This is a genomic window from Blautia sp. AF34-10 (genome assembly GCF_003477865.1).
Classification (GTDB): domain Bacteria; phylum Bacillota; class Clostridia; order Lachnospirales; family Lachnospiraceae; genus Fusicatenibacter; species Fusicatenibacter saccharivorans.
On sequence record NZ_QUED01000010.1, the window covers coordinates 1 to 57,671 of the forward strand.

Consider the following 57,671-nt stretch of genomic DNA (forward strand, 5'->3'; position numbering starts at 1 on the left):
AGATATATTATTTTACTTAACGAAAGCGAGATCTTCTATGAAAAAACATTCAAAAATTATTACTTATCTTCCTAATATTTTCTCATATAACTACGAAAGCGAGATCTTCTATGAAAAAACATTCAAAAATTATTACTTATCTTCCTAATATTTTCTCATATAACTATTACTATTCCTGCACCCAAATTTCCACCATTTTCAACAACTTCAGCTCCACTCCCTCCAAATGATAATGATCATTAATTTAACAAATTTCTTTCCTCTACATAATTTTTCATTACCTTGTAATCTGCATCCATTTTATACAGCTTGAGCAGATTCAAGTTTTGTTTAAAATATTTTTTACATACTTCTTTTCCTTCTTCTTCCATAATGCACGCCTGAATCATCAAGCAATATCCTAAAGATGCACCCTTGCCTGCATACAGCATCTGCTGAACAGCTTTTTGACATGTGCACATAGCCTCCTTAAAATATTTTAATTCATCCAGTGCTCTTGCATAATTCGCTATATTCATATTCCAATCTAACATATGAAATACTGGCTTTATACAGCTATCACTATATCTGTCGTCTATAAAGTGATAGATTTCCAACGCCATTTGATAATCTTTTTTCCCCCAATAAATAAGTGCTATTTCTGTCAAAACACTGATTTCCTGGCGATTCAATACATATTCTGTTCTATATACATCTTCAAATTTCAATGTTATCTCTAACAATGCTTTTAGTTGCTGTACAAGTTCTTCTGAATTGCCTAGATGTTTATGATATTTTAATTGTATTTTTCCAACTTCTACATACTGTTTGTTTTCTGGCTCACTACGATCTACCTTACTTTCAATCTCAAAAAGTATTTTTTCCGCTTTCTCATATTCTTTACGATGCATATATTTTGAAAATTCTATTTTTAATTCTAATATTTCATATTCTTCTACCTGAATTCCTGTCTCAATTCTTTTTCCATTTCTATCCATTTTTTCCATAATTTGCCAAAGCTTTTCACTTCGCGGCTGCTGATTTCCGTTTTCTATCCGCGCCAGTGTCTCCTGTGTGCAAATATCCTCACTTAACGATTCTTGTGTGAGTTTGGATGCTCTTCTCGTTCTTCGAATTAATTCGGCATCCACCTCAAAATTCCGAATTACATGTTCAAACAAACGATAATTCTCAAACGACACATTATAATCATGTTCTACCTCTAATATGCATTTTTGTTCCTGACGTAATATTTCAATAAAATCCGCATTTGACTGTTCTTTCTCTAAAATTCGTATATACTGACTTAAAATTTCCGGCATATAAAGTAGCTTTCCTTCGTCTCTTAACGCTTCCAGCGCTTCTTCTGTTCTCATTTTTATATATGTAGTATTTTCACCCTCTTCTATCACTTTACTTATTAAAAGTGCTGCGTACGGAATTATTTTTACTCGTTCTGTCTTTTCAAAATTTTTTCGGAAAATTTCTTCTACTAACGCTTTAATTTCATCTTTGGCTCGTTTTTGTTCTGTTTCTTGACAGACTTCCCACCTAAAAAGAAGTAATTTATATTCCTCAGCACTTAAAACTCCCGTCTTTCTTTGGTTTTCTGCCTCCGGCATTGTTTGTAGAATTGCCGTTTCCAGATGCTCACAAACCAGTTCTACCGATTCTCCGCGCAGCCACGCAATCTGCGCACGTTCCTGTTCTATGAATTGTCGATGCAATGGTTCTTTTGCCCGTTTGTTCTTTTCATATTCATCCAGATATTGTTCTGCTTCTTCCCATTTTCTTTGACATATTTTTTGTTGAACTTCCTGTCGTAATTCATAAATTTTATAAACATCCATCGGCAATATATAAGTAAGTCGCTCTACTGATTTTCCTAATCGCCCCATAATTCGATCAATCAGGAAAAAATCTATTTCCTGCTGATCCGCTTCAATTCTTGCATATTTCGACAAAGAAGAAATTCCCATGCATAATTGTTTTTGGCGTATTCCTTCTTTTTCTCGTAGTTTCCACAGTAGCTGTCCAATTCCTTGCATTTGTTTCATTTTTTCTCAATAAGTCCTCTTTTATATGTTATATTTTTTGACTTTTATTATATCTCGTTCTTCTACATATTTACTAATCAATTCTTTGCTAACTTGAACTAAATCTGGCGTACGTACTCCTTCTCTCTTAACGTCCACAACAACTGCCCGATTTTTTTGTCTATTTCATAATTTTCTCGTAATACTTTTGGTTACATTTTGATTTATTTTGACAAAACTACAAATATTATCATTCCTTCTATTATAAATTCTCATTTCTTGCAACAACAAGAGAAATTATATACATATTTGTGTGCTTTTCTTTGTACAAAACAACGTATTTCATTTTTTTTCAATAAAAGTGTAATTTTTCATTCTTTTAAACGTATAAGATTATCTTAGGCGTAAAAAAGGCCCCAGCGTAAACCGAAGCCTTCCTTTGCTCTGCAACTATGCCCTCTTTTTTTCCGAATCATCACACCAATTTCATAATTTCCCTTTTCCCATTTATTTTTTCATCTCTTCTATGTTTTTTGTCCTCACTTTCACTGAGACTTTTCTATGTTCTAGCAAAACCTTTGCTTTTAATACCCTTCTCGGCTCTCAGATTCCTCATACACTTCCACCGTACCGGAATGATTTCCCATCATAGGACGGTAAATGTACTGCCGCACGTTGATGTCTACCTTCGCTGCCTTATCATCTGCGGAAATGTAAATTCCAGCCTCTGTGTTGTCATCGTCTACCGTGTAGGTATCTCCTGTTCCAAAATAGGAAAGATCGCCGTCCTCTTTCTGCTTCTGTGTTTCTTCTGGCAATTTATCTCTTGTTGTTGTGTTCACGTACCTTTTAGTAAGTTCATATTACGCCTAAATTATCTGAAAATCTATGATTTTATTTAAAATTCTTCTTACATTTTTCTTTATATAAAAGACTTCTTTCCATACGCCAAGGCAGGTTGGATTTTCATGCATCTTCTCTCTTACTTTTTCTTCTAACTACCACTCCCAATACTATGATCGCTGCTAAAACTCCCCCCTCCGTCATCAACATACGATACATCATTTTATGCTGATATTTCCCCGGCTGTGCCGCTACATCAAGAACCGAGCTAGTTCCTCCGAGGGAATTTTCCAGCTCTATGTAAGTGGAATCTGCAACAGCGGCTACAACCGACGGATAGCTGTATGCCGGAAATGCCGTCTGCTTCACAAACATATCATTCGTATTATTTTCCGCCCGTGAACTGTCGGTAAGACAGCCTGCCGCATCTTCGCGTCCCGGGATCAGATATTCTACACTTTTTTCATTCATTGCAATCCAGATCGGAAAACGGATGGGATCTGCTCCACCGACCAGATGAAACTGATAATCTTCCCACGCAACGTCTGGATTTGCAGCAAGCGAAGTCTTTAACTGCTCGATATAGGTAGGTGTATTGTCATTTTCATACCCTCGAGTGCCGCTGATGTGCCACGCATCGCCCGGCTTTCCATCCTCTCCATCAGCTCTCACTGCGCACGCCTCATACAAATGACCATAAGCTTTGATCGGAACAATCCAGATATAATCACTCTCTTCCAGTGCCGTTTCGACTTCCGAAACAGAAAGCAGCTCGGAAGTAAAAAGCGGCGTGTCAATATACTCTTTCAGCGCATTGTCGAAATCAATATCATCGACCGTCACCCCTTCTGAAAACGGGTCGTAAACAGGCCCGCCATTCGTAGAAGACACAATTTCATCTGCAAGCGCCACAATTTTTTCATAGTCTCCGGAATCCGGCAATGTTTCGAATGTTGATGCAGAAACACTCATTGCTGATACTGCAACAGCACCAACCAGTCCCCAAAATATTCCCAATTTTCTTTTCATGCAACGCCCTCCTTTCCCTTTTCATCTCTTCCCTTTTTTCTTTATTATATCTGATCCCGCTTTTCCCAGACAATGCAGCACTTTTCCTATATTTTCCTTTTCTTTTTTGTTACTATTTTAATTGCAACTTGTTATCTTCTTCAAATGATTACCAGTTCCAACACGCAAAAACAGAGGCTCACCTCCTCATTGGAAATGGCCTCTGCTTTTTTTCATTTTTCTTCTTACATCGGAACTTTTTCCACCAGATCTTCTACCTTGCATACTAACACCCGTGCAATCTTCAACAACGTTTCTGTCTGCGCCTTGTTAATGCCTTTTCTTCGCTGTTCGTACTGCTGAATAGTACGAACTGAAACACCTGATTGCTGTGCCAGTTCACTCTGACTTAAATTTGCAAAGGTACGCAATTCTTTCAGGTTCGTCTCCGGTTTTGCTTCACGATATAATTCATTCATTTTGTCCACAAACTGGCGTATATCCATTTCATGGTATGGTGTGTAAAGCATTCGTACTTCAGTTACAGGGATGGCCTGATTTATTTCCGCAAAGGATAAACTAGTACTCCACTGATAATAGGCCAGTGCCCAGCCGATCCAGTATTCAGGGCTTCGATTGTAGGAATATGAAGGTGTTTGTTTCGGATGTGGTTTTCCAGTTTCCCTTAATACTTCATATGCAATCTCAACTCCCGATCTTCCAGCCACTATAGAGCAGTCACCTCTTTCAAACCGCGATGCTGTATTACTCATGCAAAACCACTGCCATGCCGTTTCCAATGGATATTTTAAATTATTCACCATATAATCCAGCATGCAGGCAAGATTTTTTTGAGCAACAGAAAGATATAATTTATCGTAAGCATAGATCATCTGGTTTCATCTCCTCATCCAAACTTTTTTCAAAACAAAGCAAAAAGAACTTTTGACATTTTCACAAAAGCGTGATACTATGATATTGAAAAAGAGTGCTACCGGTAGACGGTTAGTCCGATATAGTTTGCAAAAATAACCGCAACGTTTGTCAGACTGTATGGCGGTTATTTTTGTGTCTTATTGTTATCCTTGCCAAGCGTATATCCGATACTAAAGCAGGTTAAGCCGAAGCTCATTACTGCAAGAAAGTCCATAATACTCATTGGCTTAGCCCTCCTTTCAAAAGATTCTCTTTCGAGTTTCTATGTAATCAGAGGGTCACAGGTCTACACTTCGTTTCGGTCGTTGCTAAACGAGTGCCACCGGCACTCAGCAACCCTCTGTCGAAGGACTAACCGCCTACCGTTTTGATAGCACCCATATTTTTATTATATCCTCTTCACAATCAGCTTTCAACAACAAATTTACTCTCTTCGGTTATATTATAGTGTTTCTTTTTGGTTGTATTTTACGTTCGACACTTATTTTAAAACTTTCTCTTTCCACCACCATACGATCCCCACAACAATTCCTCCCGCCAGCACAAAAATCATCTGCCTTCCTGAAAGCTCCCATCCAAATAACTCAACCCTTGCTTTCTTCGCTGATACGAATACCCCATCAAAATTCTGTTATCATCCCCCGTCCCCACTGTAGCATGGCAATATGTGGTTCCCATAAATTTCATTGCAGAATTTGATGTTCCCAACTGGCTTCCGGAATAGCTGGCGCCGTTTAGCTGTTGATTATTTGCGACAAGATTTCCACTGACTTCCCAGTCGTTCATTTTGCTGTTTTTGTACCATAAGGTTCCGCCAAATTTATACGGTCTTATCGCCTCTCCCAGCAAAAACGAAAAGCTGTCGTTTCCACATGGCTTTTTATCCTCTGTGAATTCATACGTTGGATAAACATAAATCGTCGAACCATTTTTGAAGGCTGATGCAGAAAATTCAATCCCTTCGAAATCTTCCTCTCTTCCATTCATCGCCTGTTTTCCTACATCGATTTTCATATACTCAAATTTTCCATCCCCATTTTTTAAATCATCGACGATAAACTGCTTCACATGCTCATCCAGCTTTTGTATCTCATTCTCTGGCATCCCTGTTTCCTGCAAATAAGCATCGTAATCAGAAGGAACCTTTTCCTCTGCCTTCACATAAGATACCCCCGCATACAATGACAGTCCGCAGCAAAGTAAAACCAGAAATAACGTCCGCATTTTTCTCATACAACGCTCCTCCTTCCTGTTGTCATATTCGATAAACCCGTTCAAATATTCTCTCTTTATCATTATATTATCATAAGATTCAGAATCTTTATATGACGTTTTCCTTAACTTTTTAAAACGCAAAAAATCCCTCCCCACACATCACGCATGGAAAGGGATTTCTCTATTTACTCTATTTTTCTTTTAATCAATTAGCAGATCTCCGCACCCGCCGGCATTGCTTTTTCCGGGGTCATGAGGCATACGTTGCCTTCGGCGTCTTCTGCACAGAGCAGCATTCCTTCGGACATCATTCCTGCCAGTTTGGCCGGTTTCAGGTTGGTGAGAACCATAACCTTCATTCCGATGGTGTCTTCCGGTTTGTAATATGCTTTGATTCCGGAGACGATCTGTCTTACCTGGCTTCCTACTTTGACCTGGAAGCAGAGGAGTTTTTTGGATTTCTTGACTGGCTCGCAGGAGATGATTTCACCTACCTGGAACTGCATTTTTCCGAAGTCTTCGAAAGTGATTTCTTCCTTCGGCTCAAGGTCAATCACTGCTTCCTCTTCTTTTTCCTCTTCCTGGGATGCAGCAGCCATAGCAGCTTTCTGTTTTGCCTGGATCACTTCTACTTTTTCCATTACCTCTTTGACATCGAGTCTCTGGAACAGGATCTGCGGCTGATCGGTTACTTTATTGCCCGATACGTACAGTCCGAACTGATCGAGCTCTTCGTAGCTGCGTTTCTCTGCGTTCAGCTGAGCCAGGATCTTCTCAGTAGTCTCCGGCATGAAGGACTCGAGCAGGCATGCGCCGATGGTGATGCTCTCTACCAGGTTGTACAGAACTTCTTCCAGACGGTCTTTCTTTGCCTCATCCTTTGCCAGTGCCCACGGCATCGTCTCGTCGATGTATTTGTTGCAGCGTTTGAACAGACCAAAGATCTCAGTCATTGCATCTGCCACACGCAGCTCTTCCATCTTGGCAGCAACTTTTGCTTTTGTTGCGGTAACGACTGCTTTCAGATCATCATCCACCTCTTCTGCTGCGCCGGTCTTTGTCACAACACCGCCGAAGTATTTGTTGCTCATGGAGATGGTACGGTTTACCAGGTTTCCAAGAGTATTGGCCAGGTCGGAATTCATACGCTCAACCAGCAGCTCCCAGGTAATGACACCGTCGTTCTCAAACGGCATCTCGTGCAGAACGAAGTAGCGGACAGCGTCTACGCCGAACAGGTCTACCAGATCGTCTGCGTAGATCACGTTTCCTTTGGATTTACTCATCTTGCCGTCGCCCTGCAGCAGCCACGGATGACCAAATACCTGTTTCGGAAGCGGCAGATCGAGTGCCATCAGGAAGATCGGCCAGTAAATGGTATGGAAACGGATGATGTCTTTTCCGATCAGATGCAGGTCTGCCGGCCACAGCTTGTTGAACTGCTCGGAGCTGTTTCCGTCACAGTCATAACCGATTCCGGTGATGTAGTTGGTCAGTGCGTCCAGCCATACGTAGGTAACGTGCTTCGGATCGAAGGATACCGGGATTCCCCAGGTGAAGGAGGTTCTGGATACACAGAGATCCTGCAGTCCCGGAAGAAGGAAGTTGTTCATCATCTCGTTCTTTCTGGAAACCGGCTGGATGAACTCCGGATGGGTGTTGATATAATCGATCAGTCTCGGTGCATATTTGCTCATTTTGAAGAAATATGCCTCTTCTTTTGCCGGTGTAACCGGGCGTCCGCAGTCCGGACATTTTCCGTCTACGAGCTGGGACTCGGTGAAGAAGGATTCACACGGTGTACAGTAAAGACCTTCGTAATATCCTTTGTAGATATCTCCCTGATCGTACAGTTTTTTGAAGATTTTCTGTACCTGCGCCTCATGATCCGCATCGGTGGTACGGATGAATTTGTCGTAGGAAGTATTCATCAGATCCCAGATTCTCTTAATCTCGGTGGATACGTTGTCTACGAATTCTTTTGGCGTAATGCCTGCCTCTTCTGCTTTCAGCTCGATCTTCTGGCCGTGCTCATCGGTTCCGGTCTGGAAGAATACATCGTAGCCCTGCTGACGTTTGAAGCGGGCGATGCTGTCTGCGAGTACGATCTCGTAGGTGTTTCCAATGTGCGGCTTGCCGGATGTGTAGGCAATCGCCGTGGTGATGTAATATTTTGGTCTGATTTTTTCCATTGCTTTCATTTCTCCTTTTTGATAAATCAAAAAACCTGCCTTATTCCGCTCTTGTCATCGGAAGAAGACAGGTTTGTTTACCCGTGATACCACTTCTTTTCGTCCCTGCCTCACGGCAGAAACCTCTGCAGGTACATGATTTTTTATACCTTCCCGCTGTAACAGGCGGAACCTGTCGCAGCCTTGCCAGTTTCAGGCCGTACCGGAAATTTTTCCCGGCACGCTCCCTGGTTCGGTGCGCCTCTCGGAAGCCATGTTCGATCTGCCGCTCCTCCTCCCCTCTCAGCCTGCAAAACCGGAATGGTTTTCGGGGATGTTCTCTGTAAATTTGCGAATGCAGATGTACTCTCTTCGTCATTGTGTTTTTATTTTATGCACTGATTTTGTGCGCTAATTTTATGCTAACACATTTACCTGAATTTGTAAACCGCAAAAAAGCCCGCCGGGTGGGATTTTTTCTGTAAATTGTGTCCTTCACAGTTTCTCCCTCCGACAGACTTTTCTTACCTGTTTCTCGTAAAAGCTTTGCTCTGTAGCGATTATCTGCGTTTTGCTTTGATCACGGACAGTGCCGCTTCATCTGCCACAACCGTCAGGTCCGTGTGGAGCTGCAGAATAGAAGCCGGAACCTGCGGAGTAACCGGTCCGTACAGAACCTGGTCAAGAATCTCTGCTTTTCCTTCGCCGCTGACAATCAGCAGGACCTTTCTTGCCTGCATAATATTTTTGATTCCCATGGTGTATGCCTGGGTCGGAACATCCTCTACTTTTTCAAAGAAACGTTTGTTGGCCTGAATGGTACTTTCCGTCAGATCGACACAGTGTGTTTCTTTCTCGAATGCTTCGCCCGGCTCGTTGAATCCGATATGGCCGTTGTTTCCAAGTCCGAGAAGCTGCAGGTCAATGCCGCCGACACTGCGAATGATTTCATTGTAAGCTTCACATGCTTTTTCGCTGTCCGGTTCCAGTCCGTTCGGAACGTAGGTATGCGCTTTGTCGATGTTGACATGGTTGAACAGATTGGTGTTCATGAAATAACGGTAGCTCTGATCATTCTCCGGGGAGAGTCCTTTGTACTCGTCCAGATTTACGCTGGTTACACCTGCGAAGTCGAGATCGCCTTTGTTGTACCACTCGACGAGCTGTTTGTAAGCGCCGACCGGGGTAGATCCGGTTGCAAGGCCGAGCACTGCATGCGGTTTCATGATCACCTGCGCGGAAATGATGTTTGCTGCTTTTCTGCTCATATCATTGTAATCTTTTGCTTCAATTAATAACATTTGTTTTTCCTCCAAATTTCTTCTATATAATAAATTACATAATAACCTGTTTCAGGTTCAGTTCGTCGTCCACCAGAAGTACATGCGCTTTTTTGCCCGGTGCAATGGATCCTACTTCATCGTAGATACCGATGCTCTGTGCCGGATTTCTTGTTGCCGCAAAAATGGCATCTGCCAGCGGAATATCAAACGAAACTGCTTTTCTCATGCAGTCGTACAGGTTCGTAGCGGAACCCGCGATGGTCTCACCGTCGGTCAGGGTTGCTTTTCCGTCTTTCATCCAGACAGCCTGTCCCCCGAGGGAATACGTTCCGTTCGGCATTCCCGTTGCCATCATGGAATCGCTGATGAGAACCATGCGCTCACTTCCCATCATGGAGAAGGTCGCGCGGACAACCGCACCGTGAATGTGATAGCCGTCACAGATCAGCTCCATGCGGCACTCCGGATCGTCGAATGCGGCGCCGATGACACCAGGGTTACGGTGTGCGAACGGCGGCATGGCGTTGTACAGATGGGTGACATGGTGTGCTCCTGCTTTCATGGCAGCCAGCGCGGTGTCATAATCTGCTGTTGTATGGCCGATGGAAACCATGACTTCATCGGAAACCTCTTTGATAAATTCCAGTGAGCCAGGCATATTCGGGGCCAGGGTTACGAGACGGATTTTTCCGCCGCTCGCCGCATTGCATGCGCGGAAGAACTCAGCGTTCGGAGCCACGATGTTCTCCTCTGCCTGTGCGCCTTTTTTGATCGGATCGATGAACGGTCCTTCCATGTTGACGCCGGCGATCACTTCTGCTTCCGGCTCATCTTTGATTGCTTCGATGGTTCCGAAGATTTTCAGCAGATCGTCTTTTGGCAGTGTCATGGATGTCGGGCAGTAAGAGGTAATGCCGTGCGCTTTCTCGTAGCGCAGGATCTCTTTTAAACCTTCCACGTCTCCGTCTGAAAAATCATGTCCGGCAGCGCCGTGGCTGTGTACGTCAACCAGTCCCGGCAGAACCATCATGCCTTTCGCATCGATCACTTCCTGATCGATCACTTCTTCTTTTGTGGAAACGAAACGTTTTCCTTCTATATAAAGATCTTTTTCCGCAAACGTTCCGTCTTCCTGAAATACACGTCCGTTTTTGATAATCATTGTCTTGCCTTCTTTCTTTGATCTGTTCTGATTATAATTTATGTTGATTTTATTTTCAACTATTTTTATATTTTAGAAATTACTTTCACGTCATTAAAGTTCTTTCCATTTTTCCGCCCGCTTTCCCGTACAATTCACACACAATTGAAAGTTGATTCACCACTCTGCCTGTGATACAATAAAGCAAGAACTGATCTGAATTTTTTTCAGATATTTACAGATACCAGGAGGACTTACGTTCCATGGAACACTTTGAAAAATCAATTATTCCTGTCATTGAGTCTGTCTATCCCTCGTTCACTCCCCTGGAACGGACGGTAGCAGATTTTTTTATTCATAATACCGACGAGTCGGATCTGTCCGCGCGCCACGTTTCGGAACTGCTCTATGTTTCGGAGGCTTCGCTCTCCCGCTTTGCGAAAAAATGCGGCTACACGGGCTACCGCGAATTTGTCTACCGTTACCAGGAAGGTCTGAACGCCGCACTGCCCGGTACGGACGATCACATCAAACAGGTGCTGAATACGTATCAGGAGCTGCTGAATAAAAGCTACTCGCTCGCCGACCGCGCGCAGATTGACCGCATCTGCCATATTCTCACTTCGAAGCGTCGGGTGTATGTCTACGGTCTTGGAAGCTCCGGACTTTCCGCCCAGGAAATGAAGCTGCGTTTTATGCTTGCAGGCGTGGATATTGAAGCAATTACCGACATTCACATCATGAAAATGAATGCCGTTCTGCTCAATGAGAGCTGCGCTGCAATCGGCATTACCGTCAGCGGACAGACACCGGAGGTGCTGCGTGCGCTCGGAGCCGCAAAGGAAAAGGGAGCCTCTACCATTCTCTTTACTTCCCGCAGCTCCAGCGATTACGATGCCTTCTGCGATGAAGTCCTGCTGCTTGCGGTCAAAGAGCATCTGAAAAACGGTGGCGCAATCTCTCCGCAGTTCCCGATTCTCGTTATGATCGACGTTCTGTACTCGCATTTTCTCACGACCGACAGCGAGCGCAAGGAGGCTTTATATGAATACGCCGTCACCAAACTCCATGAAACGTGATCCCGGCCGCGGCAGCGCGTATCTTTCTTTTCTGAAGAAACGCTGCCGTGATTTCTTTTTCTTCTGCCTGCTCCTCGGCGTTTACGTCGCCTTCATCACCCTCACAGGCATCGGCTGTCCGATCCGGTTTTCCACCGGCATTTCCTGCCCGGGCTGCGGAATGAGCCGCGCGGTACTGCTTCTGCTCTCGGGTCATTTTCGGGCGGCATTTCGGATGCATCCGCTCGTCTATGCCGTACTGCCCGCAGGGATATGGCTCTTCTTCGGGCCGGAACAGACGGCGGGACTTCGGCGTTTTAAAAAGGGGATCATTACGGTGATTGTCGTGCTGCTTCTCGCCGTTTATGCCTGGCGCATTTATTACCACGACCCGCTCCTTTCTATTGACCCCTCTCTCGGGCGCGTGCTACAATGGTTCTATCTTAATTAAAGGGGGTATTTACAAATGAATGTAAAAGACAACCGCAGTTTCTGGTTCTATCTTCTGCTCACATTTCTGACGTGCGGACTCTACTCGATCTACTTCTGGTATGTTTATGTGGAAGACCTGAACACCATCTTTTACGGTGACGGCGAAGACAGCCCGAACTACATTATTGTGCTGCTTCTGTCCTGGGTTACCTGTGGAATTTACGGCGTTTACTGGCGTTACAAACAGGCGAACCGCATGTACCGCGAATCCTACGACCGCTACGGTGTGATGATTGAGGAAAATGGTTCTGCCATTCTTCTGTGGACGCTGCTTGGCTACCTGACCGGCGGCATCGGCCAGCTCGTTGCCGACTATTTCATGATCCAGAACCTGAATAAGACGGCACTCGTTTATAATTCACGTGCATATTAAGCAGGGGAGGCGTTTTTTATGGCAACATCTATGGTAAAGGGAAATCCGGTAAAGCTGATGCTCTCGTTTGCCTTTCCGCTTCTCATCGGAAATCTGCTGCAGCAGACGTATAACATCATCGATGCGGCGATTGTCGGCCAGGCACTTGGCCCGGAGGCGCTCGCCAGCGTCGGTGCAAGCAGCAGTGTACAGTTTCTGGTGCTCGGCTTCTGTATGGGAAGCTGCACGGGATTCAGTGTCCCGGTTGCCAAGTATTTCGGCGCCGGAAAGCTTGATAAAATGCGCGATTATATTTTTAATGGTGCTGCACTTGCTGTCCTGATTGCGGCCATTCTGACCACACTCTGCAGTTTACTCTGTGCACCGATTCTGCACCTGCTGTCGGTTCCGTCCGATATCTTCGCGGATGCCTACGCATATCAGCTTGTGATTTTCCTCGGGATTCCGTTTTCGATTCTGTACAATTATCTTTCCAGCATCCTGCGTGCCGTCGGGGACAGCCGCACGCCGTTTCTGTTTCTGGCATTTTCGGCAATCCTGAATATTTTCCTCGACCTGTTCTATATTATCATTCTGCATCTGGGGTGCGCAGGCGCGGCGATTGCGACGATTTCCGCCCAGGCGATCAGCGGACTCTTATGTCTGTTTTTTATTTCCCGTAAGGTAAAGCTCCTGCTTCCGACAAAAGAAAACCGCACTCTGCGAAAGGATGCCGCGCAGGAACTCCTCGCAATGGGCATTCCGACGGGACTGCAGTTTTCGATCACGGCGATCGGCAGTATGGTAATGCAGTCAGCGAATAATGGACTTGGCAGTGTTTATGTTTCGGCGTTCACAGCTGCTATGAAAATCAAACAGTTTATGATGTGCCCGTTTGATGCGATCAGTACCGCGGCTTCCGTTTTCTGCAGTCAGAATCTCGGAGCCGGCCAGGCAAAACGAATCCGTCAGGGACTCCGCCAGGGTGTGCTTGTCGGTGTCGGCTATGGTGCGTTTGCAGGTGTCATCATGATTCTGTTCGGACGGCCGCTGACAAAGCTCTTTATTGTCAGCTCTGCTTTCGAAGCAATCAACGCTTCGGCAAAATATCTGCGCTGCCTCGGATTTTTCTACTGGATGCTTGGTATTTTGAATGTCTGCCGTATGGTAACGCAGGGACTTGGCTACTCGGGAAGAGCCGTTTTCTCCGGCGTAATGGAGATGCTGGCACGGACGATTGTCTGCCTGGGATTTGTCGGTGCGTTTGGCTTCACCGCAATCTGCTTTGCGGATCAGGCTGCGTGGCTCGCCGCCTGCTGCTATATCGCACCGACATGTCTGTACTGCGTGAAGAAATCCACGAAAATGATTGCGGATCGCGGTGCGAAATAATAACGTTATTTTCTGTCTTACAGCGGCTTCCAGATACTTCTCAGGTTATCGCGGCAATCACCAGAAACTTGTTCCATCACAGATTTTGGTTCATTGCCCGCAAAATCAAAAAAAAGATACTGTTCTGCATGGAATCATCTTCCCCGCAAAACAGTATCTTTTTTCTTGTTTTTTCAGCGTTACCGCTCGATTCCATCTCTTGCCGCAAGCCCCTTGTCAAACGGATGCTTGATTTTTTTCAGCTCCGAAACATAGTCCGCCCGCTCAATCAGCGCCTCCGATGGTCCCTGCCCTGTCAGAATCACTTCCAGCTTCTCCGGCTTGTGATCCAGAAAATCCAGAAGGAGCTGCTCATCAAACAGTTTGCTTCCAATCGTATAAACCAGCTCGTCCAGAAACAGTACATCGTATTCTTCCTGAACTGCTTTTTCTGTCACTTTCTGAAACTGCTCTTCATAATACCGTTTCTGCTCTGCCTTCTCCTCCGGTGTCATCAGAAACGAAAACTTTATCTTGTCCTGCCCCGGCACAAACGTCACATTCGGCGACAGTAAGAGCACCTTCCGCTCGCTCGTGCTGTTATCTTTCATAAACTGATAAATCAAAACACGGTATCCATACCCTGCCGCACGCGTGCAGAGTCCCATACCACAAGTCGTCTTTCCTTTTCCATCCCCACAGTAGATGTGGACACAGCCTGTCTGTTTTTCCATGGTGAAAACCTCGCTTTTTCTTTCTATGTTCATTTGTAAACAACAGGTAATTCGAAACAAGTTCGCAATCCCAAGTAAAAATTGTAAACAACGGAAAAAGGAGGGCAGATTTTATTCCGCCCCCCAAAAAGGTTTCCTGATTATTTACCAAAATATCTAGCCAGCAGACCAGCGAATGCTTTTCCGTGTCTAGCTTCGTCTCTTGCCATCTCATGCACGGTGTCATGGATTGCATCAAGATTCAGGCTTTGGCACGTTTTGCAAGATCTGTTTTACCAGCGGTTGCGCCGTTCTCTGCTTCTACACGCATCTGCAGATTTTTCTTGGTGCTGTCGGTTACAACTTCGCCGAGAAGCTCTGCGAATTTTGCTGCGTGCTCTGCTTCTTCGTAAGCTGCTTTTTCATAGTACAGACCTACTTCTGGATATCCCTCGCGGAATGCTACTCTGGACATTGCCAGGTACATACCAACCTCGGAGCACTCGCCCTCGAAATTGGCTCTCAGGTCTTTTTTGATATCTTCCGGAACATCGGATGCTACGCCAACTACATGCTCTGCTGCCCAGGTCAGATCCTCGCCCTGCTCGATAAATTTCTCTTTCGGTGCTTTACAGATCGGACAGACTTCCGGTGCTTCTGCTCCTTCATAAACATATCCACATACGCTGCATACAAATTTTTTCATAGTCTTTCTTTCCTTTCTTTTTGTTGTGTATTTAATTTTATCATTTCCAATTTTGTGGTTTATAACAGTTTTTTATTTTTGATATTAGTAACTGTTACTGATATTACTTTAGCATAAGATTCCCTTTTTGTCAATGCCTATTTTTAATTTTTTCTTTCTTCCTGGGGATGCTATACGTTCCCCGGGTGATTTTTGCAGTTCTCGCAGATGCCGTAAAAATTCACAGAGTAATCTTCGATCGTACCTCTGAAATTTTCCGCTGCTACGTTCTTGATTTCGCTGATGTCACGCATTGTAAGGTCTGTCACGCAGTGACATTTTCTGCAAATGAAATGGTGATGCGTGGAAGTATCTCCATCGAACCGGTCCGGGCCATCTCCTGTTGTAAGACGCTTGATCTCTCCTAATTCAGAAAGAAGAGACAGGTTCCGGTATACTGTGCCAAGACTGATATTGGGAAATTCTTTCCGTACATCGGTATAGAGCATATCTGCGGTCGGGTGATCCTTTCGCCCCTGAAGGCAGACTTTGATGCTTTCTCTTTGTCTGCTATACTTGAGTGTTGACATAGTTTTTTTCCTTTCGTATCTTTCGATAACAGTAATTGTTATTATATTTATACTATAAGGCTGCTTCTCGCAAAAGTCAAGAAAAAGATCACTACCCTGTCTACACAGATTTCCGTCTGTCCCAAGATCAAAAATTCCTCAAAAACGAGGAGTGCCCAGGAACCTCTCGGCGCCTGGGCTATTATTATGAAAAAATCTTAATTGTGTAGTGATTGCATACACGCTGTTCCTTTGGAACTGAGATAACTATACCAATTAATTATGAACAGATTATGAACGTGCAGTGAATCTTCTGTGAATCTGTACATTTTTTAGAATTATTTTATACTTTCTTTGTGTATTTATCACATATTTTATTTCTAATTCTGTCCCTTACTCTCTACTCTGTCTAGAAATCGTTTTTCTCCGTTAATTTTTCTATTCGTATTGCCCATCCCCGATTTTCCCTGTCATTTCTCTCTCATTTATGTTAAGATTGATGTACAGCCAATGCGGCAGAATGGAGGATTTTTTATGAGTACCGGAAATCAGGAATATATACGAGACATGAACCGCGCCCTGGTTCTCGAGGCAATCGCCAACCATCCGCCGCTTTCCCGCGCAGATCTGGCGAAAATGCTGCATCTGACAAAAGCAACCGTATCCACCATCGTCCAGGAACTGCTCGACCGCCAGCTCGTCATAGAACTCGGCAGCGCCGAAAAAACTTCCATGGGTCGAAAACCGATTCTGCTTACTTTTAATAATCGCTGCGGTTCCATCATCGCCGTCGATCTCGGCGTAAAAAAGATCACCATTCTCACCGGAGATCTGAAGGGAAAATCATGTACTGTAAAAGAATACCCGATTGATCCATCCCTCTCCCTGGAGGAATACCTGATTTCCCTCCTCCACAAAACCAAATCCGACCTCCCCAAGACTCCGTGCGGCCTCGTCGGAATCTCCATCGGAATCTACGGCGTCGTCTGCGACGACCTCGTTTTATTCACACCCTACTACGATCTGAAACACTCCAACCTGAAAAACTACCTCGAAGAAGAATTTCAGGTCCCTGTCATCGTAGAAAATGAAGCCAACCTCTCCGTCATCGGCGAAGCCGCCTGCGCAGAGCACTTTAAAAATATGATCTTCCTGAACATCCACGAGGCGTCGGCATGGGAATCCTCATTGACGGCGAACTCTACACCGGCCAGAACGGCTACGCCGGCGAATTCGGCCACACCATCCTCTTCCCCGATGGCCGGCCCTGCCCCTGCGGCAACCACGGCTGCCTCGAACAGTACATCTCCGAAGCCTCCGTCCTGAACGATTTTGCCGCCGCCGAAGGCTTAGAAAACGTCTCCGTCGAACGCTTCATCCAGTATTACCAGGAAGGCAGCCCCAACGCCCGCAAAGTAATGCAGGATTTCACCCACTACATCGGAATCAGCCTGAACACGGTTCTCCACACCTTCAACCCGGACGTCATCGTCATCAACAGCTCCTTCACCAACTACATCCCAGGTCTGATCGACGAAATCACCTCCGGAATCCAGAACCGCCTCCGCTGGTACCTCCACGTCCTCCCGGCTCACCTGCAGGATGTCTCCGTCCTCATGGGCGGAATCAGCCTCTGCTCCCGGAACTTCCTCGGAATTTCCACCTTTAAGCTGCTGGACCTGTAACTCAGAAATAAGTCCCTGTTCAGAGCCCCATCTCGATTCCGCTGCGCTGCATCTTGATGTGGCTTCTCGCCATATGAAATTTCAGAAAAAAGTGCTCATTCATGCAAGCATGATTCGCAATTTGTTCTGAAATTTCGCATGGCTCTGAATAGTCACAATTTGTTCATGATTTTTTTACAACATGAACACGCTTTCAACATAATTTACCCGTATACTAAAAGCATAAATAATGAATGCCAACATTATTTACACAATTTTCTTTTTCATATTGCCGATTAGAAAATCGGCTCTCCTTCCTTTAAAAATAAAAATGAAAGAAAGCACTGTTTCGCCAACGGTGCTTTTTTTCATGCCTTTTTCTCATTTTCTCCCATCTTCCTCACAACAATCTCACGCCGATCCGCCCATCCGGGCGGATCCAGACCTCCCCTCCCGCCCCCACTACCAGCCTCGCCGCCGCCCGTCCGTCCTTGCGTGATGCGGCATGGCAGCATTGGAAAAGCGGGCAGGAAAAACCAGAAAAAATGGAGGCCTTTCGAGAGACTGAAATCTGGTGCTCAACACCAGATTTCAAGGCATTCTGAGCTGGGAAAGCATCAGGCTTTCCTGGCGAATAATGCCGGTGTCTGTCGAAAGACCTCCATTTTTTCTACGTTTTTCCCCCGCTTTTCCACCGCTGCCATGCGCATCACGCAAGGGCGGACGGGCGGCGGCGAGGCGTCCCCTCTATTTACACAATTCATCCGTCAACCGCGCAAACTCCTGTAAATTCAATGCCTCCCCACGAATCGTAAGCGGCCAGCCGCAGGCTGTGATTGCAGCCTCAATCTCCTCTTTCGAAAAATGCAGCAGCTCCGAATTTTTCAGTCCGTTCGCCAGAGTCTTCCGTCTCTGATTAAACGACGCCCGAATAATGGAGAACATCAACTTCTCATCCTTCGTCTCCACCGGCATCACCTCATGACGCGTCAGCCGGATCACCGCACTTCCAACCTTCGGCCGCGGCATAAAACAGTTCGGCGGCACATTCGCCACAATATACGGCTCCGCATAATACTGCACCGCCAGCGACAGCGCCCCGTAATCCTTCGATCCCGGCCCCGTCTGCATCCGGTCCGCAACCTCCTTCTGAACCATAACCGTAATCGAATCCACCGGCACATGATTCTCAAATAATCCCATAATAATCGGCGTCGTAATATAATACGGAAGATTCGCCACAACCTTGATCGGCCGTCCGTTGTTCTTCTCCTTCGCCAGCGCCGCCAGATCCACCTTCAAAACATCATTGTTGATAACCTCAACATTATCATAATCCGACAGCGTATCCTCCAGAATCGGGATCAGATTCTTGTCAATTTCCACCGCACACACACTCCGCGCAGCATACGCAAGATACTGCGTCAGCGTACCGATACCAGGTCCGATTTCCACAACAAAATCGTCCGGTCCGATACCTGCAGCGGCTACAATCTTATCCAGCACATGTGGATCGATCAGAAAATTCTGACCATATTTTTTCTGAAATACAAAGCCGTACTTCTGCAGTACGGCTATTGTATTCTGCGGCTCCCCGAGCCACGGTTTTACTTTCTCCATAAATTCTCCATGTATTTAGAACTCAAAGTCTTTCTCGTAAAGAATCACGCGGTCGTCCGCATCGGTATGCTTTCTGGACATGCGTCTTCCGAATTTACGGGTTCCCTTTTCTGCATGGGCGATGGCACGATCCACCATATCTTTGACCTGTGAAATCGTCATCGGCTCGCCCTCCTTCTGATTGTTGCCAATCTGTGTATACAGAGCAAGCACACCCATCTCGTCCATCTTGTATCCATTCTCACGCGCATACGTGCGGGCAAACGTAACCAGCTCGTCGTTCGTGAAAACAGGAATCGAAATGACCGTCTCAAACTTCTTCGCAAAATCAGGGTAATTCCGCAGAAGACCTCTCATGCTGACCTTCTCATCCTCGATGATCAGAACCAGACTGTCGGTACGGAAATCCATTGCCTGCGACAGCTTCTCGATCGTCTCCGGATACATCAGACCGGCACGCTCGATCAGGAGGAAACCTCCCGCCAGCTTTGAAACAATCTGCGCACAGTCCTTTTTGTTCAGAACAGATGCATCCAGACGGGCCATCTTCGTTGCCGGAAGTTTTAAGTCAGCACAGATTGCACGGACGAGATCCTCCGACAGCTTCGTTTTTCCAGTACCGTATCCGCCCATAATGGCAATGTTTCCATGACGGGAAGTACGGTCGCCTGCGTAATGATAAACACCATGCATTGCATCCAGAATCTGGATATCCATGCCTGGAACTTTCGCAAAGTAAGTAAACAGCGCTTTCTGCTCATCACTCAGCTTATCCGGCTGGGTGTCGTTCAGGATGCGGAGTCTTGCCTCCTCCGGCGTCTCCTCACGGAGCACCTCTTCAATCGATTTCGCAACAGTTCCTTCCGGAATGTTGTCGCGGATCAGCTGAACGGTGGCATCCGTTGTTTTTTCGATGCTCATGTTGATCGTCGCATCGGATACGCGCTCACGCTTTGGCTCGGTCGGAACTTCGATTTCGATTTCCTCCGGGGTAATCTCGATCGGCTGGGTTCCTGCCGGCTCAAACGGATCGGCTGGCTCAGTCTCGGCCGGGGTTTCCGGCTCTGTTTCGCTTTCCGGCTCATCAGCAGGTTCTGCTTCCGCAGTTTCCGGCTCGTCCGGCAGTTCGATTTCCGATGCTTTTTCAGCTTCCTGCACTTCTGCGTTCAGCGCTGCCTGAAGCTCACTAAAATCGATGGTCGGCCGTGTCTCCTCTGCCGGTTTCAGATCCGGGATGACAACCGTTGCATCCATGGACGGCGTCTCCGCCGGTTCTACGGTTTCCTCAATTTCGGCTTCCGCCTGAGCCTTCTCGGCTGCTTCTGTTTCAGCTTCCACTGCTGGTTCTGTAACTTCTGCTTCTTCGATTTCAGCCTCGGCTGCCGGTTCTATAATCTCTTCGATCTCAGCTTCATCCATCGGCTCTGCAGCTTCTTCGGTTTCAGCCTCATCCGCCGGTTCTGTGATCTCTTCGGTTTCCGCTTCATCTGCCGGTTCTGCTGCTTCTTCCGGCTCAGCTTCCGCCTGCGGCTCCTCAGCCGCTTCCCGTGCCTCTGCCTCGGACTCCGGATCCATCGGCTGCTCTGCGGTTTCGGCTTCTGCTACCTGCTCAGCCGGCTCTTCTGCTTCTTCCTCCGCAACTTCCTCCGACAGGTTTGCTGCGGTCTCCTGGAACAGTGCTTCGAGGTCCGGCTCTTCGTATTTCTTCTCCGGCTTCGGTGCTTTCGGCATTACCGGCTCGGCTTTTTCCTTCGGTTTTGGCTGCGGTCTTGTCTTGATCGTCGTGTTGGCATCCGGGGATACCTCTACGTTTACATCAAGCTGCTCCGGCTCCAGATCTTTTACTTCGTACTGTACCGGCTCTTCGCTTGTCTCTTCCTCGACTGCCGTCTCTTCCTGTTTCTTTCCGCGGAAGGAGAAGACATCGCGGATGCTCTTTGCAAGCTCTGCGTGAAGATCGATCGTATTTCCAAGGTACGTCGGCGTGCTGTCTGCATACGCCTGCTCTTCCGGAATCTCCTCGATCGGCTCCTCTGTCTGCTGCAGTGCTTCGTACTCCTGCACCTGCTCTGCATCTGCCTCGGCCTGCTGTGTTTTCTCATATGCTTCGTACGGCGAACCGGCTTCTTTTTCTTCTTCACCGGCCACATACTGGCTCATCACACCGCCGTTTACCGGTTTTACTTCCGGCGTCTCTGCCGGCTCTTTCGTCGCAGCCATTTCACCGGCTCCGCTCTCTCCGGCTAACCGCACTTCAAGTGCTTCCGGATCCTCGGACGGCTCTTCATTCTTTTTGTAGTCAAAACGATGCTCGTATTTGATCTGCTGGGACGGTGACAGCGGCTCGTACTTCATTTTCAGATCCATTGCCTTTGTCACATATTTGCCCTCGCTGAACCACAGGATCAGCTCATCACAGGCATCGATGCATTTCTGCGTCTCTCCGGCTTTGCTGTAAAGGTTTGCCAGTTCATATGCCCATCTCTCGGTAAATTCCCGCTCTTTGTATTCCTCCAGAAGGGAAATCTGCTCCTCAAGCGGCGCTTTCTGTCCTCTTAAAATCTTGTATTTCAGCAGATACCGGGAATTATCGTGACGTGCGACTGCTTCAAACTCGTTGTAAAAGTCAATCGCCTCATCAAAGTCTTTCATTTTTACGGAGACCTCTACCAGGCGGTACAGAATGCCCTTTCCGATGGAGGAATGGTCATACGCCATCAGCAGAATCTTCTTCGCCTCCGGATATCGTTTGTTCGCCTCATAGACATCCGCTACCATGCCGAGCGTGCGCAGACTCTTGACACGCTGCCAATCAACGGCTTCTACAACTGCAAGTGCCCCCTCATAGTCCTCTTTTTTTACCAGACTGTTCAGCTCTTCCAGCCGGCTTTGATATTCAGCTTTATCCAATCTTTTCACCTCAATACATTTCAGATTGTTTTAGTTCATAGACACGAACAGTGTACCACACTCCCCGTAGAATGTCAAAAGAATGCCTGTTTTGCAGGCATTTTTCGGGATGCAGATCCTTCCAGCGGGCATCAAAAAAAGAACACCCGCCCCTCCGGTTTTCCCCGGAAAAGCAGGTGTCCCCTAACTACTTATATTTGATTCTGATTACTTTCTGACAGTAATCTTGTCCAGATGCCAGATATCATCTACATACTGCTGGATGGTACGGTCGGATGTGAATTTGCCGCTGTGTGCGGTATTCAGGATCGCGCTTCTTGCCCATGCAGAAGTATTTCTGTATTTATCCTCAACACGCTCCTGTGCTGCCGCATAGGACTTGAAGTCTGCCAGGGTAAAGTACATATCCGGGCGCGGAGCATTCTTCGGTGTGAGCAGAGAGTCATACAGATCACGGAACATCATGATGTCGCCGTTTGAGTATCTTCCGCTGATCAGATCCATCACTACGTTGTGGATGTCCTGATCGTGGATGAAGTAGCTCATCGGATCGTAGGTGTAGTTGTTCTCATATTCGATAACCTGATCTGCGGAAAGTCCGAAGATGAAGGCGTTCTCTTTTCCAACTTCCTCAACGATCTCTACGTTTGCACCGTCCATGGTTCCAAGAGTCAGGGCACCGTTCAGCATGAACTTCATGTTACCGGTACCGGAAGCCTCTTTACTTGCGGTGGAAATCTGCTCGGAAACATCAGCAGCGGCAAAGATCAGCTCTGCGTTGCTGACACGATAATCCTCGATAAATACAACTTTGATCTTTCCTTTGATGGTCGGATCGTTATTTACGACATCCCCAACGGAATTGATCAGTTTGATGATTGCTTTTGCACGCTCATAGCCTGCGGAAGCTTTCGCTCCAAAGATGAGGTTCTTGGGTAGAACGGCATATCCGGGTTCTTTTTCAGACGGTCATACAGGTACATAATATGAAGAATGTTCATAAACTGGCGTTTGTACTCATGCAGACGCTTTACCTGAACGTCAAAAATAGAGTTCGGATCTACATCAATGCCGTTATGCTCTTTGATGTATTTTGCCAGGCGAACTTTATTTTTATATTTGATTTCCATAAATTCCTTCTGTGCCTGGGTGTCATCTGCCAGCTTAGCGATCTTTTCGATCTTCGGCAGATCGGTGATCCAGCCGTCTCCGGCGTACTCGGTTACCCAGTCAGCCAGGAGCGGGTTTCCGTGAAGCAGGAAACGACGCTGTGTGATACCATTCGTCTTATTGTTGAACTTCTCCGGAGTCATCTCGTAGAAGTCTTTTAAGGTCTGTTTTTTCAGAATCTCGGTATGAAGCTGTGCAACACCGTTGACAGAATAGCCGCCTACGATAGCCAGACGGGCCATATGAACCTGTCCGTCGTAGATCACTGCCATCTGGCGGACTTTCTCTTCATCACCCGGGTACTGCTCTCTTACCTGGATCAGGAAGCGGCGGTTGATCTCCTCTACGATCTGATAGATACGCGGAAGAAGTCTGGAGAACAGGTCAACCGGCCATTTCTCGAGTGCCTCTGCCATGATGGTGTGGTTGGTGTATGCGCAGGTCTTTGTGGTGATCTCCCATGCCTCATCCCAGCCAAGGCTTCCACGTCCATGAGGATTCGCATCAGCTCCGGAACGGCTACGGTCGGGTGAGTATCGTTCAGCTGGAAGGTAACCTTCTCATACAGCTTTGTGATATCATCGTGATGTTTTTTATATTTTGCAACTGCTCTCTGTACGCTTGCAGAAATAAAGAAATACTGCTGTTTCAGACGCAGCTCTTTTCCTTCGTAATGGTTGTCGTTCGGATACAGAACCTCTACGATGGTTTTTGCAAGGTTTTCCTGCTCAACCGCTTTGTGGTAATCACCTTTGTCGAAGGAATCCAGGGAGAAGTCCTGAATAGCCTCTGCATCCCAGATGGTCAGCGTGTTTACAACATCGTTGTCGTATCCTACGATTGGCATATCGTAAGGAATTGCGTTTACAGACTGGTAATCTTTCTGTACGAAGTTTACGCGTCCGGTAGCCTCATCATACTCCTGTGCTACGTATCCGCCAAATTTTACTTCTTTTGCGTATTCCGGGCGTTTCAGCTCGAATGGATAGCCGTGTTTCAGCCAGTTGTCCGGTACTTCTACCTGATAACCGTCGCGGATCTGCTGTTTGAACATACCGTATTTATAACGGATACCGCAGCCGTATGCCGGATATCCCAGTGTAGCCAGGGAATCCAGGAAGCATGCTGCCAGACGGCCAAGACCGCCGTTTCCAAGCGCAGGATCTCTCTCCTGGTCCTCCAGAAGGTTCAGGTTCAGTCCCATCTCATCAAGAGCTTCCTGTACCTGTTTGTATGCAGTCAGGTTAATCAGGTTATTTCCCAGCGCACGTCCCATCAGGAACTCCATGGACATATAGTACAGAATCTTCGGATCCTGCTCATCCATTGCTTTCTGGGTTTTCAGCCAGTTGTCAATAATAACGTCTTTTACTGCGTAGCAGACTGCCTGGTAAATTTCCTGCTGGGAAGCCTCTTCCAGATTTTTTCTGTACAGCATTTTTACGTTTTCTTTGACACTGTTCTTAAAAGTTTCTTTGTTGAACTCGGCGTTTAACATCTGCGTCCTCCTCAATAGCAGTCTGCGAGCGGAGAGCTTGTCTGCATCCCCGCTCGCAGGCTGATTTTTATATTAACGATCGTCGTGGAAACGCATCCAGAAGTATTCTTAGATACGCTCTACTGCCATGGTAACCTTTTCGGAGTTGATATTCCACTCCTTCTCATAGCCCTTTGTCTCTCCAGTCACGATTTCTTCTGCCAGAACTTCAGATTTAATTTCATCACCATGGTTTTTCATGATGCTTACAATCTTGTCGTTGTCTTTTGCATATACTCTGATCTTGTCCATAACCTCAAAGCCGGCCTCTTTACGCATGGTCTGGATTTTACTTACCAGCTCACGAACAAAACCTTCCTCGATCAGTTCCGGAGTCAGATTGGTATCCAGAACAACGGTGATTGTATGGTCGGATTCGGATACATAGCCTTCCATCTGTGCCATGTCAATTAACAAATCCTCCTCTAATAATACAATTTCCTGTCCATCGATGTCAAGTTTAAGTTCGCCGGTGCTCTTGAGCTCTGCCATAGCCTTGTTTCCATCCAGCTCAGACAGGGTTGTTTTGATCTTGTTCAGGAGTTTTCCGTATTTTGGTCCTACGGTACGCATCTGCGGTTTGAAGCTGTAGCTGATGAAATCTGCGATGTCATCTTTAAATACAACTTCTTTGACATTCAGCTCGTCCTCGATGATCTCTTTGTAGAATTCGGAAAGCTGGAACTCGCTCTTCACGTACATGGTTCCGATCGGCTGACGGTTTTTGATATTGGCAGTATTTCTTGCGGCACGTCCCATAACGACGATCTCCAGCAGGTCTGCCATATCCTCTTCCATCTTCGGATCGATCCAGTTCTCATGTACCTCCGGGAAGTCGCACAGATGGATACTTTCCGGTGCACTTGCATCGATGCTCTTTACGAGGTTCTGATAAATATCCTCTGTCATGAACGGAATCATCGGAGCTGCTGCTTTTGCAACGGTCACCAGTGCGGTGTACAGAGTCATGTAAGCATTGATCTTATCCTGCTCCATGCCTTTTGCCCAGAAACGCTCACGGGAGCGGCGTACATACCAGTTACTCATATCATCCACGAAGGACTGCAGTGCTTTTGCTGCCTCCGGGATACGGTAATTTGCCAGGTTGTCGTCTACTGCTTTTACAGTGGATTCCAGACGGGACAGCAGCCATTTATCCATAACAGCCAGTTTGTCATATTCCAGACTGTATTTTGTTGCATCGAAGTTGTCGATGTTTGCATACAGGACAAAGAACGCGTAGGTGTTCCACAGGGTTCCCATGAACTTTCTCTGTCCTTCCACGACCGTCTTGCCTGCGAAACGGCTCGGCAGCCACGGAGCACTGCTGGTGTAGAAGTACCAGCGGATCGCATCGGCACCGTAGGTCTGCAGTGCGTCAAACGGATCTACCGCATTTCCTTTGGATTTACTCATCTTCTGTCCGTTCTCATCCTGTACCAGACCAAGAACGATAACGTTCTCGTACGGTGCTTTGTTGAACAGCAGAGTGGAAATTGCAAGCAGGGAGTAGAACCATCCACGTGTCTGGTCTACAGCCTCGGAAATAAACTGTGCCGGGAACTGTTTCTCGAAGGTTTCTTTGTTCTCGAATGGATAGTGATGCTGTGCGAACGGCATGGAGCCGGAATCGAACCAGCAGTCGATAACCTCCGGTACACGGTGCATCTCTTTACCGCATTTCGGGCACTTGATGGTCACTGCGTCGATGTATGGGCGGTGAAGCTCGATGTCATCCGGGCAGTTGTCGGCTTTTTCTTTCAGCTCTTCGATACTGCCGATGCAGTCCTGATGGCCACATTCACACTGCCATACCGGAAGCGGAGTTCCCCAGTAACGGTTTCTGGAAAGTCCCCAGTCCTGAACATTTTCCAGCCAGTCGCCAAAGCGTCCTTTTCCGATGCTTTCCGGAATCCAGTTAATGGTGTTGTTGTTGCGGATCAGATCCTCTTTTACTGCAGTCATGCGGATGAACCAGGTTTCACGTGCATAGTAGATCAGCGGAGTATCGCATCTCCAGCAGTGCGGGTAGCTGTGCTCGAACAGCGGCGCATCAAACAGAAGGTCTTTATCCTCGAGTGCCTGCAGAACGGCCATATCTGCTTTCTTGCAGAAAGTACCTGCCCACGGAGTTTCCTCGGTCATCTCACCTTTTTCGTTTACTAACTGTACGAAAGGAAGATCGTATCTGTGACCGACCTTGGAGTCGTCCTCACCAAATGCAGGGGCGATATGAACAACACCGGTACCATCGGTCAGTGTTACGTAGGTATCGCAGACTACATAGTATGCTTTTTTGTTTCCGATTCTCTTCTCAGCGTACGGGAACAGCGGCTCGTACTCTTTGAACTCAAGATCTTTGCCCTGATAATGCTCCAGGATTTCAGCGCCCTCACCGAGAACGGTGTCTACCAGAGCGGCTGCCATATAATAGGTATATCCTTTGCTTGTTACTTTTACATAATCCTCATCCGGGTTGACGCAGAGCGCAACGTTGGACGGAAGGGTCCACGGTGTGGTGGTCCATGCCAGGATGTAAGCGTCCTCGCCTTTTACTTTAAAGCGGACAACGGCAGAACGTTCTTTGACATCTTTGTATCCCTGCGCTACTTCGTGAGAAGAAAGCGGGGTACCGCAGCGCGGGCAGTAAGGAACGATTTTGTGTCCTTCGTACAGAAGACCTTTCTTCCAGATCTCTTTTAATGCCCACCACTCGGACTCGATGTAATCGTTATGATACGTAACGTATGGGTTTTTCATATCAGCCCAGAAGCCAACGGTATGGGAGAAGTCTTCCCACATTCCCTCGTATTTCCATACGCTCTCTTTACACTGCTCGATGAATGGCTCTACGCCGTATTTTTCGATCTGATCTTTTCCGTCCAGACCAAGTTTTTTCTCAACTTCCAGCTCTACCGGCAGTCCGTGGGTATCCCAGCCTGCTTTTCTCGGCACCTGATAACCCTTCATGGTACGGTATCTCGGGATCATATCCTTGATAACACGGGTCTCTACGTGGCCGATGTGCGGTTTTCCGTTTGCGGTCGGCGGTCCGTCATAGAACACGTAGGACGGATTTCCTTCACGCACTTTCATACTTTTTTCGAAGATCTGATTGTCTTCCCAGAACTTCTCAACCTGTTTTTCTCTCTCGACAAAGTTCATGTCGGTTGAAACTTTCTTGTACATGCTTGTACCTCCTGAAACTTAAGTTTCTCGTTTGATTTGCTCGCGTAAAATAAGAAAAAGCTCCCGCCCTGTAATAGGACGAAAGCTGTACTTATCGTAACCACCTGTTACATACTATCATATGCATTTCCTGTAACGGGGAACAACCGGCAACTTCTTACCACTGCTCTCCGGTTTTCTATATTTTATGCGCCGGGTACGCAGATTCAGAACTGCAACTTGGAAGTGATGTTCACCTGCCGCTACTTGTACCGGACTCCCACCATCCCCGGCTCGCTTTCCACAGACCGTTCACGCGCAGACTACTGTCTTCGTCATCGTTTTTCATGCCTTATTATAACTAGGGGCTGTAAGCGTTGTCAAGAGTGGAAAGCATATTTTATCGGTTCTTTTCCGCGATTTTACGGGATTTTCGGGGGTGTGCGTTGCTATTTGGATGGGGGAATGGTAAAATCGGGGTATAATCAAAAAACGGAAAGGAAGTGAAATCATGGGAAGATTTGTGAATCCGGACAACAGTGCATTTCAGGTTGCTCTCAATTCTGAAATCTATGTGGACAAAACAGGACTTTTATCGTATACCAACAAAGTTCTGGACACCATACAGGGCTATATCTGCAACAGCCGCCCGCGGCGGTTTGGAAAATCATTTGCTGCAAATATGCTGGCGGCCTATTACAGCAAGGGCTGTGATTCCAGAAAGATGTTTTCTGGCCTTGCGATCAGCCAGACGGCAGACTTTGAGAAGCATCTGAACCAGTACGATGTGATTCATCTGGACATCCAGTGGTTTCTTTCGAATGTCAGCGATCCGGAACAGATTGTGGCCTACATTACAGAATGTACACTGGCCGAGCTGCGTACCATCTATGCAGATCAGCTTCCGCCGGAAGTTTCCACCGTTCCCGACGCTCTGTCCCGGATCAAAGAGGCGACCGGACAGAAATTTGTGATTATTATTGATGAATGGGATGTCCTGATTCGTGATGAGGCCTCCAACCAGAAAATTCAGGATGATTACATTAATTTTCTTCGTGGAATGTTCAAAGGGACGGAACCGACGAAATATATCCAGCTTGCGTTTCTCACGGGTATTCTTCCGATCAAAAAATTGAAAACGCAGTCTGCCTTAAATAATCTTCATCAGTATTCCATGCTGAATCCAGGCCCGCTGGCTTCCTATATTGGATTCACAGAAGATGAAGTTTCCGCTCTCTGTCAGAAATACGGACAAAATTTTGAGGAAGTCAGACGATGGTACGACGGCTATCTGCTTGGAAATTACCATGTATACAATCCAAACGCGGTGACAAGTCTGCTTCTGGATGGGACATTCCAAAGCTATTGGTCGGAGACGAGCACATACGACTCGATGGTTCCTTTTATCAATATGGATTTTGACGGATTGAAAACAGCAATTCTGGAGATGCTTTCCGGCGCCGCAGTTCCTGTCATGGTTACCTCTTTTAAAAATGACATGGTCAGCTTTGTAAATAAAGATGATGTTCTGACGCTGCTGATTCATTTGGGCTATCTTGCCTACAATCAGCAGACACAGATGGCATATATTCCCAACGAAGAAATCCGCAGGGAGTTTCTGACTGCGGTGACTTCCAATCATTGGAATGAACTTTTCGCTTTCCAGCAGGAATCTGCGGATCTTTTAGATGCTACGCTCGATATGGATGAAAATGCTGTCGCTGCCGGAATTGAAAAGGTCCATGAGGAATATACTTCCGTGATTCAGTATCATAATGAAAATTCGCTCAGTTGTGTCCTCACGATTGCTTATTTAAGTACGATGCAATATTACTTCAAACCCATTCGTGAACTTCCGACCGGGCGCGGTTTTTCCGATTTTGTCTTTCTGCCAAAGCCGGAATACCGATACGATTTTCCGGCGCTTGTAGTAGAACTGAAATGGAACAAGAATGCGAAAACGGCACTGGATCAAATTAAAAGACAGCATTACCCGGCTTCCATTGCATCTTATACAGGGGATATTCTGCTGGTTGGTGTTAATTATGATAAGAAGACGAAGGTGCATGAGTGTCGGATTGAAAAATATTTGAAATCAGGAGAAAAATGATGAAAGTTGTGATTGCAATTGATTCTTTTAAAGGAAGCCTTTCCTCTCTGCAGGCTGGAACAGCGGCCGCCACCGGGATTTATCGTGTCGATCCGAAGGTGGAGACGGTTGTGCGCCCGCTTGCCGATGGCGGTGAAGGTACCGTTCAGGCACTGACCGAAGGTCTTGGCGGACGGCTTGTCTCCGTTTCGGTGACCGGTCCTGCCGGAAAGCAGGTTATCTGCCCGTATGGCATCATCGACCGAACGCAGACCGCCATTATCGAGATGTCGGGGGCTGCCGGTATTACGCAGGTACACGGCGATGAGAAAAATCCGCTGTACGCCACAACGTACGGTGTCGGTGAGGTTATCTGCGATGCCATCCGCAATGGCTGCCACCGCTTTATCATTGGAATCGGCGGAAGTGCCACAAATGACGGCGGTATTGGTATGCTACAGGCACTCGGTTTCGGACTGCTCGATGCAGAAGGAAAACAGGTTCCTTTTGGTGCTGTCGGACTGGAATCTCTTACCACGATTACGGCAGATCACGTTCTGCCGGAACTTTCGGAATGCACCTTCCGTATTGCCTGCGATGTAACGAATCCGCTCTGCGGTTCCAACGGCTGCAGCGCCGTTTTCGGACCGCAGAAGGGCGCGGATGCTGTCATGATCAAACGTATGGACACATCGCTTGCCTCCTACGCCGCACTCTGCCGGAAAACATTCCCGAACGTCGACGCGGAATTTCCCGGAACGGGTGCTGCAGGCGGACTTGGATTTGCTTTTCAGACGTTTCTTTCTGCTTCACTGGAACCCGGCATTCAGATCATACTGGATGAAACCCGACTTCGTGATGATGTGAGAGACGCTGATCTTGTCATCACCGGTGAGGGACAGCTCGATGGGCAAACCGTGATGGGAAAAGCGCCGATCGGAGTTGCAAAACTGTCAAAAGAATACGGCAAACCTGTCCTTGCATTCTCAGGCTGTGTTACAAAAGATGCATCCACATGCAACGCCGCCGGAATTGATGCCTTTTTCCCTATTATGCGGAGCGTCGTTTCACTCGAAGAAGCTATGGACATAGAAAATGCGGCAGAAAATATGACAGATACCGTGGAACAGGCTTTTCGGCTATTTTTGCTTCAGTAAAGCGGATATTCGCAATCCGCTTCGCTACTTGCTTGAGTCGGTTAAAATACAAGACCGTTTTCTCCTGCTTTAATTTTTGCAGGAAGGACAGAAAACACGTCGTGCTCTCATCGTCTTAATTCCAGCAGATATTCTGTCGTTCCTGCTTCCAGCTGTTTCGTTCCTGTCCACCGAAATCCGTGGCGGTTGTAAAACGCAATGGCACGCGTATTTTTCTCCAATGCCCATAGATGGTCTGCGTCAAACTTTTCAATTGCAAAGGTAATCAGCCCGTGGCCGACTCCGTTGTTCTGCAGACATGGATCTACGTATAGTTTACAGATTTCGGTTCCGTTGATTTCTGTAAAACCTCTTATAATTCCATCATCGTAGACATAGATGCGGTTTAAGATTTCTTCTTTCTTAAAGTACTGGTCGATCATCGGGACTACCTGCATTTCACCGAAGGAATAGGCCTCCTCGTGAAAAATCGGGAAATAATTGATTCGGTTGTTGAACACGAAAATTTCCGCAATTCTGGACAGGTCTTTCAGTTCTGCTTTTCTGATTTTCATATTTTCTCTCATTTTAATTTCCAATCAACACTTTCTTCCCCCGAAACGCAAATCCATAATACCTGATCCGCTCCTTTGCGATTCCTCTGGCAAGCAATTCTGTGTCATACTGTTTTTCCTGAATCTGACGAAGTGCATGCTCCACCGTCTCTTCCAGCGACTTTTCTTTTGATGTGTTCTGAACCTTAAATTCCATTACGATCGCATCCAGGTTTTCTTTCAATGGCTCCATTACTACGTCATACCTTCCGAATCCACTTTCTCTGTTGGAAGTGATTCTGTATTTTCCGGCCAGATCAACAATCAGCCCAAGGACAAATCCATGGTAAAATCTTTCTGGTTCGAGTTCCTCTGATGGTTTTCCGCCCGTGTCGAAACTGCTGAATGTCTGAAGTGCTACCTGATTCATAAACTGGTTCATATAATCCAGATCTCCGGCAAGCAGAGCATCTTTAAAATTGCCATATGCAGAATCTTCTTCTGTAAACCAGTCCTCTATCATTTGTTCAAACATCAGCATTGTCTCATGATTTGTCACTTTCAAATCATACTGGCGCTTTCCTGTTCGGTTATCCATTTCGTACCGATCCACTTTCAGATATCCGCTCGCAAGCATAAGACTCCAGATGGCTCCCCGCTTTCTGCCAAGCTGTTCAAAAATAACCTGCTCATCCAATTCTGTGCAGATCACTCTGCCGTTTAATAAATCTTCCATTTCCGTCTTGATCTTTGCAGGACTTCGACGGATCAGATTGGAGATCAGCATATTTCCGCTGGTGTCTGCCCAGTACGTTCCATATTCTCCCGTGTCCAGATATTTTGTAATGGACCACGGATTGTAAATATCCTTCCGTTTTCCAAAGGAAAATCCATCATACCAATAGCGGACGGTTCCTTTTTCATCGGACAGCCCATTTTCCTCCAGCGCATGAAAGACTTCTTCTTCTGTAAAGCCAAACGAGCCGCTGTACTTTTCCGATGTTGTTGTTACAACTTCAAGATTATTCAGATCGGAAAAGATAGATTCTTTACTGACTCTTGTTATTCCTGTCAGCAGTCCCCGTTCCATATAGGGATTCGTTTTGAATGTGGAATTGAACAGGCTTCTGATAAACGCAGTAAGATTCTCCCAATACCCATGAATATACGATTCCTGCAAAGGAGTATCATACTCATCCAGAAGAATAATCACCTTTTTTCCGTAATAGCGGCTCAGATAATCGGACAGATAATTGACAGCTACTGCTGCCGCATCATCCGACATATTTTCTTCAACGGAATCAAAATAGGCGCGGTCTTTTTCATTTAATACTTTGCTGGATTTGACAAATTCAAAAGTACTATATAATTTTACCAGCTTACGAATTACCGTTCTTCTTGCAGTCTCATATGTGGTTGCCTTGATATCTGCAAAGCTGAGGGAAATCACCGGATACGTTCCCTGCAGCTTACGAAATCTTTCCTCTTTCCAGATGACAAGGTCTTCAAAATATTTGCTGCATTCGGAATGATTTACGGAAAAGAAATATTCGACCATACTCATATTCAGGGTCTTGCCGAATCTTCTTGGGCGTGTGATCAGAGTAACACTGTCCTGATTGTCCCACCATTCCCTGATAAAATCCGTCTTATCGATATAAAAACAGTTATTCTTTCTGATGGATATAAAATCCTGATTTCCAATGGAAATTACTGATTTCATGGGTCTGCTCCTTCCTAAATCCTTTACCACCGACAGGCTTGCAAAAATTTATTTCTGTTTCTATTTTATCATATTTCTCTGGCAGAACAAAGATCATTCCCTGTCCGAAGCAATTATTTTCCATTGGATATTATGTTTTGACAGATGTCACGAACTATGCTTTCTCTGTCCTGATCCGCCGTTATTCTGGTTTCATACAGAACGGATGTATAATCTTTTTCGTTCCACCATCTCTGCATATCTTCTGCACTGAAATCATTGCAGTTCGGCTTTGTTTTGTGGCGCTTCACGGTCTCCTCGAAGGGGAGGTCGAAGTAATATGCGTATATATTTTTTCCATATAAAGCTACTGCCAGCTCAAATAATGCACGATACCATTCCGCATTCAGTATTCCTTCCAGAATAACAATCTCGCTGTGTTTTCTTCCATATCGCAGAAGTTCTTCCAGAAGAGGCAGCGCCTTTGTATTTTCTCCGTCTTTGACTTTGAGCATATCTCTTCGGATAACATCCTGCGAGATCAGCATTGTATTATTTCCGAACACTTGCTGTAATTCCTTTGCAATAGTTGTTTTTCCACTGCCGGAATTTCCTCTTAAAATGATTAATTTATTCGTCCGTAAGCAATCGCCCATTGTCATTCCATTCTCCATACATAATTCCCGCTTTCGTATTATCTAAAAGTTTCTGCAAACGGCTCTGAAATATTTCTTTTTCCTCAAACATTATAATTTTATACACTTTTCGCTATCTGCAGCGCCAGAAACAGCTTGTCCAGATCGTGGTTAGCGGCAGATAATCCATCCGTTTCATAGTTTCCTTCGATCAGCACATCTCCCGCAATAAGAAAATCATACAGTTCAAATCCATAAAAATCACAGATCGCCTGAACGCCTGCGAGTTCCATTTCCACGGCAATGCATCCTTCTTCTTTTCTTTTTCTTACAAGATTTACCGTTTCCCGAAGCATACTGTCTGTCGTCCATACGCGCCCCTGAACGTATGGCAGTTTCCTTTCTTTGAAAAATTCCGCCAGTTTGTCCGTGTTTTTTATTTTTATGTAGTCCTGTGGTTCTGCAAAATAATAGGACAGTCCTTCTCCCCGGTATGCCTCCGTTGGGAGAATAAACTTTCCATCGGTTGCTTCTTTGTCCAGACTGCCGCACGAGCCAAACATGATAAAGACGGATGCTCCTGTTAAATGATTGACTTCGGCAATCGTTCCTGCTGCCAGAGCCGAACCAATTGGCGTCAGATAGAAACCAATCGTTTCTCCCTCATATGGCAGAGTCCAAACCGGTATATTTCCATTGCATGCTCTTACTTCTGCAATCTGTCGGCATGGGAATTTTTCAAGCATGTATTCATATATTACTTTTGAAAAAATTACCATACATTTTTTTACCAGATGCTGCTTCTCCCCATAAAAATTCTCCAGCTTTACAATCGGCTCGCTGTTGATATCATAAGAATCAATAATCATTCTTTCTCCTCCATAAATTTTAATTGTCTTTATCAAAAAGTCCCATATCCGCCGCCCTTACTACGCAGATATGAGACTTCCGTTTTTTATTTTTGCATTGCCTCAATAACACATTCATGTTTCTTCGTTTTTTATTATAATTGATACCGGCAAGCATTCGAACCACAGAATCTTTCAGGCCATCCATATCCATTTGAATATAAATTTTTAAGGCCTCATACGTTTCCGTCTGGTTCCAATAGGTTCCGAATCTGTGGCGCAGCATGGCTTCTACCACAGATTTCGGGCTATACATGGAATAAATTTCGTCTCCCGTCTGCCGATGCGCAATCAACTGATAACCATCGTACCACGTTTTTGCTTCTTCAAAACTCATCTCATATTTTTCACAGAGGGCAGATATCTCCTGCTCTGTGAAGCCAAAATATTCCGCCAGATCACCGGGATCTGTCATGGAATACTCGGTAAACATATTTAGTGCAGAATGAGAACCATTTTTGTTTGTGAACTTTTCTTTTTTCAGACTTTTCAGCAATACCTTTCGATTATATACATGCGTATTCCACAGTATTTCCATGCTTCTGAATTATTTTCATTAAATCATCAGCCTGCATCCAAACGGTTGCTGTATTATCATTTGGATGAACACCAATTTTATTTCCGACAAATTCCACGTCCATGAAGACTTGAACTCTGTGTTCGGCATCGTTTAGAATACCAAGCGGCGTAACGGCACCGGGTATCAGTTTCATAATATCAAATAATTCCTCCGCAGCTGCAAAAGAAAGTGCACGCAGACCACGTTGCCTGCGAAACGCTTTCAAATCTACTCGCTTGTTCCCTTTCATCGTTATCAAATAATAATTACGTTTTTTATCATCGCGAACAAATAAATTTTTAGCGCCCCACTCTGGATACGGCAAATCAACAGCATCTGCTTCTTCCATATTGAAAACTGCCTTATGTTCCGTAATTTCATACGCTATATTTTGCCTTTTTAAATAATGATATATCTCTATCTTATCCATACTCTTTTATCTCTGTAAACTGAAATTGAAATATGCCCTTATTTTTCATACTTTTCAATCCGGCATTCATGTTCTTTTGTTTTTTCATTGTAGTTAATTCCCACCAGCAAAAGCTCCCCTGCATAGCATGCAACAGACTCCGGATATTTTCTGTCTCTGATCTGATCTAATGCTGCTCTGACGCTTTTGTCCCATTTCAGTTCCACAACAAGCGCCGGGTAATAATTCTGAAACTCCGGCTTTGGAATAAACACAAAGTCTGCAAATCCACGACCCGCGGGAAATTCGCGGATTGGTTTGAAATAGTATTGCATGGAACTCAAATAGGCAATGGACAGAACACTGCTGAGTGAGTTTTCATTGTTATACTGAATCACAGAAGTATATTCCCTGTGAATTTTTTCAATTTCTTTTGCTACTGCGTTTCCATTCATCTGAATTGTATCTTTCAGAAGCTGCTCTGATTCTTTTTGAAATACAATCAACTCATTCCATTTTTTCCTTTTCGTTGCCAGAATCAATTCCTGACGGATTTCCTCATTCGGAATAAAAGCAGTTCTAAATGTCCGGTCATAGGCCAGATATCCAAGGTGAATCAGATACGTCAGCACATCGTCTTTATTGGCGAAGCTAACGGTATCGTTCTGAAAAGAGGTAACATCAACCGGAACATGATCTCCTGAAAGCATTTCGATTACGGCACTTTTCAGGCCATCAAAATCCATATTGATCAGCGGAACAATCGCCTCATAGGATGCGGTTCCGGACCAGTAGCTCTGGAATTCGCCTTCGAGCATCAGGTTCACAACGGCATTTGGATTGTATACATGATATTTCCCAATCTGATAACCGTCGTACCATCGTTTGACTTCTTCAAACTTCTGACCATATACTTCACATAGTTTTTGAACTTCTGTTTCTGTAAAACCTACATATGGTGCAATCGGCCCGGCATACAGCATCGAATAATCTTTGAAATTGTTCAGCGCCGACTGTGTCTTTTCTTTTTTTACAGGCAAAATACCTGTCAGATATGCCAGTTGAATATATTTTGTCGGCTCCGTCCCTTTGAACATCGCCCGCAGAAAATTGATATATTCTTCCTGTGTTTTGAGATCCGCCGCCTCGTCACGAATCAGAACATCCCATTCGTCTATAATCACAATAAATTTTGTCCCGGATGCCGCGTTGATCCGCGACAGCGCCTCCGGCAGTGACCGGATTTCTTCTGGAAGGATATGGGGATAATATTCTTTTAACTCCGAAATCGTTTTTTCTGAGATATAAGAAACAATCCGCTCCGGTCCGCCTGCCGGTTCCATACACCATTGGATATCCCAGTGGAGCACATCATACTGATTCAGATGTTTTTCAAAATCCTTTGCCCTGCTGATTTCCAGCCCGGAAAACATTTCTTTCGAACTGCAGCCCTTGCTGTAATACGCGGTGAGCATGTTTGCCGTAATTGATTTTCCAAACCGCCGCGGGCGGCTGTTGCAGATATATCCCTGCAGAGTGTTCATGACTTTATTCGTATAAGTCAGCAGTCCTGTTTTATCAACATAAATCTCAGAATTTAATGCAACCGCAAATGCTTCATTTCCCGGATTCAGATAACTTCCCATGCAAATCCCTCCCGTCAACATTTTATATGACTCATTATACTTGATCCCTCGGACTATCACAAGGACAGGATTTTCCCACGCAGCTTCCGGTTTTTCACTTTCGTCCTCCTGTGAGAATCCCATACAATTCCGGTCTTCTGTTTTTCAGTCCGCATTTTTCCCGCTTTCTGCATTTCCTGCATTTCGTTGATACTAAAATCAGACATGTTATTATCCTTCATCCTCGTAAATAATGATTTGAAAATATTGTAACTATTCAGAGCCATGCGAAATGGAAGAAAAATCGCGAATCATGTTTACATGAATGAGCTATTTTTCTGGAATTTCATATGGCGAGATGGGACTCTGAATAGTTACAAAATATTATACCCTATAAATGCTTCAATGGTAAACTTTCATTTTGCCGCATAAAAAATACGCGCCGCATTTCTCATCAAAATCATGAGTATGCGGCACGCAGTTTTTATTTTGCTTTTTTCTTCTCTCTTTTCACAAAAAGACAGACACATACAACAACAAAAACAGCCGTTGCTGCGATCAGTACCGGCCATACCGGCAGTGGACAGACGCTTGCGCTGATCAGTTTCAGTCCCTGGTAAAGTGTGTATACACCGAAAATTGAAAAGATGACAAACGCCAGTGTATTCAGCAGCCCATCCGGTGTCTTGCTCTTTAAGAGGTAGCCGACCAGCATTCCGAGAATATCCGCTGCGAACAGTCCGAGAGAACATCCGATCCATACAACGAATGCGGATCCCATACCTTCATTTGCACCAAAGGTGATTGCGGTAAGCTGTGTTTTGTCTCCGAGCTCTGCTACGAAGAACGTACAGAAAACGGCGAGCGGTGCGAACCGAATTTTGGATTTGCCGCCTTCTTCCTCTTCCTCGTCATCATCACCGGAAATGGTGGATGCTGCGAAGTAAAGAAATGCGAGTGCTGCAATCGTCTTAATCAGCCAGTCCGGAATGAATTCGCTGACGAGGCCGCCTGCGAGAACCGCCATTCCATTCAGTACCAGAATCGCGGCTGCGGTTCCCAGGATAATGTCTTTCAGCTTGTACTTCGAAGTAAGCGCAATCAGCATGAGCTGCGTCTTATCGCCCATCTCTGCGATGAACTCGGTAAGAAACACCTTTAGAAATAACACCATTTTCCATTCCCCTTATCTTATAATGATATAAATGGCATATGCGGCATAAAATGCGACCATACAGAAACCTTCAACTCTTCCGATTTTCTTTTTGGTTCCTGCAAAAATCCATACACATACCGTGAATACGATCAATACACACAAATCAATTATATTTTCCGTAATAATGGCCATCGGGCTGATTGCGGATGCAATGCCAAGTACCATAAGAATGTTGAAGATATTGGAACCGATCGCGTTGCCAAGTGCCATATCAACTTCATTCTTTCTCGCAGCAACGATAGAAGTTACGAGTTCCGGAAGGGAAGTTCCGATGGAAACAATGGTCAGTCCGATCAGAGTCTGGCTCATTCCGAGATCGCCCGCGATTCTCGCTGCGGCATCTACGGTCACATCTCCGCCGACTGCAATGGCGACTGCTCCGCCGACGATGAACACGATACTCTTCGGAACGGAAAGCAGCTTAATATCCTCGTCCAAACCGCCTTCAATTTCAACTTTTTTTCCTTCTCGGTTTGCCTTTAATGCAATCTGAACCATGTAGACAATGTAACCTGCAAAGAATCCAATTAAGATCACGCCGTCCAGGTGACCGAGCATCATACCGGATTTATCGCCGAGTCCGCTGATTCCCAAAACCATTAAAAGTCCGGCGCAGATCAGGGACAGCGGGATGTCTCTTTTGATGGTTTCCTTTGCAACTTCTACAGTAGTCAGTACGGCACAGACACCGATGACAACCATCAGGTTAAAGATATTGGAACCGATGACATTACTGACGGCAAGCTCGTTGTTGCCGGTAAGTGAAGCCGATACACTGACCGCGGTCTCCGGAAGTGATGTTCCCATGGCAACAATGGTCAGTCCGATGATGATCGACGGAACGTGCAGTCTCTTTGCTGCGCTTGAGCTTCCTTCTACGAAAAAGTCCGCACCTTTGATCAGCAGGACAAAACCGATGACGAGACAGACAAGCACAAGAGCAAACGGGGCGTTGTTGATGAAATTTTCCATGTTTTCCTCCTTTGTTTTCCAAGCATATATTCCAAAATAGTATCGTTAACAGAAGCAGGTTTTACTCATTATCCGCAAAAAAAGACTCATGTATATCAAGGAACATCCGATATGCGATACACCGGTGATTCATCGATATACATGAGTCTCATTATTTAAGATTTGCCAGATTATACTCTTTTCTTATAATCAGAATGTTGACAAATCACACATTCGTGCTAACTACTCCCTCATGGAATATTACATTACTTGATAAATACTATCAAATGTCTTCGGGGTTGTCAACAAAATTTGACTTTTTTATCCGAAAGATTTCAGCCCCGCTTACGAATGCATACCAGTCATGGGTGCAGAATACTTTACAAAATATAACAAACCGAATATCCTAAAACGAGAAAAACTTCATTTTCATGATAGTCCATTTTTAGACTGATCTATCTTTTCTATGGTACTCACCTCTCTATTCGTCCTGTGTTTCCATCTCTTCGAGTTCCAGTTCCGTTTCCATCATGCGTTCCAGCAGGGATTCCTGTGTCTGATTTTCTTCGTCTATTTTCGTCTGAAGCTCCATCAGCCGTTCGTAATCTGCGGAAAGTTCCGGGTCCATCATTTCCAGTTGAAGCTCTGACATTCTGCTCTCACTCTCCGCAAGCTGCTCCTCGTATTTTTCGAGCTGCCGTTTTAAGCGGGACAGAATTTTTCCCGGGTTATAATATTTCTTTTTGTCAAACACATCATCCAGCGTCGGAACGTCGGCCGGTTTTCGTACAGCTCCTCCCGCATTTCCCGTTTCTCTGCCCGGCGTCTGCCGTTTGATTTCTTCGAGATACTGTGCATAATTCATTTCGTAAAATTGTACGTCGCTCTCGCCGAACTCCAGAATACCGGTTGCCACCTGGTTGATGAAATAACGGTCGTGCGATACGAACAAAACGGTTCCCTCGTAGCTGGTCAGCATTTTTTCCAGCGCTTCTTTTCCCGCCAGATCCATGTGATTCGTCGGCTCGTCCAGGATCAGGAAATTCGGTTTCGTATAGAAAATCCGGCAGAGCTCCAGCCGCACTTTTTCACCGCCGGAGAGCTGCCCCATTTTCTTTTCGACATCCTCACCGGAAAACAGAAAGGCTCCCAGTGCGCTTCGGACATCGTTGCGAAGCAGGTTCGGATAAAGACTCCAGAAATAGTCGAGCACCGTCTGCTCCGGGTCGAATTTCTGGTTGACTGCTTTGTGCTGATCGAAGTAGGCAAAATCCACGCGGTTTCCAAATTGATAACTTCCGCCCAGTGGATTGATTTCGCCCACAACGGTTTTCAGAAGCGTCGATTTTCCTTTTCCGTTTTCTCCGATGATCACAATCCGTTCTGCTTTTTTGATGACGGCCGAAACCTCGCTCAGGACGGTATCGTATCCGATTTTCAGTTTCTTCATCGTGAGCACATCCGTATAGCTTTCGCGTACCGGATGGAATAAGGCGTGGAATGTCCTCGTGTCAAACCGCCGCGGTTTCTCAATTTTTACCATGTGCTCGATCGCCATTCGTTTCGAACGGGTGGCCGCAACTTTTGTCGGTGTATTTTTCCATTTTTCAATCCACGCCGTCAGACGCTCGATTTCCTTCTGCTGCGCTTCATAGTCTTTTTCCTGTTTGATCTGTGCTTCTTCTTTTTGTTTCACAAATGCCGAATAATTTCCCGGATACCGTTTGATGTCACCGTATTCGATTTCATACGTCACATCAATCACGCGGTCCAGAAACATGCGGTCATGTGATACAATGATAACGGCATTTTCGTAGCTTTTCAGATAATTTTCCAACCACTCCACTGCAGCGATGTCGAGGTGGTTGGTCGGCTCGTCCAGAAGCAGGATGTCCGGGCGCTGTAAGAGGAGCTGAATTAGGGCAATTTTTGTCTGCTGTCCGCCCGAAAATTCACCGATCGGTTTTTCCAGATCTTCGAGCGCAAAACCAAATTTCTGGAACATCGTTTCCATATCTTTTTTCCAGCTGTACCCGTGCAGACTCTCGATTCTCCGCTCCAGAAAATCGTACTCCGCCAGCAGCTTTTTGTGATCTTCCGTCTCGGCGAGCAGCTTTTCGATTTCCTTTTTTCGTGCCTCGCACGCAAAGACTTCTGAGAAAGCCTTCTCCAGCTCCTCTTTTACCGGCACATCTCCATCGGTAAAATTAATCTGGCGCAGAAAACCGATGTTCTGTTTTCCGCTCATTGTAATCCCGCAGGTCTCGTCGCTGTCCAGATTACTCATCTCAATATCCCCAGCAATCAGCCGCAGCAGCGTCGTTTTTCCACAGCCGTTTCTACCGACAATTGCAATTTTTTCTGTATCGTGAATTTCGAAATTCACACTGTTTAAAATCGTATCCGCGCCAAACTGTACTTTTGCATTTCTGATCTGATATCTCATGTTTTATACCTTTTCTGTTGTGTGAACCTCACAGTCGGTATTTTCACGGAGTCTGACATGTCGAAAATAGTTCGACTGTGACTTACCTCATGTCAGTGGAGGATACCGATTTCTCTCCGCCCGCCACTGCTGTTATGTTTCTTTTAACAATTCATCCCACCGCTTTAGAAGCGGGGGACTTCTTGTCTACTGATGTTAACAATTCATCCCACCGCTTTAGAAGCGGGGGACTTCTTGTCTACTGATGTTAAAATTCTGCTTCCATTATACCGTCTCCGCCCTTCGTTCTCAATGCCAAAAATTTTTCGAATCAAATTTGGTACGCCTGCGGCATAAAAATATCTCTGTTTTACTGATTTGCTCCAGTAACAGAGATATTTAACTTCCTATATATTCCGAAAGTCCCTTACGCAAAAATACTACTCATGAGTAGTATATAATATTCTTCTCTTTTTTTCAATGCTGTCTCTTAACAGATTTTCCCAACCAGCACTACAATCCCAGCTGTCACAAGTGCAATGATCAGATACAGAATCGTCGCCAGGCTCGTTTTGTCAGCACGGTTTTCCATGGTTTTATGTACGGAATCCCTTCCATTCCTTTGATCTCCCATATTTTACTGTGTCCAACCCACACCCGGTCAAGCATAATTCCGTCGAACCAGTTCATCACCACAAGGAAGAGGTAGGATTGGAGATATGCCGTCTTGAAATCGGTGACTTTATTCCAGACAAAAATGATCGCGATCAGCACCACGAACAAAATGATGCAAAATGGAATCATAACCTGCTTTCCTTTTTTCATGACCGCATCTTTGTCGATCAGTCCACGTTTATCGGCTTCTTCTATATATTCCTTTGGGTAAAAATAAACACAGTTCATTCCATCATTTCTTACCAGACACTTTACCATCAGAATAAACAGAAGACAGTATAATATGTTTTGCAACAACAGCATCTCACATTCCTCCTCAGACTACCGTTTATGTTTCTTATAGCTTCATGTTAGTTCAGGCTAATCACATTGTCAAGAGGACTTGCTGTTTTTACATTAACACTGCCGCAATGGATAAATCATAATCGTTTATAAAGCAAAAAAAGAAACGAGCAAGTCCTGTCAGGCATAAACCTTACCCAGTGAAAACCCATTTCTTTTTTAGACAATGTCAAAGATACCATACTTCTTTCTCCCATCGAACTTTCTTTACACTCGTCCCTCATTTATTTTACAATTTCTATTTCAGATTGCAAAACTCATCCGCCGTCAGCTCATAGTCGACAGAAGATTCCATTTCCCCCAGCTGATTTTTCCAGGAATTGTAATGGACTGCGGTTTTGCGGAAGCCGAGTTTTTCGTAGACATGCTGTGCTCTTGTGTTTTTGAGGTTGGTATCAAGAAAAATAACGTTGGCTCCCATGCGGAACAATTCTTCTATGAGCATGCTCAGTACAACTCTTCCAATGCCTTTTTCCTGGTAATCGGATTCGCAGATTTTGATTCCGATTTCATATCGATGATTTTCGAATACATAGAAACTCATTTCGCCGATTCGCACATCGTTGTATTCTATGATGAGTCTTCGTCTTGTTTCATCGCTGTCGTCGGCAATCTGTTTTTCAATTTCCGCTGCGCTTGTCCCAAGCCCGTTTGGAAATCCGGCGTGGGCCATGACGGTTCCATCGTTCCACCAGACGGCTAATTGTTCACAATCTTTCTTTTCGGCATTTCTAATGCACAGCTGATTGTATTTTATGTTCATTTCTTCTCTCTTTCTCTGCAATCACTTACAGCTTAGACTCATACCATTCCTCCGCCGTTTTCTCAAATCCGACCGACTGGAACATGCGCTGGCTTTGTCCATTAAAAGAATAAATATTGGCTTTTACCCGCTCCATTCCCTTTTCTCTTGCAAGCTTCAGCATCTCCAGAACGCACCGTCTTCCGATATGCTGATTCTGGTATTCTTTACAGACAACGACAGCGATTTCACTATTCTCTCTCAGCGAAACATCTCCCACCAGCACGCCCTTATATTCTATATAATAGCAGTCACCGTGCGCGGTAAGATAATCATACATCCGATGCAACAGCTCCACATCATACGGCTCCTCCCGGTTGTCCACCTGCTTACACACGTCCAGATCCTGATACCACGGAAGAGAGGCCTCGTCATTCCTGTAATATGGGATCAGCCGGAGTTCATTGTCTATGATTCGTTCGGTCATTTTGGTTTGGCTCCTTGTTTTTTGATCTTAAAGTGCTGCAATTTCCTCTGTAATTTCACAGACACTCTTATTACTCGTATCAATTTTTACCGTATCAAGTACCTGATACATCTGAATTCGTGCAATGCTTTTGTCCATAATCTCTTCCGTACGAATCTTATTTGCGATGTCGGATAATAACCGCTTCCGCAAATTTGCTTCATCCACAATCAGCGAAATTTTAATCACTCTGCATTCTTCCGTGTCCAGCTTACTGACGATTTCATCAACAATACTCTGCTCATGCATCACCCAGCAGAAAATAACGTTTTCATAAGCGCTGCAGTGCAGAAAGTTATTCAGCAGATAACAGATGTTGTCCATCACCATCTCTTTCGTCTCATCCGTCACCTGAAACGGATCGGCGTCCCAGCACCAGTCGCCGTCAAGAAAAACGCTGTTCGCCAGATCTTTTTTCAGCTGCTGACTTACCGTCGTCTTGCCAACGCCCATCGTTCCGCCGATCAAATATAATGTTTTCATTTTTCTCTCCCCATAACACGAATATCCGAAAAAATATCGTTTTCAAAAAGGATTTCAAATCCATCTGCCGGCCGAAATCTGCCATTCAGGATTTCTTTTCCATGGAAAGATATTTTTCTTACTTTGTTTTCCGCATCTTTCACTTCAATTTCACAGTAAGAAAGCAAATATGCACAGATCGCCGTCGCATGAGAAACCACGAGTGCCGTTTCACCCTCTTCCATCTGGCAGACAATGGAATCTATCGCTGCTTTCATTCGGACCTTCACCTGATTTAATGATTCCCCGCCCAGATTGCGAAAATCGTGATCTTCATACTGTTTCAGCCAGAAATCCTCCCTGGCATCCCCGATCGTTCTTTCATGCAGCTCCTTCACAATGACCGGGTGATCTGCGATGAATTCAGCCGTTTCCATTGCTCTCCGATAAGGTGAAGAAAAGCATCTGTCCACATTTGAAAATATATTTCTTTTTGATACAGCAAGCGCTTTTCCCTTTTCCGATAGAGGAATCTGCTCATTCGGCATATCCCCTTTTTCCGGGATGGAATGCCTCATTAAAAATATTTTTTTCATTTCACTCTCCCCTGCTGTTATTCCTAAAGTTTTTTAATCAAAAACATCTCCATCGGCTTTTTTCCATATCCTTTTTCTGATGTTCCCCAGCGATAAAAAGCATGGTGCAAAACGGAGTATTATCCCAGAAAAGATTATATTGCAGCAATCAAATGTTTCCAGCGGACCTGCTCTTGTGGATATTCTTGATAAACTGATACGAATGGATGTTGTTGCAAAAGAAGCTCCTATTAACGATGAAAATGATGTGTCGCACGGACGGAAGCTTCCCACAGTTCCACCAGCGTTTCCATCCGCGGCATTCTCTCCTGTACTTCATATATTGTTATCTTACTCATCTTCCTTCCACAGCTTTCCTTCTTTATAATGTTTCCTGCAAAGCGCCACATAACTCTCGTTCGATCCAAGGAAAATCTGCGCGCCTTCCCGAACGATTTTTCCGTCTGCGTATCTCGTATTGCACTGCGCCCGTCTTCCGCACCAGCAGACCGTTGGGACTTCCTCGATGATGTCAGCGATTTCCATCAATCTTCTCGAACCCGGAAACAGATGTGTCTGGAAGTCCGCACGCAGACCGTAGCAGAGAACCGGAATCCCATAAAAATCCACGATGTCCGAAAGCGTATCAACTTCCTCCGGAGAAAGAAACTGCGCCTCGTCGATAAGAACCGCATCCACTTTCTTTCCGTGATACCGGTATTCCCCGCTGTCTGCACTCCAGGTCTCTGAAATTTCTTTTAAAAATTCATCCACATATTCCGCCGGTGCCTCCAGCCCGATGCGGGACTTGATTTCATGTTCTCCGTCGCGGTTGTCCGTCCGCGGCTTCAACAGGACAGCATACTGCCCGCGCTCCTCATAATTATAGCGAACCATCAAAATATTAGCAGATTTCGAACTGCCCATCGCGCCGTAGCGGAAATATAATTTTGCCATTGTTTTTCGTCCTTTTGTCTTTTCTTATTCTTTCAGTTCTTTCCGTAAAAACGACTCCTCATCAAGCCAAGTCTCTTAAAAATCATCGCCTTCTATTCCTTCCTCATTTTTCTTTGAATCACCCACCGAACCGCCAGCGTCACCGCAATCAGAACCGCCGCAATTACGCCATCCCGCAGAATCCCTGTATACCACGGTGCAGACCACGTCTCATACAAACCGGGGTGTGCTGTGTAGTCATAATACGTATAAACGCTCTTTCCAAGAAACACGCCAACGACACACCACAGAAAAATTCCGGAAATTTTATGGATTGTTTTCATTGCTCTGCCCCCATTTCTTCTCTATAACAGAAAACTACCGACAAACCTGCTTTTATCGATAGTTCTCTTACCTCTCAAGCACTCAATTTAAGCTTTCCACTCTACACCTGTGCTTTTTCTCCGTCTTTTCATACCCAATTCCCACAGCCAGTATTTTTCCTGTATACTTTTTCTGTTCTGCAAGCCGCGGCACAAATTTTAATGCATACTTCCTGTCTTTGATCTGCTGAATTGCTTCTTCCGGAGTGTGGTCTACTTTTAGTTCAAGAATAATTCCATCTGCGGTCAGATCATATGGATAGAAAATAAAATCCACATACCCAACTCCCGCCTTATCCTCACGCTCTACCCGGTAACTGTCACGCGCAGCCAGGTATACCAGATTGACAATGGCTGACAATTCTGTCTCATGGTTGTACGACAGCAGCGGAACTTCCGTATCGTGCACCAGTTCCAGAATTTTTTCCATCGTATGCGTATCTCCCGCCAGAGTCGCTTTCAGCATTTTCTCGGACTCTTTCGCCAGACGATATACATATCCCAGAGATTCATTCTTCATCAGCAGCTCATCAAACTTCTCCATCAATTCCCTGTTCGGAATAGACACTTTTCCATTCAAATAGCTTAAAAATCCATACACCACCATCGCAGAGTAAATTTCATCTCTCGTAGACAGGTTCATGGAAGTGGCCGCATATTCCTGTATTTTTGCCGAAACTGACTCTCCTGCTGCCATCAGTGCAAGGTCATCCCTGACGTCGGATACATTATTTCGAATGTAATAATAAATTTCATCATATGGACCTGAGCTGGTCCAGTAATTTGCCAGATTGTTAAACTGTAGTGCAAAAACAACGGAGCGTGGATTGTATACCCGCTCTCCCGATTTTGTATAATAACCGTTATACCAGTCTCGCAGACCTTTTCGCGTCACATTTTTTATTTTTCTCTGTTTTTCGCATTCTCTACAGTACCTTTCATACAAATCATCCACTTCGTCATCTGTAAATCCAAAGTATGTTCCGAACATTGGTGAATTTACCATCGTGAACTCCGCAAACATATTCAGTTCCGATCCGCTGGAATATTTCGCAATCGGCAAAATTCCCGTCATATACGATAAAATCACATAGGGACGGTCCTTCAGCAGATTACTTAAAAATGCCACATACTTTGCTTTATCCGCTTCTGTTATAAATCCCCTGTGAAAAATAAAATCCCATTCGTCCAGAACAAAAATAAATTTTTCGCCATGATACTGTTGAAAGATCTCTTCCAGAATATCTCCAATCGCATCTGTTTCACTGGTTTTTGCATCCGGATACGCTTCCCGCAGATCACTGATCAGAAGTTCTTCCACACGCTCGATATACTGTCGGTAAGATTCACAGTTTCTCGGCATTTTACTGAAATCAATCCGAATGACGTTATACTTGTTTTTGTATTTCTGGCAGTCATCCGCTTCTGAAATTTTAAGCCGGTCAAAAAGTTCACCTGAATCAATACCCTTCTGAAAAAACGAGCTGATCATATTGGCCGCAATTGTTTTTCCAAATCTGCGCGGCCTTGTGACGCAAAGATGGCGATTCCCTGCAGCCACATAGGGAAACAGTTCCTGCAGCAGCATTGTTTTATCCACAAAATACGGGCTGCGGCTCTCACTCTGATACAGGGTATACGGTGTCTGACTGTTTAAATAAGCTCCCATTCTGCGCCTCCTCTTTTCATACGTTCCATTATTTTTTATTATAACCGATCCCGCTCTGTTTTCCAATTAAAAAGGCAGAAGAAATGAAACCTTTTATCCCGTTTCCATTTCCTCTGCCTTTCTTACATTTCTTTCCTCTTCTGATTCCTCTTCTTCCGCAGGTTCTCTTTCTTCTGCCGGATTTCCCCCGCCTCCTGTTCGCTGCTGATGCGGATGGTTTTCACGACGAAGAGTTTTCCTTCATCCGAATGTTTCATGCGGGCTTTGCCTTTCAAATATCCGTGCTCCGGGCACCAGGCTACGCAGTAGTAGTTTTTCCCGCCGGCCGAAAACCAGCGTAAGCGTTTTCTTGCCGTTTTCCCGCAGATGCAGCAGTGCGTGCTGCAGACCTCGCGGTCGTGCATGGCTTCTTCTTTTGTGTCGAATTCGCGGGAGATGAATTTCGTGTAGCCATTATAGACGGCGTGGATCTCCTCTTTTTTCGATTTCGGGTTCTGATATACGTCGATCGAGTCGTACGCCAGCACAACATCCATATCGATGCGCGCAAAAATGTCGGCCGTATATTTTGCATCCGAAAGCGCCTGATGAAAATGCTCGTCCTCGGGAGATGGAGGAAGTCGGCGGCGTACTCGAGCGCCCGGCGGCTCTTCATCGTTTCGTACTGGATCGCGAACAGTTTCTGTACATCGTAAAAATGAATCGGCCCGCGGATCAGCGACAGGAGGTTATAAAATTTCATGTTCCGCTGGAGCTCCGTCAGGTCTCCCGGTCCCCAGGTGCCGAACATGCACGCACCGCCGGAGAATGCAAAAAATTCCTGCACGGCCTGCGCAAATGGGATTCCGTTCTGCAGATCCTCTTCTGTCAGTCCGACGACCTCGCGCGTCCGGTGATGGAGATGCTGGTAGACCACCGGTTTTACAATCCGGTGAAACGTTCCCAGCACATTCCGCTCACCATCCATCTTCACCGCGCCGATCTCAATAATCTCAAATGGCAGCTTCGGGTTCTCTTTTCCTTTTCCATAGGGACACTGGTTCCATTCCAGGTCAAAAATCACATAGTCCATTGTATTGTCAATCCTTCATTCTGTGTCGTCTGTCCCTATTATAAATGATTTTGATATAATGAGCAACTATCTGGCAATTCCATTCTCCGCCCATTCTGGCAATTTTCTTCTTATGCATTACATTTCCCATTCATTTCATCCCGTTCTCTTTCAAACTTAACGCTTCTTTTATTGAAATCCCAGGGTAAATCCGATATAATATTTTTAACTCCGGCCTCGTTTTTACTCAAAAAAATCACCTGAAAAAGCCGGAAATATTACGAATTTAGATGAGCATCCGATATGAAAACAAAATTAACGCAAAAACAGATTCGATTTCAGGCGCTTCTGCTGTTTTTTATTACATTTTTTCTTGTCGAGCTCTGCGCCGTTTTTCTGTATCAGAATCAGTTAAAGGAAGCAAAGCTGAAAGCTGACTATACCGCACAGACGACCATCGGCCGCGTGAAATCGCAGTTAAACCATTATCTTGCCGAATCCAATCTGATGAAACACATGATTGAAGCCGGTTATACCGTCAATGACGAAGAGTTTTCCGTCCTCTCCTCGCTGATGCAGGACGACCAGAATGTCATCAAAGCACATGAGCTTGCAAAGGACGGCATTGTCACACTGATTTATCCGATGAGCGGAAACGAAGCCGCACTCGGACTTAACATGCTCGAGCATCCTGCCCGGAAACAGGAGGCACGCCTTGCCAAAGAGAGCGGCGAATACACGATTGCAGGACCGTTTGAGCTGCAGCAGGGCGACATCGGAGCACTGCTCTTTGACCCGATTTATACCACCGATGCCAACGGTGACCAGACCTTCTGGGGCTTTTCGATTCTCGTTCTCGACTGGGAATCGTTTCTGAACGAAATTGAACTGGATACACTGGAAGAAGCCGGCTACACCTACGAACTCTGGAAAATTTCTCCGGCCACCGGCGAACACGTTTCCATCGCACACTCCGGCAATTCCCGGCGTTCCGATGCCATCGAAGTTCTCTGCACCGTGCCGAACGACACCTGGCATTTTGAAATTGTACCGAAAAACGGCTGGCTCAGTCCGCTGCAGGTTTTTGTTTCCTTTGCACTCGGACTCATCCTTTCCCTGCTTGCCTCTATTGGTTTTCTGCAGTTCCAGATGCGCCGCTATAAAGACGAGATTCACGCAGCAGAACTGGAAAAAGCCGTACAGGAAGCACAGTCTGCCAACGAAGCAAAAACACGTTTTCTGTTCAACATGAGCCACGACATCCGAACCCCGATGAATGCCATCATCGGTTTCTCGGATCTGCTGGAAAAGCACATCGACGAGAAGGACCGCGCGGTCGACTACATTGCAAAAATCAAGTCCTCCAGCAGTTTTCTGCTCTCCCTGATCAACTACGTGCTTGAGATGGCGCGCATTGAGAGCGGTAAGGCCTCGCTGAAAATCGAGCTCGGCAGCTACAGCGAGCTGATCAATTCCCTGAATGCAGTGTTTGAGCCTTCGTTAAAAAGCAAAAATCTTTCCTATCTCTGTTACAACACGGTGGAACACGATGCCATCCTCTGCGACCGGACAAAAATACGGGAGATTCTGCTGAATATCATCAGCAACTCCATCAAGTATACGCCGGAGGGCGGAAAAATTTCCGTAAAAATCGAAGAGACACCGGCACCAAGGAAGGGCTTTGCCTCCTACCGCATCACCGTGAAGGACAACGGCATCGGCATGAGCAAAGAGTATCTGCCGCATATTTTTGAAGAATTTACAAGAGAACATTCCTCCACCGAAAGCCACATCACCGGAACCGGCCTCGGCCTTCCGATCGTCAAATCCCTCGTGAATCTGATGGGCGGAACGATCGATGTGGAAAGCGAACTCGGTGCCGGAACAATAACTACGGTCTGCCTCACGTTTGGACTTCCGACCGAAGAACAGCTTGCGGCTCACCAGCATAAAGACGAGATTCTCGAGCAGTCCCTGCAGACGCTTTCCGAAAAACGCGTGCTGCTTGCCGAGGATAATGACCTGAATGCAGAAATTGTACTCACCGTTCTGGAAGAAAACGGCATTCACGCCGAGCACGTAAAAGACGGCGCCCTCTGCTTAAAAGCAGTCCAGAACGCACCAGAAGATTATTACAATGTTATTCTGATGGATATTCAGATGCCGAACATGAACGGCTATCAGGCCGCAGAAGCGATCCGTGCACTCCCGGGAAAACGCGGGGAAATCCCGATTGTCGCCATGACGGCAAACGCGTTTGAAGAGGACCGCCGAAAAGCACTGGAATCCGGCATGAACGCCCATATCGCGAAACCCGTTGACGTTTCGGTTCTTCTCGAAACACTTTCCAGGTTTTCATGACCTTTGCAGATCCCGATGCACCGCGCTTCTTCTATGGAATTTTAACTTCCATCGACGATCAGAAACCCAAAAACAAATAATATGCATGAAAAAAGGAGCGTTTCCGTAAAGAGAACAGCTCCTTTTTTCATGCGCCGCAGCGGACGCTTTTATTTCTCGTTTTTCAGCAGCTCCAGGTTTTTGGAGATCAGCTCGCATCTCTGTTTTACGCAGTCCGGGGATCTGTGCGGATCCTGCGGTGTGTTGAACAGATAGTCCTCGAGTTTGTCGATTGTGGTGGTTGCTACATGCATTCTTGTATCGCAGGATGCATAGTAGATGTAAACCTCTCCGTTCTCACGCGCAATCGCGCCGTTTGTAAATACAACGTTGGAAACGTCTCCGACTCTCTCTTTTCCAAGCGGAACCAGGAATACACCGGACGGCTCTGCAATGACTTTGGACGGATCGTTCAGATCGGTACCGAAGACATACAGAACGTAGCGAAGGCCTGCTGCTGTATTTCTTACACCGTGTGCAATGTTGATCCAGCATTTCTTACCGCGGATCGGCACTGCTCCGGCACCGTTTTTGGACTCGGTCAGGGTATGATAAATACGTTTGCTGATGATCTTCTCCTCGTCGATGACAGCATGTGTGATATCATCGCAGAGTCCGAAGCCGATTCCTCCGCCGCTTCCGGTCTCAATGAAACCATCCATCGGACGGGTGTAGAAGGCATATTTTCCGTCTACGAACTCCGGATGCAGAACAACGTTTCTCTGCTGCGGAGAACGTAAGGTTTTCAGGTTGTCCAGACGCTCCCAGGTCTTCAGGTCTTTCGTTCTTACGATACCAGCCTCAGCAACAGCCGCGGACAGATCCGGATCGTTTTTGTCCTTGCTCTCAGAGCAGAACACTCCGTAAATCCAGCCGTCCTCGTGCTGGGTCAGACGCATGTCATAAACGTTGGTTTCCTCTGCGCAGGTATCCGGCAGCACAACCGGGTAATCCCAGAAATGGAATCCGTCGATACCAGTATCACTCTCTGCAACAGCAAAGAAAGATTTTCTGTCATTGCCCTCCACGCGGACAACGAGATAATACTTTCCATTCAGATAAATCGCGCCGGAGTTCATCACAGCGTTGATGCCGAGACGCTCCATAAAGTACGGATTCGTCTCCTCATCCAGATCATATCTCCAGTGAACAGGAGCGAACTCTCTTGTCAGCACCGGATACTCATAGCGGTCATAAATACCGTTGTAAAAATCTGCTTTTGTGTTCTTTCTTGCCACAAGGCGGTCTACCTTGGCTTTTTCCACATAATACTGTTTATTCAGCATCTTTTAACCTCCCAATTACTTCCATACACATACGTCCATTGTGATACGGGCATTTCCACGGTTCTACAATCGGCTCATGAATCGGGCTTCCGTCTGCATTCACGCACCAGAACCACTCAGACCCCTCTCGTTTGTCGATCACATATTCCTTGATGTAGCCCCAGATGTCTTTTGCCGCATCGAGATACTTTGTTTCCTCCGGTTTTTTCTGCCATGCATTTAAAAATCCAACGACTGCTTCTGCCTGTACCCACCAGACTCTTGTGGTATCATCCACACCGCGCTCGCACTCATTCATCAGCGAATGATTTTTGTATGCCGTGTTGTAGATATTTTCCGCAATCTCTCCGGTGATCGGCAGCAGTTTTTCCCGGTAAGCCGGATCGCCGAGCACTTCTGTACCCCGGTCGATCAACCAGGAAGTCTCGATATCATGGCCATAAGAATACAGATCAATCAGCGTATTCCATGTCCGGTCGAAAAATACTTCCTGACGGCCTTTTTCTTTGTTGTATACTTTATCCGCGAAGAGATCCATCATAAAGCGGAGACGGTCACCGGTAAACGGATCCTTTGTCACGCGGTACAGCTCGGTATATGCTTCGAAAACATGCAGCAGCGTATTCATGGTCTTCTCTGCCATGACGCCGTTCTCCGAGAGCTTTTCATTGCTCTCCGGCTTGAAATCGCGGGTAAATGCCTCGAGATAACCGTGCTCGTCGGTGCAGTGTGTCTCGATGATCTGCTGCAGCGATTTTGCCAGCTCCAGCGCCTCGGTGTCGCCCGTCGCATCAAAATACGTAGACAGCGCATAAATTGCAAATGCCTGATTGTACGTATGCTTTGTCGTATCGAGCGGTTTTCCGTCGTAGGTGACAGACCAGAACACGCCACCGTACTCGCGGTCCACACACGCCTGTTTCATAAAGCGGTACGCATGCTCCGCATCGGCGCGCAGCTTCTCGTCCTTTAAGGTCAGGTACGCATTCGAGAAAAACCAGAGAATTCTGCTGTTTAAGATGCAGCCCTTCTCATACGTTTTCTGCACGTTCAGATCAAAGTCCTGATAGCCGTAAAATCCGCCGTATTCCTCATCTCTTAAGCCCTCCCAGAACGGAATGATCCGTCCAGTAAGCTCCTGCTTTACTTCCTTTGCCAAAGACTGCATCTTTTCTTTCCTTCTTTCTTATCTTCTTCCAATTTCGGTGTCAGACTCGCGTACGACACTGTTTTTCTTGATATAATCTACAATCAGATCTACGGTTGTGAATGCCAGTCCTACATACGTATCGGCTGCGCCGTAGTAGATCGCGATCTTTCCGGTCTCTGCATCGTGAATGGTTGCGCACGGGAAGGTTACGTTCGGAACGAAGCCTCTCTCCTCATACCACTCTTCCGGTGTCAGAAGGAAGTTCTGGCAGCGGTATTTTACGATGGACGGATTCTCTTTGTCGAGGATTGCGCCGCCGATGCTGTATACATAGCCATTGCAGGTGCCGCTTACACCGTGGTAGAACAGCAGCCATCCTTCGTTGGTCTCAATCGGAGCTGCGCCGCCGCCGATCTTTAAGGACTCCCACCACTCCGGGCTCTTGCTCATGACGTGGCGGTGTTTGCCCCAGTACAGCATATCCGGGCTCTCGGACAGGAAGATGTCACCGAACGGTGTGTGGCCGCTGTCGCTTGGACGGGACAGCATCACGAAGTTGCCGTTAATTTTTCTCGGGAAGAGAACGGCATTTCTGTTGAATGGAAGGAATGGATTCTCCACACGTACGAAGGTTTCAAAATCTTTTGTTTTTGCCATTCCGATGGCTGCACCGTAGAAGTCCTGGCACCAGATGATGTAGTAGGTATCTTCTACTTTTACAAGACGCGGGTCATATGCGTAAACCGGCATGAACGGTTTGCCTTCTTCGTCAACGAACTGGATTTTGTTCTCATCGAAATTCCAGTGGATCGCATCTTTGCTTCTTCCAAGGTAGATGTACGGGATTCCGTTTGTCTGCTCACCACGGAATACTCCGATGAACTCGTCGCCGTACGGCATAACGGCGCTGTTGAAGATTCTTGCTACTTCCTTCACCGGATTTCTTCCGATGATCGGATTCTCGCTGTATCTCCATACCGGTGCACCGGAAAACTCAGCCGGGCCTTCCTGCCATGGCATATTTTTGACAGCATCTCCAATCATTTTAACTTCGCTCATTTTTTGAAACCTCCATGAAAAATATTGTTTGTTTATGAGTTGTACTTTGTTTTTTTAAGTTTCTGTTAGTGGACAGAATCTTGTTTTTTCATTCTTTTTTCTCCGAACCGCCGTGTTTTATCACCCTCACGCCCAGTCCTTTAGCTTAATTTTAACATAGATGATTAATTTTTCAACTGGAAATCACTTAAAAAAATAAGTTCCGTTAGATACTGTCAATTTTTAAGTGACTTTGTTGTGTAATATGTACAAAAACGGGGCATTTCAAAATGCCCCGTTTCTTAATTTATAATTCAGTTATAAAAATCAAAGCTTTACGCTCTCTTTCGGCACCAGCTGTCCGGAGACAATTTCCATATTTTTGCCGGATGCCGCGCCGCGGATCTGCTTCAGCGCTTTTTCGAGCGCTACTTTTACCATCGCCTTCGTATTGATCTCATACGAAGTGATCTTGAGATCCGGGAAACCCGGATACAGGTAATTGTCGAAGCCGACAACGGAAACATCCTCCGGCACGGAGATGCCGCGTTTTTCCAGCTCGAGCATCAGAAGGCCGGCGGTCAGGTCGCAGTTGCAGACGAACGCTTCCGGCATCTGTTCCGGGAGATGAATTTCGATCTGGCCCCGCTCATCACGGTCCTCCAGAATCCATTCCGCCGGTGTCACATCGCGGTGTTCCAGAACAGCCTTGGAAAAACCGCAGTACCGATCCATGATACTGCTGGAAAAATGAATCGAACCTACAAAAGCCAGCTTGGTCAGGCCATGCTCATACAGGTATTCCGTCATCAGATACATTCCGTGAAAGTTATCTGCGATCACGGCATCTTTTGCCAGCTCATTGTCGTAGAAATCCAGAAATACGATCGGAAGATCCACGTTTTTCTTCAGATAGTGGATGTAATCGCGGCTCGTGTCTCCCATAAGGATCAGCGCATCGACGGTCTGCTCCTTGGCGATGCACGGCACGATCATCTCATCTTCCATCTCCTGTTTCAGGATCTCCACGGTCACCATACAGCTCTTTTCCGTCGCCGCCAGTGCCATCTCCTGATACATTTTCCAGTAAAATGTCGTATACTCTGCCAGATACCGTTCCGGAATCACCACTCCGATGCAGCGCAGGCTTTTTCCCTGTGTATTTCTCGCTCCGCTTCCCGGCTGGCGGTACCCCATTTCCTTTGCAATTTCCAGAATCCGGGCGCGCATCTCATCGCTGACCCCTTTCTGTCCTGTAATCGCGTTATGCACGGTGACGGCGCTGACGCCCGCCACCTTTGCAATATCTGCCAATCTTACTTTTGCCATATCCGTTGCTCCTTAGTCTACTGCAACAAAGTGATACAGTCTGCTGACGAAATCACCCCAGAAATCTTTCATCCGGAAACCGGCATTCATCAGCATCTCGCCGCTGTAAACCTCATCGGTTCCCTCCAGACGATATTTTTTCGCCGGATCAAAGCCGCGCAGGCGAACCTTGCGGGACGGCATATTTGCCTGTGCCAGCACCTGTACGTAGGTCACAAGCACTTCGCTTTTATCCTCCGATGCTACTGCCCAGCAGTCGGATCTGTGGTTTTCACGACAGGAAAGAATACGGTAATACTCTCCCTCGCGGATCAGTTCATGATATTTGTGATACATTGCGGTCTGCTCCGGAATCAGCTTTCTCTCTTCTTCCGGCAGTTTTGTGATATCAAGCTCATAGCCGAACGTTCCGGCCAGTGCCACATGGCCTCTCGTTGTAAACGGAGTTACACGGCCAACCGTGTGGTTCGGGCATACGCTGACGTGTGCACCCATTGAGCAGAGCGGGTAAATGAGGGCTGTTCCCTCCTGGATTTCCAGACGCTCAATCGCATCGGTGTCGTCGGAGCACCAGATCTGCGGGCTGTAGTAAAGCATTCCAGGATCGAAACGTGCACCGCCGCCGGAGCAGTTCTCCAGAAGCAGATCCGGGAACTCCTGTACCAGACGCTCCTGCATCGCATACATACCGAGCACGTAGCGGTGGAACAGCTCCTGCTGGGAATCTTTGTCCAGGTAGGTGCTTCCCAGGTCGCTTAACTGACGGTTCATATCCCATTTCACGTATTTGATGTTTGCACTGCGCAGGATTTTTGCCACACATTCATACGCATAATCCTGCACTTCCGGGCGGGAGAGATCCAGCACGTACTGGCAGCGGATCTCAGTCGCTTCTCTTCCCGGAATCTGAATCGCCCATTCCGGGTGCTCTCTGTAGAGATCAGAGTCCGGGGAGATCATCTCCGGCTCGAACCAGA

At 46.1% G+C, this 57,671-nt stretch carries 43 protein-coding genes and 5 pseudogenes (1 of these 48 running past the window's edge); 8 read left to right on the forward strand and 40 right to left on the reverse strand.

Annotation, left to right across the window (positions count from 1 at the left end; translation table 11 throughout):
- Positions 1 to 239 precede the first annotated feature (239 nt).
- The 8 genes from DWZ60_RS07735 to nagA all read right to left on the reverse strand — a co-directional run bounded on the left by DWZ60_RS07735 (position 240) and on the right by nagA (position 10,633).
- Positions 240 to 2,027, reverse strand: coding sequence for a helix-turn-helix domain-containing protein (locus DWZ60_RS07735; RefSeq protein WP_158576357.1), 1,788 nt, complete (start codon positions 2,025 to 2,027; stop codon positions 240 to 242).
- Positions 2,028 to 2,599: 572 nt separating this feature from the next.
- Positions 2,600 to 2,833 (reverse strand): hypothetical protein, encoded by a 234-nt coding sequence (locus DWZ60_RS07740; protein WP_022461189.1) that lies wholly within the window; start codon positions 2,831 to 2,833, stop codon positions 2,600 to 2,602.
- Between the two features lie 148 nt (positions 2,834 to 2,981).
- Complete coding sequence (locus DWZ60_RS07745) at positions 2,982 to 3,887, reverse strand: hypothetical protein (protein WP_022461188.1); 906 nt, start codon at positions 3,885 to 3,887, stop codon at positions 2,982 to 2,984.
- A gap of 224 nt (positions 3,888 to 4,111) precedes the next feature.
- Positions 4,112 to 4,759 (reverse strand): helix-turn-helix domain-containing protein, encoded by a 648-nt coding sequence (locus DWZ60_RS07750; RefSeq protein WP_119221475.1) that lies wholly within the window; start codon positions 4,757 to 4,759, stop codon positions 4,112 to 4,114.
- A 592-nt stretch (positions 4,760 to 5,351) separates the two neighbouring features.
- Positions 5,352 to 6,035, reverse strand: coding sequence for a hypothetical protein (locus DWZ60_RS07755; protein WP_119221476.1), 684 nt, complete (start codon positions 6,033 to 6,035; stop codon positions 5,352 to 5,354).
- A gap of 191 nt (positions 6,036 to 6,226) precedes the next feature.
- Positions 6,227 to 8,209, reverse strand: coding sequence for a methionine--tRNA ligase (metG, locus tag DWZ60_RS07760; RefSeq protein WP_117761350.1), 1,983 nt, complete (start codon positions 8,207 to 8,209; stop codon positions 6,227 to 6,229).
- A gap of 539 nt (positions 8,210 to 8,748) precedes the next feature.
- The gene (gene nagB, locus DWZ60_RS07765; RefSeq protein ID WP_118666864.1) at positions 8,749 to 9,489 is read right to left on the reverse strand and encodes a glucosamine-6-phosphate deaminase; all 741 of its coding nucleotides are present in this window, start codon (positions 9,487 to 9,489) and stop codon (positions 8,749 to 8,751) included.
- A gap of 34 nt (positions 9,490 to 9,523) precedes the next feature.
- On the reverse strand, positions 9,524 to 10,633 hold the full coding sequence (nagA, locus tag DWZ60_RS07770) for an N-acetylglucosamine-6-phosphate deacetylase (protein WP_055220960.1): 1,110 nt from the start codon (positions 10,631 to 10,633) through the stop codon (positions 9,524 to 9,526).
- A gap of 242 nt (positions 10,634 to 10,875) precedes the next feature.
- On the opposite strand from nagA, the gene DWZ60_RS07775 reads away from it, so the two are divergent.
- From DWZ60_RS07775 to DWZ60_RS07790, 4 genes are read left to right on the forward strand one after another with little or no spacing between them, the layout of a single operon-like run.
- Complete coding sequence (locus tag DWZ60_RS07775) at positions 10,876 to 11,691, forward strand: MurR/RpiR family transcriptional regulator (protein WP_022462919.1); 816 nt, start codon at positions 10,876 to 10,878, stop codon at positions 11,689 to 11,691.
- Positions 11,657 to 12,121 (forward strand): DUF2752 domain-containing protein, encoded by a 465-nt coding sequence (locus DWZ60_RS07780; protein ID WP_118595655.1) that lies wholly within the window; start codon positions 11,657 to 11,659, stop codon positions 12,119 to 12,121. The genes DWZ60_RS07775 and DWZ60_RS07780 overlap by 35 nt, the downstream gene beginning before the upstream one ends.
- Positions 12,122 to 12,136: 15 nt before the next feature.
- On the forward strand, positions 12,137 to 12,535 hold the full coding sequence (locus DWZ60_RS07785) for a DUF4234 domain-containing protein (protein ID WP_022462917.1): 399 nt from the start codon (positions 12,137 to 12,139) through the stop codon (positions 12,533 to 12,535).
- A gap of 18 nt (positions 12,536 to 12,553) precedes the next feature.
- Complete coding sequence (locus DWZ60_RS07790) at positions 12,554 to 13,906, forward strand: MATE family efflux transporter (RefSeq protein WP_118666863.1); 1,353 nt, start codon at positions 12,554 to 12,556, stop codon at positions 13,904 to 13,906.
- A gap of 179 nt (positions 13,907 to 14,085) precedes the next feature.
- Here DWZ60_RS07790 and DWZ60_RS07795 read toward each other — a convergent pair whose 3' ends face one another.
- The 3 genes and pseudogenes from DWZ60_RS07795 to DWZ60_RS07805 form a co-directional block, all read right to left on the reverse strand.
- A complete protein-coding gene (locus DWZ60_RS07795) occupies positions 14,086 to 14,619 on the reverse strand; it encodes a cob(I)yrinic acid a,c-diamide adenosyltransferase (RefSeq protein WP_022462915.1) in 534 nt (177 codons plus the stop codon).
- 140 nt (positions 14,620 to 14,759) lie between these two features.
- Positions 14,760 to 15,304, reverse strand: a pseudogene (locus tag DWZ60_RS07800) (NADH peroxidase).
- Positions 15,305 to 15,474: 170 nt separating this feature from the next.
- Positions 15,475 to 15,873, reverse strand: a complete 399-nt coding sequence (locus DWZ60_RS07805) for a Fur family transcriptional regulator (protein WP_022462913.1) — start codon at positions 15,871 to 15,873, stop codon at positions 15,475 to 15,477.
- 546 nt (positions 15,874 to 16,419) lie between these two features.
- On the opposite strand from DWZ60_RS07805, the pseudogene DWZ60_RS07810 reads away from it, so the two are divergent.
- Positions 16,420 to 17,537: pseudogene (locus DWZ60_RS07810) on the forward strand (ROK family protein).
- Positions 17,538 to 18,263: 726 nt separating this feature from the next.
- Here DWZ60_RS07810 and rsmA read toward each other — a convergent pair.
- From rsmA to ileS, 4 genes and pseudogenes are all read right to left on the reverse strand, one after another.
- A complete protein-coding gene (gene rsmA, locus DWZ60_RS07815) occupies positions 18,264 to 19,136 on the reverse strand; it encodes a 16S rRNA (adenine(1518)-N(6)/adenine(1519)-N(6))-dimethyltransferase RsmA (protein WP_022461748.1) in 873 nt (290 codons plus the stop codon).
- Positions 19,137 to 19,151: 15 nt separating this feature from the next.
- Positions 19,152 to 22,046 carry a hypothetical protein gene (locus tag DWZ60_RS07820; protein WP_119221477.1) on the reverse strand — a complete coding sequence of 965 codons (2,895 nt, stop codon included), beginning with the start codon at positions 22,044 to 22,046 and terminating at the stop codon, positions 19,152 to 19,154.
- Between the two features lie 207 nt (positions 22,047 to 22,253).
- Positions 22,254 to 24,714: pseudogene (locus tag DWZ60_RS20715) on the reverse strand (glycogen/starch/alpha-glucan phosphorylase).
- 108 nt (positions 24,715 to 24,822) lie between these two features.
- The gene (gene ileS / locus DWZ60_RS07830; protein WP_055222021.1) at positions 24,823 to 27,942 is read right to left on the reverse strand and encodes an isoleucine--tRNA ligase; all 3,120 of its coding nucleotides are present in this window, start codon (positions 27,940 to 27,942) and stop codon (positions 24,823 to 24,825) included.
- A 490-nt stretch (positions 27,943 to 28,432) separates the two neighbouring features.
- On the opposite strand from ileS, the gene DWZ60_RS07835 reads away from it, so the two are divergent.
- Both DWZ60_RS07835 and DWZ60_RS07840 read left to right on the forward strand, forming a co-directional pair.
- Complete coding sequence (locus DWZ60_RS07835; RefSeq protein ID WP_119221478.1) at positions 28,433 to 30,031, forward strand: AAA family ATPase; 1,599 nt, start codon at positions 28,433 to 28,435, stop codon at positions 30,029 to 30,031.
- The gene (locus tag DWZ60_RS07840; RefSeq protein WP_119207681.1) at positions 30,031 to 31,167 is read left to right on the forward strand and encodes a glycerate kinase family protein; all 1,137 of its coding nucleotides are present in this window, start codon (positions 30,031 to 30,033) and stop codon (positions 31,165 to 31,167) included. Before DWZ60_RS07835 ends, DWZ60_RS07840 begins: the two co-directional genes overlap by 1 nt.
- Positions 31,168 to 31,274: 107 nt before the next feature.
- On the opposite strand, the gene DWZ60_RS07845 is transcribed toward DWZ60_RS07840, so the two are convergent.
- From DWZ60_RS07845 to DWZ60_RS20725, 20 genes and pseudogenes are all read right to left on the reverse strand, one after another.
- Positions 31,275 to 31,721, reverse strand: coding sequence for a GNAT family N-acetyltransferase (locus DWZ60_RS07845; protein WP_055225986.1), 447 nt, complete (start codon positions 31,719 to 31,721; stop codon positions 31,275 to 31,277).
- A 13-nt stretch (positions 31,722 to 31,734) separates the two neighbouring features.
- Positions 31,735 to 33,423: an AAA family ATPase gene (locus DWZ60_RS07850; protein WP_119221479.1), complete on the reverse strand. Its 1,689-nt coding sequence runs from the start codon at positions 33,421 to 33,423 to the stop codon at positions 31,735 to 31,737.
- Between the two features lie 113 nt (positions 33,424 to 33,536).
- A complete protein-coding gene (locus DWZ60_RS07855) occupies positions 33,537 to 34,076 on the reverse strand; it encodes a kinase (protein WP_243038252.1) in 540 nt (179 codons plus the stop codon).
- 80 nt (positions 34,077 to 34,156) lie between these two features.
- Positions 34,157 to 34,906 (reverse strand): nucleoside phosphorylase, encoded by a 750-nt coding sequence (locus DWZ60_RS07865; protein ID WP_118595647.1) that lies wholly within the window; start codon positions 34,904 to 34,906, stop codon positions 34,157 to 34,159.
- Positions 34,907 to 35,051: 145 nt separating this feature from the next.
- Positions 35,052 to 35,405 (reverse strand): annotated as a pseudogene (locus DWZ60_RS20720) (AAA family ATPase); the annotation flags it as partial.
- Positions 35,406 to 35,451: 46 nt separating this feature from the next.
- Entirely contained in the window at positions 35,452 to 35,934 is a 483-nt protein-coding gene (locus DWZ60_RS07875) for a prolyl-tRNA synthetase associated domain-containing protein (RefSeq protein WP_055268132.1), read from the reverse strand.
- A gap of 38 nt (positions 35,935 to 35,972) precedes the next feature.
- Positions 35,973 to 37,559, reverse strand: a complete 1,587-nt coding sequence (locus tag DWZ60_RS07880) for an AAA family ATPase (RefSeq protein WP_055225808.1) — start codon at positions 37,557 to 37,559, stop codon at positions 35,973 to 35,975.
- 463 nt (positions 37,560 to 38,022) lie between these two features.
- Positions 38,023 to 38,712 (reverse strand): TMEM165/GDT1 family protein, encoded by a 690-nt coding sequence (locus tag DWZ60_RS07885; protein WP_117761361.1) that lies wholly within the window; start codon positions 38,710 to 38,712, stop codon positions 38,023 to 38,025.
- 12 nt (positions 38,713 to 38,724) lie between these two features.
- The gene (locus tag DWZ60_RS07890) at positions 38,725 to 39,726 is read right to left on the reverse strand and encodes a calcium/sodium antiporter (RefSeq protein WP_117814373.1); all 1,002 of its coding nucleotides are present in this window, start codon (positions 39,724 to 39,726) and stop codon (positions 38,725 to 38,727) included.
- Between the two features lie 460 nt (positions 39,727 to 40,186).
- Positions 40,187 to 42,151, reverse strand: a complete 1,965-nt coding sequence (locus DWZ60_RS07895; RefSeq protein WP_118640507.1) for an ABC-F family ATP-binding cassette domain-containing protein — start codon at positions 42,149 to 42,151, stop codon at positions 40,187 to 40,189.
- A gap of 522 nt (positions 42,152 to 42,673) precedes the next feature.
- Positions 42,674 to 43,108, reverse strand: coding sequence for a hypothetical protein (locus DWZ60_RS07900; RefSeq protein ID WP_199669406.1), 435 nt, complete (start codon positions 43,106 to 43,108; stop codon positions 42,674 to 42,676).
- 277 nt (positions 43,109 to 43,385) lie between these two features.
- The gene (locus DWZ60_RS07905) at positions 43,386 to 43,910 is read right to left on the reverse strand and encodes a GNAT family N-acetyltransferase (protein ID WP_055225836.1); all 525 of its coding nucleotides are present in this window, start codon (positions 43,908 to 43,910) and stop codon (positions 43,386 to 43,388) included.
- A 25-nt stretch (positions 43,911 to 43,935) separates the two neighbouring features.
- Complete coding sequence (locus DWZ60_RS07910; protein WP_117814375.1) at positions 43,936 to 44,376, reverse strand: GNAT family N-acetyltransferase; 441 nt, start codon at positions 44,374 to 44,376, stop codon at positions 43,936 to 43,938.
- A 27-nt stretch (positions 44,377 to 44,403) separates the two neighbouring features.
- On the reverse strand, positions 44,404 to 44,898 hold the full coding sequence (locus tag DWZ60_RS07915; RefSeq protein WP_117510549.1) for an AAA family ATPase: 495 nt from the start codon (positions 44,896 to 44,898) through the stop codon (positions 44,404 to 44,406).
- A complete protein-coding gene (locus DWZ60_RS07920) occupies positions 44,895 to 45,473 on the reverse strand; it encodes a histidine phosphatase family protein (RefSeq protein WP_119221481.1) in 579 nt (192 codons plus the stop codon). Before DWZ60_RS07920 ends, DWZ60_RS07915 begins: the two co-directional genes overlap by 4 nt.
- 330 nt (positions 45,474 to 45,803) lie before the next feature.
- On the reverse strand, positions 45,804 to 46,409 hold the full coding sequence (locus tag DWZ60_RS07930) for a thymidine kinase (RefSeq protein WP_117761365.1): 606 nt from the start codon (positions 46,407 to 46,409) through the stop codon (positions 45,804 to 45,806).
- A gap of 92 nt (positions 46,410 to 46,501) precedes the next feature.
- On the reverse strand, positions 46,502 to 46,732 hold the full coding sequence (locus DWZ60_RS07935) for a hypothetical protein (RefSeq protein WP_117510543.1): 231 nt from the start codon (positions 46,730 to 46,732) through the stop codon (positions 46,502 to 46,504).
- 82 nt (positions 46,733 to 46,814) lie between these two features.
- The gene (locus DWZ60_RS07940; protein ID WP_117761366.1) at positions 46,815 to 48,440 is read right to left on the reverse strand and encodes an AAA family ATPase; all 1,626 of its coding nucleotides are present in this window, start codon (positions 48,438 to 48,440) and stop codon (positions 46,815 to 46,817) included.
- 122 nt (positions 48,441 to 48,562) lie between these two features.
- Positions 48,563 to 48,976: a hypothetical protein gene (locus tag DWZ60_RS18050; protein WP_243036565.1), complete on the reverse strand. Its 414-nt coding sequence runs from the start codon at positions 48,974 to 48,976 to the stop codon at positions 48,563 to 48,565.
- A gap of 272 nt (positions 48,977 to 49,248) precedes the next feature.
- Positions 49,249 to 49,512 (reverse strand): annotated as a pseudogene (locus tag DWZ60_RS20725) (exonuclease domain-containing protein); the annotation flags it as partial.
- Between the two features lie 282 nt (positions 49,513 to 49,794).
- On the opposite strand from DWZ60_RS20725, the gene DWZ60_RS07950 reads away from it, so the two are divergent.
- Positions 49,795 to 51,852 carry an ATP-binding protein gene (locus DWZ60_RS07950; RefSeq protein ID WP_117761368.1) on the forward strand — a complete coding sequence of 686 codons (2,058 nt, stop codon included), beginning with the start codon at positions 49,795 to 49,797 and terminating at the stop codon, positions 51,850 to 51,852.
- A 149-nt stretch (positions 51,853 to 52,001) separates the two neighbouring features.
- Here the strand turns inward: DWZ60_RS07950 and DWZ60_RS07955 are convergent, their stop codons facing one another.
- The 5 genes from DWZ60_RS07955 to DWZ60_RS07975 all read right to left on the reverse strand — a co-directional run.
- Entirely contained in the window at positions 52,002 to 53,177 is a 1,176-nt protein-coding gene (locus tag DWZ60_RS07955) for a glycoside hydrolase family 130 protein (RefSeq protein ID WP_022461807.1), read from the reverse strand.
- Complete coding sequence (locus tag DWZ60_RS07960) at positions 53,167 to 54,345, reverse strand: AGE family epimerase/isomerase (protein ID WP_119221482.1); 1,179 nt, start codon at positions 54,343 to 54,345, stop codon at positions 53,167 to 53,169. Before DWZ60_RS07960 ends, DWZ60_RS07955 begins: the two co-directional genes overlap by 11 nt.
- Before the next feature lie 18 nt (positions 54,346 to 54,363).
- A complete protein-coding gene (locus DWZ60_RS07965) occupies positions 54,364 to 55,386 on the reverse strand; it encodes a glycoside hydrolase family 130 protein (protein ID WP_118659910.1) in 1,023 nt (340 codons plus the stop codon).
- A 306-nt stretch (positions 55,387 to 55,692) separates the two neighbouring features.
- Entirely contained in the window at positions 55,693 to 56,694 is a 1,002-nt protein-coding gene (locus DWZ60_RS07970; protein ID WP_055266843.1) for a substrate-binding domain-containing protein, read from the reverse strand.
- 12 nt (positions 56,695 to 56,706) lie between these two features.
- On the reverse strand, positions 56,707 to 57,671 hold the end of the coding sequence (locus DWZ60_RS07975) for an alpha-galactosidase (RefSeq protein WP_118659912.1). The gene runs 1,225 nt beyond the window's last position; only the last 965 of its 2,190 coding nucleotides appear in the window; the start codon falls outside the window, past its right edge; its stop codon occupies positions 56,707 to 56,709.

What these genes read in the sequence shown, in the direction of transcription:
- DWZ60_RS07735 (WP_158576357.1), bottom strand. Translation starts at nt 2,027, where the DNA reads ATGCAAGGAATTGGACAGCTACTGTGGAAACTACGAGAAAAAGAAGGA.
- DWZ60_RS07745 (WP_022461188.1), bottom strand. Translation starts at nt 3,887, where the DNA reads ATGAAAAGAAAATTGGGAATATTTTGGGGACTGGTTGGTGCTGTTGCA.
- DWZ60_RS07750 (WP_119221475.1), bottom strand. Translation starts at nt 4,759, where the DNA reads ATGATCTATGCTTACGATAAATTATATCTTTCTGTTGCTCAAAAAAAT.
- DWZ60_RS07755 (WP_119221476.1), bottom strand. Translation starts at nt 6,035, where the DNA reads ATGAGAAAAATGCGGACGTTATTTCTGGTTTTACTTTGCTGCGGACTG.
- metG (WP_117761350.1), bottom strand. Translation starts at nt 8,209, where the DNA reads ATGGAAAAAATCAGACCAAAATATTACATCACCACGGCGATTGCCTAC.
- nagB (WP_118666864.1), bottom strand. Translation starts at nt 9,489, where the DNA reads ATGTTATTAATTGAAGCAAAAGATTACAATGATATGAGCAGAAAAGCA.
- nagA (WP_055220960.1), bottom strand. Translation starts at nt 10,633, where the DNA reads ATGATTATCAAAAACGGACGTGTATTTCAGGAAGACGGAACGTTTGCG.
- DWZ60_RS07775 (WP_022462919.1), top strand. Translation starts at nt 10,876, where the DNA reads ATGGAACACTTTGAAAAATCAATTATTCCTGTCATTGAGTCTGTCTAT.
- DWZ60_RS07780 (WP_118595655.1), top strand. Translation starts at nt 11,657, where the DNA reads ATGAATACGCCGTCACCAAACTCCATGAAACGTGATCCCGGCCGCGGC.
- DWZ60_RS07785 (WP_022462917.1), top strand. Translation starts at nt 12,137, where the DNA reads ATGAATGTAAAAGACAACCGCAGTTTCTGGTTCTATCTTCTGCTCACA.
- DWZ60_RS07790 (WP_118666863.1), top strand. Translation starts at nt 12,554, where the DNA reads ATGGCAACATCTATGGTAAAGGGAAATCCGGTAAAGCTGATGCTCTCG.
- DWZ60_RS07795 (WP_022462915.1), bottom strand. Translation starts at nt 14,619, where the DNA reads ATGGAAAAACAGACAGGCTGTGTCCACATCTACTGTGGGGATGGAAAA.
- DWZ60_RS07805 (WP_022462913.1), bottom strand. Translation starts at nt 15,873, where the DNA reads ATGTCAACACTCAAGTATAGCAGACAAAGAGAAAGCATCAAAGTCTGC.
- rsmA (WP_022461748.1), bottom strand. Translation starts at nt 19,136, where the DNA reads ATGGAGAAAGTAAAACCGTGGCTCGGGGAGCCGCAGAATACAATAGCC.
- ileS (WP_055222021.1), bottom strand. Translation starts at nt 27,942, where the DNA reads ATGTACAAGAAAGTTTCAACCGACATGAACTTTGTCGAGAGAGAAAAA.
- DWZ60_RS07835 (WP_119221478.1), top strand. Translation starts at nt 28,433, where the DNA reads ATGGGAAGATTTGTGAATCCGGACAACAGTGCATTTCAGGTTGCTCTC.
- DWZ60_RS07840 (WP_119207681.1), top strand. Translation starts at nt 30,031, where the DNA reads ATGAAAGTTGTGATTGCAATTGATTCTTTTAAAGGAAGCCTTTCCTCT.
- DWZ60_RS07845 (WP_055225986.1), bottom strand. Translation starts at nt 31,721, where the DNA reads ATGAAAATCAGAAAAGCAGAACTGAAAGACCTGTCCAGAATTGCGGAA.
- DWZ60_RS07850 (WP_119221479.1), bottom strand. Translation starts at nt 33,423, where the DNA reads ATGAAATCAGTAATTTCCATTGGAAATCAGGATTTTATATCCATCAGA.
- DWZ60_RS07855 (WP_243038252.1), bottom strand. Translation starts at nt 34,076, where the DNA reads ATGGAGAATGGAATGACAATGGGCGATTGCTTACGGACGAATAAATTA.
- DWZ60_RS07865 (WP_118595647.1), bottom strand. Translation starts at nt 34,906, where the DNA reads ATGATTATTGATTCTTATGATATCAACAGCGAGCCGATTGTAAAGCTG.
- DWZ60_RS07875 (WP_055268132.1), bottom strand. Translation starts at nt 35,934, where the DNA reads ATGGATAAGATAGAGATATATCATTATTTAAAAAGGCAAAATATAGCG.
- DWZ60_RS07880 (WP_055225808.1), bottom strand. Translation starts at nt 37,559, where the DNA reads ATGGGAAGTTATCTGAATCCGGGAAATGAAGCATTTGCGGTTGCATTA.
- DWZ60_RS07885 (WP_117761361.1), bottom strand. Translation starts at nt 38,712, where the DNA reads ATGGTGTTATTTCTAAAGGTGTTTCTTACCGAGTTCATCGCAGAGATG.
- DWZ60_RS07890 (WP_117814373.1), bottom strand. Translation starts at nt 39,726, where the DNA reads ATGGAAAATTTCATCAACAACGCCCCGTTTGCTCTTGTGCTTGTCTGT.
- DWZ60_RS07895 (WP_118640507.1), bottom strand. Translation starts at nt 42,151, where the DNA reads ATGAGATATCAGATCAGAAATGCAAAAGTACAGTTTGGCGCGGATACG.
- DWZ60_RS07900 (WP_199669406.1), bottom strand. Translation starts at nt 43,108, where the DNA reads ATGCTGTTGTTGCAAAACATATTATACTGTCTTCTGTTTATTCTGATG.
- DWZ60_RS07905 (WP_055225836.1), bottom strand. Translation starts at nt 43,910, where the DNA reads ATGAACATAAAATACAATCAGCTGTGCATTAGAAATGCCGAAAAGAAA.
- DWZ60_RS07910 (WP_117814375.1), bottom strand. Translation starts at nt 44,376, where the DNA reads ATGACCGAACGAATCATAGACAATGAACTCCGGCTGATCCCATATTAC.
- DWZ60_RS07915 (WP_117510549.1), bottom strand. Translation starts at nt 44,898, where the DNA reads ATGAAAACATTATATTTGATCGGCGGAACGATGGGCGTTGGCAAGACG.
- DWZ60_RS07920 (WP_119221481.1), bottom strand. Translation starts at nt 45,473, where the DNA reads ATGAAAAAAATATTTTTAATGAGGCATTCCATCCCGGAAAAAGGGGAT.
- DWZ60_RS07930 (WP_117761365.1), bottom strand. Translation starts at nt 46,409, where the DNA reads ATGGCAAAATTATATTTCCGCTACGGCGCGATGGGCAGTTCGAAATCT.
- DWZ60_RS07935 (WP_117510543.1), bottom strand. Translation starts at nt 46,732, where the DNA reads ATGAAAACAATCCATAAAATTTCCGGAATTTTTCTGTGGTGTGTCGTT.
- DWZ60_RS07940 (WP_117761366.1), bottom strand. Translation starts at nt 48,440, where the DNA reads ATGGGAGCTTATTTAAACAGTCAGACACCGTATACCCTGTATCAGAGT.
- DWZ60_RS18050 (WP_243036565.1), bottom strand. Translation starts at nt 48,976, where the DNA reads ATGGATGTTGTGCTGGCGTACGACTCGATCGACGTATATCAGAACCCG.
- DWZ60_RS07950 (WP_117761368.1), top strand. Translation starts at nt 49,795, where the DNA reads ATGAAAACAAAATTAACGCAAAAACAGATTCGATTTCAGGCGCTTCTG.
- DWZ60_RS07955 (WP_022461807.1), bottom strand. Translation starts at nt 53,177, where the DNA reads ATGCTGAATAAACAGTATTATGTGGAAAAAGCCAAGGTAGACCGCCTT.
- DWZ60_RS07960 (WP_119221482.1), bottom strand. Translation starts at nt 54,345, where the DNA reads ATGCAGTCTTTGGCAAAGGAAGTAAAGCAGGAGCTTACTGGACGGATC.
- DWZ60_RS07965 (WP_118659910.1), bottom strand. Translation starts at nt 55,386, where the DNA reads ATGAGCGAAGTTAAAATGATTGGAGATGCTGTCAAAAATATGCCATGG.
- DWZ60_RS07970 (WP_055266843.1), bottom strand. Translation starts at nt 56,694, where the DNA reads ATGGCAAAAGTAAGATTGGCAGATATTGCAAAGGTGGCGGGCGTCAGC.